The sequence below is a fragment of the Pseudoblastomonas aquimaris genome, from assembly GCF_035481675.1.
Lineage (GTDB): Bacteria > Pseudomonadota > Alphaproteobacteria > Sphingomonadales > Sphingomonadaceae > Alteriqipengyuania_B.
This window is the reverse complement of sequence record NZ_JAYJJW010000002.1, coordinates 331,699-387,380: the sequence shown is the minus strand read 5'-3', so window position 1 is coordinate 387,380 and position 55,682 is coordinate 331,699. Positions and strand designations below refer to the sequence as shown.

The 55,682-nt window shown below is 67.1% G+C and carries 53 protein-coding genes and 2 tRNA genes (2 of these 55 only partly in view); 27 read left to right on the top strand and 28 right to left on the bottom strand.

All coding sequences use genetic code 11. From position 1 onward, the window contains the following. Positions 1 to 242, top strand: the 3' end of a protein-coding gene (locus tag VCJ71_RS11990; protein ID WP_324641359.1) for an endonuclease/exonuclease/phosphatase family protein. The gene continues 805 nt to the left of window position 1, outside the view; only the last 242 of its 1,047 coding nucleotides appear in the window; its start codon lies off the left edge, out of view; it ends in the stop codon at positions 240 to 242. Between the two features lie 39 nt (positions 243 to 281). Here the strand turns inward: VCJ71_RS11990 and VCJ71_RS11985 are convergent, their stop codons facing one another. The 5 genes from VCJ71_RS11985 to VCJ71_RS11965 all read right to left on the bottom strand — a co-directional run bounded on the left by VCJ71_RS11985 (position 282) and on the right by VCJ71_RS11965 (position 3,862). Continuing rightward, on the bottom strand, positions 282 to 995 hold the full coding sequence (locus VCJ71_RS11985) for a hypothetical protein (protein WP_324641358.1): 714 nt from the start codon (positions 993 to 995) through the stop codon (positions 282 to 284). 65 nt (positions 996 to 1,060) lie between these two features. After that, complete coding sequence (locus VCJ71_RS11980) at positions 1,061 to 1,423, bottom strand: hypothetical protein (protein WP_324641357.1); 363 nt, start codon at positions 1,421 to 1,423, stop codon at positions 1,061 to 1,063. A gap of 17 nt (positions 1,424 to 1,440) precedes the next feature. Continuing rightward, the gene (gene hslU, locus VCJ71_RS11975; RefSeq protein ID WP_324641356.1) at positions 1,441 to 2,742 is read right to left on the bottom strand and encodes an ATP-dependent protease ATPase subunit HslU; all 1,302 of its coding nucleotides are present in this window, start codon (positions 2,740 to 2,742) and stop codon (positions 1,441 to 1,443) included. 27 nt (positions 2,743 to 2,769) lie between these two features. Then, positions 2,770 to 3,330 (bottom strand): ATP-dependent protease subunit HslV, encoded by a 561-nt coding sequence (hslV, locus tag VCJ71_RS11970; protein ID WP_290134479.1) that lies wholly within the window; start codon positions 3,328 to 3,330, stop codon positions 2,770 to 2,772. A gap of 64 nt (positions 3,331 to 3,394) precedes the next feature. Next, positions 3,395 to 3,862, bottom strand: coding sequence for an outer membrane protein assembly factor BamE (locus VCJ71_RS11965; protein ID WP_290134478.1), 468 nt, complete (start codon positions 3,860 to 3,862; stop codon positions 3,395 to 3,397). Between the two features lie 205 nt (positions 3,863 to 4,067). On the opposite strand from VCJ71_RS11965, the gene VCJ71_RS11960 reads away from it, so the two are divergent. Next, on the top strand, positions 4,068 to 4,589 hold the full coding sequence (locus VCJ71_RS11960) for a ubiquinol-cytochrome C chaperone family protein (protein ID WP_324641355.1): 522 nt from the start codon (positions 4,068 to 4,070) through the stop codon (positions 4,587 to 4,589). Next, on the top strand, positions 4,586 to 5,107 hold the full coding sequence (locus VCJ71_RS11955; RefSeq protein ID WP_324641354.1) for a YceD family protein: 522 nt from the start codon (positions 4,586 to 4,588) through the stop codon (positions 5,105 to 5,107). The genes VCJ71_RS11960 and VCJ71_RS11955 overlap by 4 nt, the downstream gene beginning before the upstream one ends. Positions 5,108 to 5,113: 6 nt before the next feature. Here the strand turns inward: VCJ71_RS11955 and VCJ71_RS11950 are convergent, their stop codons facing one another. From VCJ71_RS11950 to VCJ71_RS11915, 8 genes are all read right to left on the bottom strand, one after another. Next, positions 5,114 to 5,566, bottom strand: coding sequence for a hypothetical protein (locus VCJ71_RS11950; RefSeq protein WP_324641353.1), 453 nt, complete (start codon positions 5,564 to 5,566; stop codon positions 5,114 to 5,116). A 48-nt stretch (positions 5,567 to 5,614) separates the two neighbouring features. Further along, positions 5,615 to 6,151, bottom strand: coding sequence for a single-stranded DNA-binding protein (gene ssb, locus VCJ71_RS11945; protein ID WP_324641352.1), 537 nt, complete (start codon positions 6,149 to 6,151; stop codon positions 5,615 to 5,617). Between the two features lie 101 nt (positions 6,152 to 6,252). Further along, positions 6,253 to 8,091, bottom strand: coding sequence for a ferrous iron transporter B (gene feoB, locus VCJ71_RS11940; RefSeq protein ID WP_324641351.1), 1,839 nt, complete (start codon positions 8,089 to 8,091; stop codon positions 6,253 to 6,255). Next, positions 8,088 to 8,330 carry a FeoA family protein gene (locus VCJ71_RS11935; RefSeq protein WP_290134473.1) on the bottom strand — a complete coding sequence of 81 codons (243 nt, stop codon included), beginning with the start codon at positions 8,328 to 8,330 and terminating at the stop codon, positions 8,088 to 8,090. Before VCJ71_RS11935 ends, feoB begins: the two co-directional genes overlap by 4 nt. Positions 8,331 to 8,383: 53 nt before the next feature. Further along, positions 8,384 to 9,025, bottom strand: a complete 642-nt coding sequence (locus VCJ71_RS11930; RefSeq protein ID WP_324641540.1) for a COQ9 family protein — start codon at positions 9,023 to 9,025, stop codon at positions 8,384 to 8,386. Positions 9,026 to 9,060: 35 nt separating this feature from the next. Further along, positions 9,061 to 9,678, bottom strand: a complete 618-nt coding sequence (locus VCJ71_RS11925) for an ankyrin repeat domain-containing protein (protein WP_324641350.1) — start codon at positions 9,676 to 9,678, stop codon at positions 9,061 to 9,063. A gap of 26 nt (positions 9,679 to 9,704) precedes the next feature. Further along, positions 9,705 to 10,961 carry an ATP-dependent Clp protease ATP-binding subunit ClpX gene (gene clpX, locus VCJ71_RS11920; protein WP_324641349.1) on the bottom strand — a complete coding sequence of 419 codons (1,257 nt, stop codon included), beginning with the start codon at positions 10,959 to 10,961 and terminating at the stop codon, positions 9,705 to 9,707. Positions 10,962 to 11,153: 192 nt separating this feature from the next. After that, positions 11,154 to 11,852 (bottom strand): ATP-dependent Clp protease proteolytic subunit, encoded by a 699-nt coding sequence (locus tag VCJ71_RS11915; protein ID WP_324641348.1) that lies wholly within the window; start codon positions 11,850 to 11,852, stop codon positions 11,154 to 11,156. A 166-nt stretch (positions 11,853 to 12,018) separates the two neighbouring features. Between VCJ71_RS11915 and VCJ71_RS11910 the strand changes: the two genes are divergently transcribed. From VCJ71_RS11910 to VCJ71_RS11900, 3 genes are all read left to right on the top strand, one after another. Next, complete coding sequence (locus tag VCJ71_RS11910; RefSeq protein ID WP_324641347.1) at positions 12,019 to 13,563, top strand: amidase; 1,545 nt, start codon at positions 12,019 to 12,021, stop codon at positions 13,561 to 13,563. Positions 13,564 to 13,713: 150 nt separating this feature from the next. Beyond that, the gene (locus tag VCJ71_RS11905) at positions 13,714 to 15,792 is read left to right on the top strand and encodes a TonB-dependent receptor plug domain-containing protein (RefSeq protein WP_324641346.1); all 2,079 of its coding nucleotides are present in this window, start codon (positions 13,714 to 13,716) and stop codon (positions 15,790 to 15,792) included. Positions 15,793 to 15,847: 55 nt separating this feature from the next. Beyond that, positions 15,848 to 17,215, top strand: coding sequence for a cation:proton antiporter (locus VCJ71_RS11900; protein ID WP_324641345.1), 1,368 nt, complete (start codon positions 15,848 to 15,850; stop codon positions 17,213 to 17,215). 87 nt (positions 17,216 to 17,302) lie between these two features. Here VCJ71_RS11900 and tig read toward each other — a convergent pair whose 3' ends face one another. Both tig and VCJ71_RS11890 read right to left on the bottom strand, forming a co-directional pair. Further along, positions 17,303 to 18,859, bottom strand: coding sequence for a trigger factor (gene tig, locus VCJ71_RS11895; RefSeq protein ID WP_324641344.1), 1,557 nt, complete (start codon positions 18,857 to 18,859; stop codon positions 17,303 to 17,305). A gap of 75 nt (positions 18,860 to 18,934) precedes the next feature. Beyond that, positions 18,935 to 19,019 (bottom strand) — tRNA-Leu (locus tag VCJ71_RS11890). A gap of 143 nt (positions 19,020 to 19,162) precedes the next feature. Here VCJ71_RS11890 and VCJ71_RS11885 point away from each other — a divergent pair. Beyond that, complete coding sequence (locus VCJ71_RS11885) at positions 19,163 to 19,513, top strand: hypothetical protein (protein WP_324641343.1); 351 nt, start codon at positions 19,163 to 19,165, stop codon at positions 19,511 to 19,513. Between the two features lie 56 nt (positions 19,514 to 19,569). Further along, positions 19,570 to 19,890 (top strand): DUF3297 family protein, encoded by a 321-nt coding sequence (locus tag VCJ71_RS11880; protein WP_324641342.1) that lies wholly within the window; start codon positions 19,570 to 19,572, stop codon positions 19,888 to 19,890. Between the two features lie 3 nt (positions 19,891 to 19,893). On the opposite strand, the gene VCJ71_RS11875 is transcribed toward VCJ71_RS11880, so the two are convergent. Further along, positions 19,894 to 20,664, bottom strand: a complete 771-nt coding sequence (locus VCJ71_RS11875) for a CHAP domain-containing protein (RefSeq protein ID WP_324641341.1) — start codon at positions 20,662 to 20,664, stop codon at positions 19,894 to 19,896. A 146-nt stretch (positions 20,665 to 20,810) separates the two neighbouring features. On the opposite strand from VCJ71_RS11875, the gene der reads away from it, so the two are divergent. Further along, entirely contained in the window at positions 20,811 to 22,199 is a 1,389-nt protein-coding gene (gene der / locus VCJ71_RS11870; RefSeq protein WP_324641539.1) for a ribosome biogenesis GTPase Der, read from the top strand. A gap of 25 nt (positions 22,200 to 22,224) precedes the next feature. On the opposite strand, the gene VCJ71_RS11865 is transcribed toward der, so the two are convergent. The 4 genes from VCJ71_RS11865 to VCJ71_RS11850 form a co-directional block, all read right to left on the bottom strand. Further along, on the bottom strand, positions 22,225 to 22,989 hold the full coding sequence (locus tag VCJ71_RS11865; RefSeq protein ID WP_324641340.1) for a hypothetical protein: 765 nt from the start codon (positions 22,987 to 22,989) through the stop codon (positions 22,225 to 22,227). Between the two features lie 68 nt (positions 22,990 to 23,057). Then, positions 23,058 to 23,915: a hypothetical protein gene (locus tag VCJ71_RS11860; RefSeq protein WP_324641339.1), complete on the bottom strand. Its 858-nt coding sequence runs from the start codon at positions 23,913 to 23,915 to the stop codon at positions 23,058 to 23,060. A 31-nt stretch (positions 23,916 to 23,946) separates the two neighbouring features. Continuing rightward, positions 23,947 to 25,218, bottom strand: a complete 1,272-nt coding sequence (locus tag VCJ71_RS11855; protein WP_324641338.1) for a DUF418 domain-containing protein — start codon at positions 25,216 to 25,218, stop codon at positions 23,947 to 23,949. Between the two features lie 115 nt (positions 25,219 to 25,333). Next, positions 25,334 to 26,518: an SPOR domain-containing protein gene (locus VCJ71_RS11850; protein WP_324641337.1), complete on the bottom strand. Its 1,185-nt coding sequence runs from the start codon at positions 26,516 to 26,518 to the stop codon at positions 25,334 to 25,336. 204 nt (positions 26,519 to 26,722) lie between these two features. On the opposite strand from VCJ71_RS11850, the gene VCJ71_RS11845 reads away from it, so the two are divergent. The 3 genes from VCJ71_RS11845 to VCJ71_RS11835 are packed head-to-tail and all read left to right on the top strand — an operon-like array spanning position 26,723 to position 29,487. After that, positions 26,723 to 27,436, top strand: coding sequence for a ParA family protein (locus tag VCJ71_RS11845; RefSeq protein ID WP_324641336.1), 714 nt, complete (start codon positions 26,723 to 26,725; stop codon positions 27,434 to 27,436). A 17-nt stretch (positions 27,437 to 27,453) separates the two neighbouring features. Further along, complete coding sequence (locus tag VCJ71_RS11840) at positions 27,454 to 28,017, top strand: hypothetical protein (RefSeq protein WP_324641335.1); 564 nt, start codon at positions 27,454 to 27,456, stop codon at positions 28,015 to 28,017. A gap of 21 nt (positions 28,018 to 28,038) precedes the next feature. After that, complete coding sequence (locus VCJ71_RS11835; protein WP_324641334.1) at positions 28,039 to 29,487, top strand: SPOR domain-containing protein; 1,449 nt, start codon at positions 28,039 to 28,041, stop codon at positions 29,485 to 29,487. A 70-nt stretch (positions 29,488 to 29,557) separates the two neighbouring features. Here the strand turns inward: VCJ71_RS11835 and VCJ71_RS11830 are convergent, their stop codons facing one another. Both VCJ71_RS11830 and VCJ71_RS11825 read right to left on the bottom strand, forming a co-directional pair. Then, positions 29,558 to 30,790, bottom strand: coding sequence for a dihydroorotase (locus VCJ71_RS11830; RefSeq protein ID WP_324641333.1), 1,233 nt, complete (start codon positions 30,788 to 30,790; stop codon positions 29,558 to 29,560). A 10-nt stretch (positions 30,791 to 30,800) separates the two neighbouring features. After that, positions 30,801 to 31,829, bottom strand: coding sequence for an aspartate carbamoyltransferase catalytic subunit (locus VCJ71_RS11825; protein WP_290134454.1), 1,029 nt, complete (start codon positions 31,827 to 31,829; stop codon positions 30,801 to 30,803). A 119-nt stretch (positions 31,830 to 31,948) separates the two neighbouring features. On the opposite strand from VCJ71_RS11825, the gene sppA reads away from it, so the two are divergent. Both sppA and VCJ71_RS11815 read left to right on the top strand, forming a co-directional pair. After that, positions 31,949 to 33,838, top strand: a complete 1,890-nt coding sequence (gene sppA, locus VCJ71_RS11820) for a signal peptide peptidase SppA (RefSeq protein WP_324641332.1) — start codon at positions 31,949 to 31,951, stop codon at positions 33,836 to 33,838. A gap of 75 nt (positions 33,839 to 33,913) precedes the next feature. Further along, positions 33,914 to 33,988, top strand: a tRNA-Val gene (locus VCJ71_RS11815). Between the two features lie 75 nt (positions 33,989 to 34,063). Here VCJ71_RS11815 and VCJ71_RS11810 read toward each other — a convergent pair. Then, entirely contained in the window at positions 34,064 to 34,324 is a 261-nt protein-coding gene (locus VCJ71_RS11810; RefSeq protein WP_324641331.1) for a hypothetical protein, read from the bottom strand. Between the two features lie 118 nt (positions 34,325 to 34,442). Here VCJ71_RS11810 and serS point away from each other — a divergent pair, with 118 nt between their 5' ends. From serS to VCJ71_RS11790, 4 genes are read left to right on the top strand one after another with little or no spacing between them, the layout of a single operon-like run. Beyond that, the gene (gene serS / locus VCJ71_RS11805; protein WP_324641330.1) at positions 34,443 to 35,720 is read left to right on the top strand and encodes a serine--tRNA ligase; all 1,278 of its coding nucleotides are present in this window, start codon (positions 34,443 to 34,445) and stop codon (positions 35,718 to 35,720) included. Then, on the top strand, positions 35,717 to 36,475 hold the full coding sequence (gene surE / locus VCJ71_RS11800; RefSeq protein ID WP_324641329.1) for a 5'/3'-nucleotidase SurE: 759 nt from the start codon (positions 35,717 to 35,719) through the stop codon (positions 36,473 to 36,475). Before serS ends, surE begins: the two co-directional genes overlap by 4 nt. Further along, positions 36,475 to 37,257: a M23 family metallopeptidase gene (locus tag VCJ71_RS11795; RefSeq protein WP_324641538.1), complete on the top strand. Its 783-nt coding sequence runs from the start codon at positions 36,475 to 36,477 to the stop codon at positions 37,255 to 37,257. The genes surE and VCJ71_RS11795 overlap by 1 nt, the downstream gene beginning before the upstream one ends. Next, a complete protein-coding gene (locus tag VCJ71_RS11790) occupies positions 37,257 to 38,330 on the top strand; it encodes a potassium channel family protein (protein WP_324641328.1) in 1,074 nt (357 codons plus the stop codon). The genes VCJ71_RS11795 and VCJ71_RS11790 overlap by 1 nt, the downstream gene beginning before the upstream one ends. A gap of 7 nt (positions 38,331 to 38,337) precedes the next feature. Here VCJ71_RS11790 and VCJ71_RS11785 read toward each other — a convergent pair whose 3' ends face one another. Next, a complete protein-coding gene (locus VCJ71_RS11785) occupies positions 38,338 to 38,736 on the bottom strand; it encodes a DUF1761 domain-containing protein (RefSeq protein ID WP_324641327.1) in 399 nt (132 codons plus the stop codon). 74 nt (positions 38,737 to 38,810) lie between these two features. Here VCJ71_RS11785 and rimO point away from each other — a divergent pair, with 74 nt between their 5' ends. The 9 genes from rimO (at position 38,811) to VCJ71_RS11740 (ending at position 50,928) form a co-directional block, all read left to right on the top strand. Next, complete coding sequence (gene rimO / locus VCJ71_RS11780) at positions 38,811 to 40,193, top strand: 30S ribosomal protein S12 methylthiotransferase RimO (protein WP_324641326.1); 1,383 nt, start codon at positions 38,811 to 38,813, stop codon at positions 40,191 to 40,193. A gap of 486 nt (positions 40,194 to 40,679) precedes the next feature. After that, positions 40,680 to 41,483 carry a transglutaminase-like domain-containing protein gene (locus tag VCJ71_RS11775; RefSeq protein WP_324641325.1) on the top strand — a complete coding sequence of 268 codons (804 nt, stop codon included), beginning with the start codon at positions 40,680 to 40,682 and terminating at the stop codon, positions 41,481 to 41,483. 120 nt (positions 41,484 to 41,603) lie between these two features. Beyond that, the gene (gene zwf, locus VCJ71_RS11770; protein ID WP_324641536.1) at positions 41,604 to 43,061 is read left to right on the top strand and encodes a glucose-6-phosphate dehydrogenase; all 1,458 of its coding nucleotides are present in this window, start codon (positions 41,604 to 41,606) and stop codon (positions 43,059 to 43,061) included. Further along, entirely contained in the window at positions 43,054 to 44,865 is a 1,812-nt protein-coding gene (gene edd / locus VCJ71_RS11765) for a phosphogluconate dehydratase (protein WP_324641324.1), read from the top strand. The genes zwf and edd overlap by 8 nt, the downstream gene beginning before the upstream one ends. Further along, entirely contained in the window at positions 44,862 to 45,839 is a 978-nt protein-coding gene (glk, locus tag VCJ71_RS11760) for a glucokinase (protein WP_324641323.1), read from the top strand. The genes edd and glk overlap by 4 nt, the downstream gene beginning before the upstream one ends. Continuing rightward, a complete protein-coding gene (eda, locus tag VCJ71_RS11755) occupies positions 45,836 to 46,462 on the top strand; it encodes a bifunctional 4-hydroxy-2-oxoglutarate aldolase/2-dehydro-3-deoxy-phosphogluconate aldolase (RefSeq protein WP_324641322.1) in 627 nt (208 codons plus the stop codon). Before glk ends, eda begins: the two co-directional genes overlap by 4 nt. Next, a complete protein-coding gene (locus VCJ71_RS11750; protein WP_324641321.1) occupies positions 46,459 to 49,218 on the top strand; it encodes a phosphoenolpyruvate carboxylase in 2,760 nt (919 codons plus the stop codon). The genes eda and VCJ71_RS11750 overlap by 4 nt, the downstream gene beginning before the upstream one ends. Before the next feature lie 68 nt (positions 49,219 to 49,286). After that, the gene (locus VCJ71_RS11745; RefSeq protein WP_324641320.1) at positions 49,287 to 50,162 is read left to right on the top strand and encodes an FkbM family methyltransferase; all 876 of its coding nucleotides are present in this window, start codon (positions 49,287 to 49,289) and stop codon (positions 50,160 to 50,162) included. Between the two features lie 109 nt (positions 50,163 to 50,271). After that, a complete protein-coding gene (locus VCJ71_RS11740) occupies positions 50,272 to 50,928 on the top strand; it encodes a L,D-transpeptidase family protein (RefSeq protein ID WP_324641319.1) in 657 nt (218 codons plus the stop codon). On the opposite strand, the gene tilS is transcribed toward VCJ71_RS11740, so the two are convergent. The 4 genes from tilS to ptsP all read right to left on the bottom strand — a co-directional run. Next, positions 50,929 to 51,891, bottom strand: a complete 963-nt coding sequence (tilS, locus tag VCJ71_RS11735; RefSeq protein WP_324641318.1) for a tRNA lysidine(34) synthetase TilS — start codon at positions 51,889 to 51,891, stop codon at positions 50,929 to 50,931. A gap of 4 nt (positions 51,892 to 51,895) precedes the next feature. Then, positions 51,896 to 52,855, bottom strand: a complete 960-nt coding sequence (locus tag VCJ71_RS11730; protein ID WP_324641317.1) for a tetratricopeptide repeat protein — start codon at positions 52,853 to 52,855, stop codon at positions 51,896 to 51,898. Between the two features lie 64 nt (positions 52,856 to 52,919). Then, positions 52,920 to 53,765: a helix-turn-helix domain-containing protein gene (locus VCJ71_RS11725; RefSeq protein WP_324641316.1), complete on the bottom strand. Its 846-nt coding sequence runs from the start codon at positions 53,763 to 53,765 to the stop codon at positions 52,920 to 52,922. 117 nt (positions 53,766 to 53,882) lie between these two features. Beyond that, positions 53,883 to 55,682: the 3' portion of a phosphoenolpyruvate--protein phosphotransferase gene (gene ptsP, locus VCJ71_RS11720; RefSeq protein WP_324641315.1), read on the bottom strand. The gene runs 471 nt beyond the window's last position; the window shows 1,800 of its 2,271 coding nt (coding positions 472-2,271); its start codon lies off the right edge, out of view; it ends in the stop codon at positions 53,883 to 53,885.

The following is a 55,682-nucleotide window of genomic DNA, read 5'->3' as shown; positions in this document are numbered from 1 at the left end:
TCGGCCGCGGGACATTCGCCACCTTTCCAGCCAGTCTTGCCTTTGCCGGCTGGCCGCTCGACCAGATCATGATCAAGGACGGGGTGAAGGTCGCGGAAATGAATATCGGGCGCAACGTGGGGTCCGACCATCTGCCGATGATCGCCAAGGTCTGTGTGGACCCCGCTTCGCCCGACGCGGATATCGAAAACCCCGCTACGGCGGAAAGCGGCTCCGGCGGGCGCGCTAAACCTTCGCGTTAAACGAGCTTGCCAGCGCAGGCAGACGGCGCAGCCCGCAGCCTATTCGGGAATGCTCGAGAGGCCGAGGCCGAACTGTTCGTCGTGCTTCGCGATCACCGCCGGGCCGAAAGTGATTTCGGCGAGGTAGCGGGCGAGCGCGAACAGGCGCTGGAAGCGTTCGTTGCGGTTGGATTCGTACTCGTCGAGAAAGGCGAAATCGCCGCGCGCGATGCGGGCGATCCCGGCGTCGAGATAGTCGGCGGTTTCCTCGCGCAATTCCGTCACCATCGCGGCGACCTGCTCGGTCAGGCCGGGGGCGACGGCGCGCGGATGTTCCGGCAGGCCGAGGAATTCGGCGGAGCGCGCGTCGGTCGGCAGGATGAAATTGTTCCACGGCGAGCTCGGCAGGAAGTCGAGCTTCATCAGGAAGGCCGCGTTGGCGTCTTCCCATACAGCCCACGGGATCAGCGCGAACGGCCTGACGGCGATGCCCTGCACATGGGCCTCGATCCGGGCGATCATGCGGTTCATCCGCGCGGTTGCGGCGTCTTCCATGGCGCGCATGCGATCATGGGTGAGGACGAGGTTGTGCGGGCTATCCGGGGTCATCCTCGCTTCGCGCAGCTTCGCACCCAGCGGGCCGTCCCACATTGCGGCGGCAATGATCCGCCCCTCGTCGGCCGGATCGCGCTGCGGCTGCGGGGCGCTCGCTGCCGCCGTCGCTGCGCCGAATTGCGGCGCGGCGCGCCTGCCGAAAGTCTTTTGTCCGAACATCCTATGCTCCCCTGTGCACGCGGAGCTTGTCGCAGCAATCAGTGAAAATCGGGTGAAGCGGTTAATCAGGAGGTTTTGTCCGGACGCTCTTTGCGTTCCAGCCGGCGCGTTTTCGAGGCGAAGACGGTCTCGTGGTATTCACGTGACAGGAGGTACCGGCCTTTCCGCTCATATTGCTTGGACGCCTTCCAATCCGCGACCTTCAGGACATGTACTGCGCGCGATACGCCCCAGATCAGCCAGGTGAGGCACAGGGCACCCACAACAACTGCAATCCAAGGCCAAAACGTCACGTCGGACACGCGGAAGGGCACGGTCAAGAGCGCGAAGACCATGAAGGGAAGCATGAGAGATATCGGGCGAGTCGAACTCGCGATGTCCCGATCCGTCCACCGTTTGAGACCGCGATAGAACTTGCCCATCGCCATGTCGTAGCGGATCTTCGTCAGAGAATATACTTCGACAGATCCGCGTCTTCCGCGAGGCCGGTCAGGCGCTCGCGCACGTAGTCGGCGTCGATCGTCACGGTCTCGCCCTTCTTTGCTTCGGCCTCGAAGCTCAGTTCCTCGAACAGGCGCTCCATCACGGTCTGCAGGCGGCGGGCGCCGATGTTCTCGACCGTCTCGTTCACCTGCGCGGCGATGCGCGCGACCTCGGCGATCGCTTCGTCGGTCATCTCAACCGTCACGTCTTCCGTGCCGAGCAGCGCCTTGTACTGGCTGACGAGGTTGGCCTTGGTTTCGGACAGGATGCGGACGAAATCCTCCTGCGTCAGGCTGCGCAGCTCGACACGGATCGGCAGCCGGCCCTGCAATTCGGGCAGCATGTCGGAAGGTTTGGCGACATGGAACGCGCCGCTGGCGATGAAGAGCACGTGATCGGTCTTCATCGGGCCGTATTTCGTGGCCACCGTCGTGCCTTCGATCAGTGGCAGCAGGTCGCGCTGAACGCCTTCGCGCGACACGCTGCCGCCGCGCACGTCGCTGACCGCGATCTTGTCCACCTCGTCAAGGAAGACGATGCCGTTGGTTTCCGCATTCTGCAGCGCGACCCGGTTCACGTCGTCCTGGTCCATGCGCTTCTCGGCCTCTTCGTCGACCAGCTTGTCCCACGCATCGGGGACTTTCAGCTTGCGCCGCTTGGTCGGCTTCTTGCCGAGCGCCTTGCCCATCATGTCGGAAAGGTCGATCATGCCCATGCCGCCGCCAAGGCCGGGGATTTCCATCGGCGCATTGGGGCTGTCGGCGACCTCGATTTCCACCTCGGTTTCGTTCATCGAGTTGTCGACTATGCGCTGGCGGAAGCTTTCGCGGGTCGCCTCGCTCGCATTCTCTCCGACCAGCGCGTTGAGCAGCCGCTGCATCGCGGCCTCGCTCGCCGCTTCGCGCACCGCATCGCGGCGGCGGTCCTTTTCCAAGCGGATCGCATCTTCGGCCAGGTCGCGGGCAATCTGTTCCACGTCGCGGCCGACATAGCCGACTTCGGTGAACTTGGTCGCTTCCACTTTCACGAAGGGCGCGTCGACCAGCTTGGCGAGCCGGCGGCTGATCTCGGTCTTGCCGCAACCGGTCGGGCCGATCATCAGGATGTTCTTCGGCGTCACTTCGTCGCGCAATTCGCGCGGCAGGCGTTGGCGGCGCCAGCGGTTGCGCAGCGCCACGGACACCGCGCGCTTGGCATCCTTCTGGCCGATGATGTGCTCGTCGAGCGCGGCGACGATCGCCTTGGGGGTGAGGTTGTCGGTCATGTCAGCTTTCGGAAAATTGGCGAGAGGTCAGACGGTTTCGAGCGTGACCTGGTCGTTGGTGAAGACGCAGACGTCGGCGGCAACGGCCATGGCCTTGCGCGCGATCTTTTCCGCATCGTCCTCGTAATCGGCGAGCGCGCGGGCGGCGGACAGGGCGTAATTGCCGCCGCTGCCGATGGCCGCAATGCCGCCTTCGGGTTCCAGCACGTCGCCGTTGCCGGTCAGAACCAGCAGCGTGTCCGCATCGGCCACGATCATCAGCGCTTCGAGATTGCGGAGATACTTGTCGGTCCGCCAGTCCTTGGCGAGCTCCACCGCGGCGCGCATCAGCTGGCCGCTGTACTGCTCCAGCTTCTTTTCCAGCCGCTCGAACAGAGTGAAGGCGTCGGCGGTCGCTCCGGCGAAACCGCCCACGACCTTGCCGTCCTTGCCGATGCGGCGAACCTTGCGGGCATTCGGCTTCATCACCGTATTGCCCATGGAGACCTGCCCGTCACCGGCGACGACGGTCTTGCCGCCGCGCTTCACGCCGATGATGGTGGTGCCGTGCCACGTCGTCAGGCCGTGGCTGTCCTTCGATCCAGTCATGCGGCGGATATGGGGGCGTTTGCGCGGGCTTCAACTCGCCCGCGACAAAGGCATTGGGCGAAAATTACTGCCCGCCCGGCCCGCCGGCCCCGCCCGCACCCGGCGCGCCGACGCGGCCGATATTGCCGAACAGGTCTTCGAAGAAGCCACGGTCGCGGCCCAGCGTGGGCGTTTCGTCGCCATCGGGGTCGATCCTTGCGACCTGCTCCATCCCCGCCTGCGTCACCTGCGTCACGCGCCCGGCCTCGTCGAAATGCACGGCGAAGGTCAGGTGCTTGTCGATCTGCGGCGTGCCGAAGGGCGCGCGTTCCGTGGTGGAGGACACGTAATACCACACCGGATCGCCGAACTGGCTTTCGAAGCTCGGCCGGCCAAGCGTCTGTTCCACGCTGCGGCGGTTATCGATCCCCGGCTGGACCGATTCCAGCAGGAAGCGGTCGATAATGTAGCCGCGCTGCTCGGTAATCGAGGCGCATCCGCCAAGCGTGGCGGCCACCAGTGCCAGGGAAGCGAGAGGCGCAAGGCGTGCCATGGATTGTCCGTTCCGTCCTGTCGGGCCTGCGATCTGCGCCGATTGCGCCGCGCGCCGCCCGTCCTATATCGTTTACTGTCACCCGGGGCCTTAAGGGCAAGCGCCATGCGCTGCAATGGCCCGCTGGGGCCCGCTGGTGACAAGACTGCGCCTGCGGGTTGCCGCCCGCGCATTTAATCGCCGCTGAACGGATGAAGGTGACGCCATGGGACTGCTCAACGGATTGCTCAAACGCCGTAAGGTCGACAAGCGCGAGGAACTGCGCCCGCTGTGGCACCGCGTGGTCGAGATAAGCCGCGAGGCGCAGTGGTACCGCGACCTGGGGGTCGAGGATTCGACCGCCGGGCGCTTCGACATGATCACGATGGTGCTGATCTGCGTGCTGTTGCGGATGGAGGCCGAGGCGGGCCTGGAAAGCGAGACCACGCTGCTGACCGAACTGTTCGTGGCCGACATGGACGGCCAGCTGCGCGAGGCGGGGATCGGCGACATGGTCGTCGGCAAGCATGTCGGCCGGCTCATGAGCACGCTCGGCGGCCGGTGGGGCGCGCTGCGCGATGCCTTCGCTGCCGACGACGACGACGAACTGGTCGAGGCGATACGCCGCAACGTCACCCTGGCGGACGATGGCCTGGCCGAAGGGCTGGCCGGCGAACTGCGCCATCTGCGCAGCCAGCTGATGAGCCTGAAGCGCGAGAACGTGCTGGCCGGGTCGATCCCGCGATGAGCGACGCGGCCGCCCCCGAATTTTCCCGCATGGTCGATCCGCGCAAGCTGACCGAAGGGGCGATCGTGCTCGAACCCGGCGAGGGGGAGCGCAGCGCGCTGGCGCGGCGATTCGACCTCGTTTCCGTCGACAGCATGCGGGCCGAAGTCGTGCTCGATCCCGATGGCAACGCGGTGGCCGCGCGCGGCACACTGGAGGCGCAAATCGTGCAGAGCTGCGCGGTTTCGGGCGAAGACCTGCCGGTGCGCATTGCCGAGGATATCTCGCTGCGCTTCGTGCCGGAGAACAGCCTGCCGACGCCGGACGAGGAAATCGAACTCACCGCCGACCAGCTCGACGAGATCGAGTACAGGGGCGACCGGTTCGACCTGGGCGAAGCGGTCGCGCAGACGCTCGGGCTCGCGATCGATCCCTTCGCGGAAGGACCGGGCGCGGAAGAGGCGCGCAAGGCGGGGCTGGTGTCGAGCGCCGAGGCCAGCGGGCCTTTTGCCGCGCTGGCCGCGCTGAAGAAGGAATAGCCCGGCTTAGAAGGGTGGCGGCGGCCCGAGGAACATCGTGACGCTGTCGACCCGGCCGGCTGCGTCCGCCCAACCCATCGTCACCGTCAGCTTCCAGTTCATGTCCTCCGAACCGTGAGCGACGATGATCTCGTATTTGGGAAACGTCTCACCTTGCGGCGAAAGGCGCCGCACGCGCCAGATATTGCCCAGATCGAGCGCGAGGAACGCTTCGCGCGGGCCCACGGCGTTCTGCTCGTAGGATGCGGGCGCGCCGCTATAGAGATGGAAATACGTGCCCTCTTCCGTGCGCAGCTTTTTCTGCTCGCGCACGAGCGCGGCGAGCACGAGGCGCGCCTCGCTTTCCTCGATATTCTGCAGGTGCTCGACTGCGAACGAAGGATCGGTCGCCGTTGCTGCGCTAAGCGGAGCCGCAAGCAGCACGGGCAAGGCGAGAATATGCGCTAATTTGCACCTCATGATATATTGTTACCACGAGAATCCTGCCCGGGCAAATCGGGCCGAGGATCAGAACGGAATGTCGTCGTCCAGATCGTCGTAATTGGAGCTGCCGCCGGAGGACGATCCGCCGCCGCCATTGCCGCCGCCGCCCTGGTTCCAGCCACCGTCGTTGCCGCCCGACCGCTGGCCGCCGCCACCGCCACCGCCACCGCCGGAGTAGCCGCCGCCGCCACCCCCGCCGCCGCCGCCCTGGGCGCCGTCGAGCATGGTGAGCGAGCCGTTGAGGCCGCGGATCACCACCTCGGTGGAATAGCGGTCGTTACCCGACTGGTCTTGCCACTTGCGGGTCTGCAGCTGCCCTTCGACATAGACCTTGCTACCCTTGCGCAGGTAACGTTCGACCACGCCGACGAGGCCTTCGGAAAAGATCGCGACGGTATGCCACTCGGTCCGCTCCTGCCGTTCGCCGGTGTTGCGGTCCTTCCACGTCTCGCTGGTGGCGATGCGCAGGTTGGCGACCTTGCCGCCGTTCTGGAAGCTGCGGATTTCCGGGTCTGCGCCCAGGTTTCCGATCAGCATGACTTTGTTGAGGCTACCGGCCATCGAATCGTCCCTTCGTGATTACGGGGATGGCCTAACCGACAGGGTGGGCGGGTGCTAGGCCGCCTTGGCGCTATTCCACCGGACGTCGACCGATCCCGCGCCTAAAGACCCAGCGCGGTGGCGGTCCAGAAGGTGAGGCCGGCGAAAACGTATGCCAGCGCAAACAGGTACGCCAGCATGAAGACCGGCCACTTCCACCCGTTCGTCTCGCGCCGGGCGACGGCGATGGTGGACAGGCACTGCGGTGCGAAGACGAACCACGCCAGAAACGCGAGCGCGGTCGGCAGGCTCCACCGGCTGGCGAGCTGGGTGGTCAGGCGGTCGGCGGTTTCGTCCTCGTCGTCGGAGGAGACGGCATAGGTGGTCGCAAGGCTCGCCACGGCGACCTCGCGGGCCGCCATCGCGGGGATCAGCGCCAGCGAGATGTCGCGGTTGAAGCCGATCGGCTCCAGCACCACGGCAAGCCCGTTGGCAAGGTGGCCCGCGGCGCTGGCATCGACCTGGTCTTCGCCCGGCGCGGCTTGTGGGAAGCTGAGCAGCAGCCACAGCGCGACGGTGGCGGTGAAGATGATCGTGCCCGCGCGGCGCAGGAACACCCACGCGCGCTGCCACAGGCCGATGGCGAGATCCTTCAGCCGCGGAAGCTGGTAACGCGGCAGTTCCATGATGAACCCGCTCGCCGCGCCCTTCGTGGCGGTGCGCCGCAGCACCAGCGCCACGATCATCGCGCCGACGATGCCCGCGACGTAAAGGCCGAACAATACCAAGCCCTGCAGCCCGATGCCCCACCCCACGGTGGTCGCGGGGATGAATGCCGCGATGATCACCGCATAGACCGGCAGGCGCGCGCTGCAGGTCATCAGCGGGGCGATCAGGATCGTGGTCAGGCGGTCCTTGGGATCGGCGATGCTGCGGGTCGCCATGATGCCTGGGATCGCGCAGGCGAAGCTGGACAACAGCGGGATGAAGCTGCGCCCGGACAGGCCGACATGGGCCATCAACCGGTCCATGATGAACGCTGCGCGGGCCATGTAGCCGGACTGCTCCATTACCAGGATAAAGGCGAACAGGATCACGATCTGCGGCAGGAACACCACCACCGACCCGACGCCTGCGATCGCCCCTTCGGTCACGAGATCGCGTAGGAACCCTTCGGCGAAATTCGCGGTCACCCACTCGATCGCCGCCCCGCCCGCCGCATCGATCGCGTCGGCGAACGGGTTTGCCCAGGCGAACACGGCCTGGAAGATCACGAACAGCAGAGCAAACAGGAAGACCGGGCCGATCCACGGATTGAGCAATAGCTTGTCGACCGAACTGTGCAGCTTGTGCGCGGCCGAGCGCGACAGGATCGCGCCCTTGGCCATGTTGCGCGCGGACAGCCGACGTTCGGGCAAGGTCAGGTGCGGGCGCGGTTCGACATGCGTGTGCGATGCCGTGCCGACCCTTTCGAGCAGGGCTTCGAGACCCCGCTTGCGCACGGCGACGGTGGGGACCACGGGCACGCCGAGCGCTTCTTCCAGCGCCTGCGGATCGAGCACCAGCCCGTCCCGCTCGGCAAGGTCGAGCATGTTGAGCGCCACCACGACCGGGCGGCCGAGTTCGATGATTTCCTGCGCGAAGACGAGGTGCTGCGACAGGTTCGTGGCGTCCAGCACGATCACGATTACGTCGGGCCGCGCCTCGCCCTCGAATTCGCCGAGCACGACCCTGGCGGTCACTTCCTCATCCGGGCTGGCGGGGTCGAGGCTGTAGCTGCCGGGAAGGTCGATCAGTTCGACCGGTTCGCCGGAGGGGAGGACCATGCGCCCCGCGCGTCGTTCCACGGTGACGCCGGGATAGTTGGCTATCTTCTGCCGCGCGCCGGTGAGCGCGTTGAAGAGCGCGCTCTTGCCGGCGTTGGGATTGCCGACCAGCGCGACGGTGCGCGGCGCGCTCATGCCGCGGGCTCCACCTGCATGGCGGCAGCGTGGACGCGGCGGATCGCCACGGTCATTTCGCCGAGCGACACGGCCAGCGGGTCGCGCCCGCCGAAGACACCGCGATAATCGACCTCGACATCAGCGCCCTCATCGAAACCGAGCGCGCGCAGGCGCTTCGCCTCTTCGGGAGCGAGCACGGCCCAGTCGATGGCAGTGATTCGGCCCTTCACGCGGGCGGGCAACAGGTCGAGCGTCATGGCAGGCGCGCTGCCAGATCGCCTGCGTAATTGCAACTAATTCGCAATATGGATTAGCTGGAGGGGTAGCGGAGCCGGCCGAGGAAGCGCGAGACGCTGAACTGCTCGCGATCGGGCCGCAGGAACTGCGCCTTCACCTTTTCGAACTTCATCACGCCGTCGATGCGGCGGTCGAGGAAGGCGGCGGTTTCCGCCTTGTCGTCGGTCTGATCGTTCACGAACGCGAGCAGCGTCGCCGAATAGATCGAAGCGAGGATCGTGCGCTTGGTGTAGTGGTTGTAATCTGTCGCCGTATCGCCGGCCAGGCGCCACATCGTGTCCGCGCTGTTCCAGCCCAGCCGCAGCGCCAAAGGCGCGTTCTGCGGCATGGCCATGATGGCGAGCGCCCGGCGCAGCGCCTCTTCCTGCCCGCGCACCGCATCGAGCCGGTATTGCACCAGGGCGCGGATGCGCTCGCGGATTTTCATCGTGGCAAGCGTTTCGGGCGGCAGTTCGCGCGCCATGTCGCGGTCGATCCGCGCGATCCAGGCGGCGATCATCGCCATGGCCCCGCCCTTGTAGGCGAGCCGGGCGGTGGCGGGATCCACGCCTTCCATGTCGGCGGCCATGGCCAGCGCCTCGTCGGTCCAACCGTCGAATGTCGCGCTGTCGGCGACGGCGGGAGCGAGCGCGAGCGCCAGCTCGTCCAGCGTCATCTCGTCGAAAGGACGCGCGGCCGCCGTATCATCCACTAGAAGCTGGGCCCGTAGGTTTCCGCGCCGGCCGAACCCTTGTCGTGCTCGGCATCCTCGATCACCGCCAGCGTTCCGCCGGTCGAGCCCTGCAGTGCCGCATAATCGCGCGCGGAGCGGCCCGAGTTGTCGGTGCGATCGGGATCGGCGCCGCCGGTCAGCAGGGTGCGCATCATGTCGTGGTCGCGGCGGTGGACCGCGAAGATCAGGGGCGTTTCCCCGGCATCGTTGGAGACGTCGACGCGGGCCTGTGCGGCCATGAGCGCCTCGACGCCTTCCTTGAAGCCGAGCTGCGCGGCGAGCTGGAGAGGATAGACCCCGCCCTTGTCCGCCACATTGGGATTTGCGCCCTTGCCCACGAGGAAGCTGATCCACTGCGCATCGCGGCGCTTTACCACGATGTGAAGCGCGGTTTCGCCCGTGCTGACGTCGCGCGAATTGATGATCGTGCTGCCGGGCGTGTTGAGCGCGGCCATCACGGTTTCGCCGTCCTTCTCGCGGACCGCCTTCAGGAACAGGTAGCCGTCCGAAAACATCTGCTGCGCGGCAACCGGCAGCGATGTCGCGGCGGCGATGCCTGAAGTGGCAAGGGCGATGCTGCGAAAGAAGGTTTTCATAAAGGTCAGTTCCGCCGGCCGGTGGCTCAGGCGGCCTCCTCCTTTTCGCCCAGCACGCGGACCGGGTCCTTGCGGCCTTCGACCACATCCTTGTCGATCACGATTTCGGTCACGCCTTCCATGTCGGGCAGGTCGAACATCGTGTCGAGCAGGATCGCTTCCACGATCGAGCGCAGGCCGCGCGCGCCGGTCTTCCGGGCGATCGCCTTCTCCGCGATCGTTTCGAGCGCGTCGTCGGTGAAGGTGAGGTCCACGTTCTCCAGCTCGAACAGCTTGGCATACTGCTTGACCAGCGCGTTCTTCGGTTCGCTCAGGATCTGGACCAGCGCCGACACGTCGAGGTCGCGCAGGGTCGCGATCACCGGCAGGCGGCCGACGAATTCGGGGATCAGGCCGAACTTGAGGAGATCTTCCGGCTCGCACTTTTCGAGCAGCTCGCCCACGCGGCGCTTGTCCGGGTCGGCGACATGCGCGCCGAAGCCGATGCTGCGCTTCTGCAGGCGGTCGGCGATGACCTTTTCAAGGCCAGCGAACGCACCGCCGCAGATGAACAGGATGTTGGTGGTATCGACCTGCAGGAATTCCTGCTGCGGATGCTTGCGGCCGCCCTGCGGCGGGACGCTGGCGGTGGTGCCTTCCATCAGCTTGAGCAGCGCCTGCTGCACGCCTTCGCCCGACACGTCGCGGGTGATGGAGGGGTTTTCCGCCTTGCGCGTGATCTTGTCGATCTCGTCGATGTAGACGATGCCGTGCTGCGCCTTGTCGACGTTGTAGTCGCTCGATTGCAGCAGCTTGAGGATGATGTTCTCCACGTCCTCGCCCACGTAACCGGCTTCGGTCAGCGTGGTGGCGTCGGCCATGGTGAAGGGCACGTCGAAAGTGCGCGCCAGCGTCTGCGCCAGCAGCGTCTTGCCGCAGCCGGTCGGGCCGACGAGCAGGATGTTCGACTTGGCAAGCTCGACATCGCCGGCCTTGCCGCCGTGCTTCAGCCGCTTGTAGTGGTTGTGCACCGCGACCGAGAGCACGCGCTTGGCGCGATCCTGGCCGATCACGTAGTCGTTCAGCGTCTCGAAGATGTCGAGCGGGGTCGGCACGCCGCCGTCGCTCTTGCCGGCGAGACCGGCCTTCGTTTCTTCGCGGATGATGTCGTTGCACAGTTCCACGCACTCGTCGCAGATGAACACGGTCGGTCCTGCGATCAGCTTGCGAACCTCGTGCTGCGACTTGCCGCAGAAGCTGCAGTAAAGAGTGCTCTTGGAATCGGTGCCGCTCAATTTCGTCATAATCTCGTCCTGCCCCGCCCAATCAGGCCCCGGCGGGCATGCTTACGGGGATTCGCCCGACTCTAAGGCCGGGACGGTGATAATCAACCTGTTAGCCATAGCCCGGCGCGCCTTGCGCGCGGCTGAAGCAGCAGGGTTGCGAAAATACTACTGCCCGGCTCCCGCCGAGGCGGGTGTGCCGGACGGACGGCCTCACTCCGGAGCGCCGCCCGAGCCTTCGTCATTGGTTTCGTTCTCCGTTTCCGGACGGGTTTCGAAAACCTTGTCGACAAGGCCGAACTTCATCGCTTCCTCGGCTTCGAGGAAGGTGTCGCGGTCCATCGCCTTTTCGATGTCGGACAGGCTCTGGCCGGTGTACTTCACATAGAGGTCGTTCATCCGCTGGCGGATGCGCAGGATCTCGCGCGCCTGAATTTCGATGTCGGACGCCATGCCGCGCGCGCCGCCCGAAGGCTGATGGACCATGATCCGCGCATTCGGCAGCGCCACGCGCATGCCGGGTTCGCCGGCGGCGAGCAGGAAGCTGCCCATGCTGGCGGCCTGCCCGACGCACACGGTCGACACGCGCGGCTTGATGTACTGCATCGTGTCGTGGATCGCCATGCCGGCCGTCACCACCCCGCCGGGCGAGTTGATGTACATGCTGATCGGCTTGGACGGGTTCTCGCTCTCGAGGAAGAGCAGCTGCGCCACGATCAAGCTGGCCATGCCGTCTTCCACCTGACCGGTGACGAAGACGATGCGTTCACGCAGCAGGCGGCTGAAGATGTCGAAGCTGCGCTCGCCGCGGCTCGTCTGCTCTACTACCACGGGCACCAGCGCGCCGGTCAGCGGGTCGCGGGTGAACTGTCCCTGGGTTGCGTGAGCGTCGGTGCCGAACAGGTCGATCATGGATGTGTCCTCAAAGAAATCGCGTTGGCCGGCTATGTCGCCATGCCCTGCGCATTCTTCAAGGGCCTTAACCCTATCGCCGGGGAAATGTGCGCAGGCGTGCTTTGGGCGGGGTGACACGCGAAGGCACTTGCAGCGCGAAACGAATGCTGCGCAATGTCCCGCCATGATCAAGCACGCATCGGCGGCGCTCGCCGCTCTCGCCCTTTTTCCGCACGCTCCGGCACTGGCACAGGACGGCGAACAGGCGCCCCGTGCGCAGCAGATGATCGAGGTCGCCGAAGGTACCGGGTTGGCGGCGGCCGGATACCTGCAGGAGATCGACGCGAACGATGACACAGGCGCGCAAATCAACGCGGTCATCGTGCAGGCGGAACGCGATGTAGCGCAGGCAGAGGCGGAACGCGCCTATCGGGAGCGCGGATTGCTGCGAGGACGCACGATTTTGGTGAAAGACAATGTCGAAACGCGCGAATGGCCGACCACTGCCGGGAGCTTGGCCCTTGCCGGCAACGCCACAGGCCGCGATGCCCCGGTTGTCGCGCGCGTCCGTGCCAATGGCGGGGTGATCCTCGGCAAGACGAACCTCAGCGAATGGGCGAATATCCGCAGTACCGCATCGACCAGCGGGTGGAGCGCGGTGGGCGGGCAGACCCGCAACCCGCACGCCATCGATCGCAACCCCTGCGGCTCGTCCTCCGGCAGTGGCGCGGCCGTAGCAGCGCGTTTCGCGTGGGCCGCCATCGGGACGGAGACCGACGGTTCCGTCACCTGCCCCGCCAGCGTCAACGGCATCGTCGGCTTCAAGCCCACCGTGGGCCTTGTCAGCCGCACGCATATCGTGCCTATTTCCTCCAGCCAGGACACGGCGGGGCCGATGAGCCGCGACGTGCACAGCGCCGCCCTGCTGCTGAGCGCCATGGCCGGCAGCGATCCGGCGGACAGCGCCACGGCAGGGGCGGATGCCTATGCCATCGACTTTACCCGCGACCTCGACAGCGCCTCGCTCTCCGGCGTGCGGATCGGCGTGCTGCGCAAGGCCGTCGGCGATTATGCGCCCGTTACCGCCCTATTCGAACAGGCGCTTGACGACATGCGCGCGGCGGGCGCCGTGATCGTGGACATAGATTACGAGCCGGACGGTGCGATGTACGAAGCGGAATACGCCGTGCTGTTGTACGAGCTGCGCGTCGGGCTGGCCGACTATCTCGGCAGCTCGCCGGCCGATATCCCGGTGCGCACGCTGGCCGACGTGATCGCCTTCAACGAGGCGAATGCCGACACCGAACTGCGCCATTTCGGGCAGGAAATCTTCCTGATGGCGAACGAGGCGACCGACGAGGCCGCCTATCGCGAGGCGCGGGCCCTGTCGCTCCGGCTCGCGGGTGCCGAGGGCATCGACCGCCTGCTGCGCGAGAACGACGTCGCCTTTCTGGTCGCGCCGACGACCGGCCCTGCATGGCCGATCGACCTCGTCTATGGCGACAATTACCCCGGAAGCATTGGCGCAGGCAGCCTTGCCGCTATCGCCGGCTATCCGCACCTCAGCGTGCCGATGGGCGCGACCGACGGGCTGCCGGTCGGCCTTTCCATCATGGGCGCCAAGTGGACCGACCACGAGGTCCTGAAGGCAGGCGCAGCCTACGAACGCGCACGCACCGCACCGCTCGCCAGCCCGTCGTTCGACCGCTGGAATCCCGACGCGGAATAATCTTCGTCGGCACTCACAGTCGTTTCGTCGAAGGCGCGTCGCACGGCGCGCCCTTCACTGCTTTAGCCGCGCCATACACCAAAGGGCGGGCGTTCATGCAGCGGGCGCGCCGCGGATAAAGAGAATGCGCTGCGCAGAGGGTTGCCCGTCTTGGCCGTCAAATTCCGCCTGATCCGCGCCGTTTCGCTGCTGGCGCTTGCCGCGCCCCTGCCCACCATGGCGCAGGACGCGGCGCCGGCAGAGGACGCTGCCGTGCCGCAGCGTACGGAACGCCGTGTCTTCACCCCCGCCGATTTCATCCAGTTCGCGCCCGGCAACGTGATCGACATGCTCCGCCGCATCCCCGGTTTCGACATCAGCGGGGGCGACGACGGCGAGCGCGGGCTCGGCCAGGCGGACTTCAACGTCCTCGTCAACGGCCAGCGCCTGACCGGCAAGAGCGATTCCCCACGCGACCAGCTTGGCCGCATCTCCGCCGACGACGTGGTCCGGATCGAAATCGTCGACGGCGCGACGCTCGACATCCCCGGCCTCTCCGGCCAGGTCGCCAATGTCACGGTCGAGGTGGGCGGCACCAGCGGGCAGTTCGAATGGAGCAGCGAATACCGCCCGCGCATCGACAGCCTGTATGCGCGGCGCTTCTCGGCATCCGTCAGCGGTACGTCGAAGGACTTCAGCTATTCCCTTTCCGCCCGCAACCGCGGCTATCGCGGCGGCGCGGACGGCTTTGTTATCGTCGCGGACGCCGCCGGTCGAACACTCGAAGACCAGCTCACGACCAACCGGTCCGACGGCGACTTTCCCAGCCTCGGTGCAACGCTCGGCTGGAAAGGCGCGGGCAACGTGGTTGCGAATATTAACGGCAGCTACGGCTGGGGCTTCAACCGCAACCGCGGGACGGAGGACGCCCTCGACCCGCTCGCAGTCAGGCGGTTCCAGGAAAGCCGCTTCGACAGCGACAGCTACAATTACGAGATCGGCGGCGACCTGGCCTTCGACCTCGTCGGCGGAAGGCTGAAGCTGATCGGGCTGGAACGCTATGCCAACAGCGACGGCGCCCAGACCGTGATCGACAGCACCTTCCTCGGCGCGCTGCCCACCGGGGGGCGCTTCGCCAGCGTCAACGGTTCGGGCGAACGGATCGGCCGGGCCGAATTTAGCTGGCGCGGCGGCGACGCAGACTGGCAATTGAGCGGGGAGGCCGCCTTCAACCGGCTCGACCGCCTGGCCGCCCTTTTCTCGCTGGAACCTGACGGCAGCTTTTCCGAGATCGAGTTTCCCGACAATGCGAGCGGCGTGTCGGAAGACCGTTACGAAGCCGCGCTCAGCTATGGCCGGCAGATTGGCAGCAACCTTTCCTTGCAGGCGATAGCCGGCGGCGAATTCTCCCGCCTCGAGTTGAGTGGCGACCGTGCGAATTCGCGCGAGTTCTGGCGGCCGAAGGGCTCGCTGGCATTCGGCTGGCAGCCGGGATCGGGCTTCGACGTATCGCTCAAATTCGCGCGGACCGTAGGGCAGCTGTCGTTCGGCGATTTCCTCGCCAATGTATTCCTCGCCTCGGACAACGAGAATGCCGGTAACGCAGAACTCGTGCCCCCTCAGGCGTGGGAAACCGATCTCGAAATCCAGAAGACGCTGGGTCCGTGGGGATCGATGTCGCTGAAACTCTTCGACCGCCAGATCGAGGACCTGGTCGAGATCGTTCCCGTGCCGGGCGGCCAGTCGCCGGGCAACATCGCGTCCGCCTGGCGCCGCGGGATCGATTTCGATGCCACGCTGGAACTGTCGCAGATCGGATGGAACGGCGCGCGGCTCGATGTTTCGGTCGAGCTTGAGAAGAGCTCCCTTGAAGACCCGTTGACGGGCGTGTCGCGGCCTTTCAGCCGCAGCCGCTTCCGCGAGCTGTACCTGAACCTGCGCCACGACATCCCCAAAACGGACTGGGCCTATGGCGTGGAGCTGTTCCACTTCGAAATCGGCCGCCAGTTCCGCCTGACGGAAATCTCGCAGGACAACGAAGGCCCGCTGTTCGGGGAGCTCTTCGTCGAGCACAAAGACGTGCTCGGAATGAAGGCGCGGCTGTCCGCATCGAACCTGCTCGGCGCGCGAGCCACGTCCAGCCGCATCGTCTACGACGGCTTCCGCAACAACGCGCCAATCCTTTTCACGGAAACCGGTGACGCCGAATTCGGCGAGATCATCCGCTTCTCGCTGCAGGGCAATTTCTGAACCCTGACGCATGGCGCGTTGACCCGGCCGCCGTTTTCGCCGCATGGTCGGCGTAATGGAACCGCGTATCCTGATGTTCGTCCTGTTCGGCCTCGCGCTGGTGTTGTCGGTCGGGCTCGAAAGGACGCTTGCGCGCCGGTATCTTTCCCTGCCCATCGTCTATGTCGCGCTCGGCTGGGCGCTGTTCTCGCTGCCGGTGGGCTTGCCGCATATCAACCCGGTGATGGACGGGTTCGACGCCGTGTCGCTGGAATACGTGACCGAATTCATCGTCATCGCTTCGCTGATGGGCGCGGGGATTGCCATTGACAGGCCGGTCAGCTGGACCAACTGGCGCCAGATCTGGCCGCTCCTGGTCATCGCCATGCCGCTGACCATCGCGGCGGTGGCACTGCTGGGCTGGTGGGCATTAGGCTTGGCGCCCGCCACGGCTATCCTGCTGGGCGCCTCGCTCGCTCCCACCGATCCCGTGCTGGCGCGAAGCGTGCAGGTGGGCCCGCCGGGCGAAAACCAGCGCCACGACGTGCGCTTCAGCCTGACGGTCGAGGCCGGGCTTAACGACGGGCTCGCCTTCCCCTTCACCTACCTTGCCATCGCCGCCGTCGGCATGACCGCGATCGGCGGCTGGACGCTGGAATGGTTCGCCATCGATTTCGTCTGGCGCATCCTTGCCGGCTGCGTGGTGGGCTGGCTCGTGGGCCGGGCGGGTGCATGGTACGTTTTCGAGCGGGAGGCCGACGCGCCGATCGAGGAGATCGACGAGGACAGCGAGCGCGCGGCCCCGAAATATTCGACTTCCGAGGGCCTGATCGTGCTCGGTACGCTGCTGACCGCTTACGGCCTCGCCGAACTGGCTGAGGGATACGGCTTCCTCGCGGTCTTCGTGGGCGCGGTGACCGCCCGCCAGCGCGAGAACAAGAGCCGCTATCACAAGATCAGCCACCATTTCATCGACCAGATCGAGAAGATTGTGCTGGTCGGCGTGCTGCTGGCCTTCGGGGCGATGCTCGCCGGCGGAGTGCTAGCCAACCTGACCTGGGCCGGTGCGGCAATCGGGCTGGCGCTGATCTTCGTGATCCGTCCGCTGGCGGGGCTGCTGTCGGAATCGCTATGCGACCTGCCCTTCCCCGGCCGCCTGGCCATCGCCTTCCTCGGCATCCGCGGGATGGGATCGATCTACTACCTCGCCTACGGCCAGAACCACGGCGACTTCGGCGATCTCGACCAGGCATGGGCGGTTGCCAGCTTCACGATCCTTGCCTCGATCGTGATCCACGGGATGACCGCGGCCCGGCTGATGAAATTCGTGGAAGACGGCAGCCATCACATCCACGTCGGCCAGCAGAGCCATGTGGACGACTGGTACGCCAAACCCTCCGACACCGTGGCGATCGAGGTCGAGGGAACGGGCGCGAAAAGCTGACCGCGCAAGAAAAAGCCCCGCCCCGGCAGGTCCGGGCGGGGCTTTCGATCTCAGCGCGCTAAACGCTTATTTCTTCTTGGCGGGAGCTTACTTGGCAGCCGGCTTCTTGGCGGGGGCCTTCTTGGCTGCGGGCTTCTTGTCGTCCGCCTTCTTGGCCGGGGCCTTCTTCGCTGCAGGCTTCTTGTCGTCCGCCTTCTTGGCCGGGGTCTTCTTTGCAGCAGCCTTGCCGTCATCCTTCTTGGCGTCGGACTTCTTGGCTGCGGCCTTCTTGGCGGGTGCCTTCTTCTTGGCGGCGGGCTTCTTGTCCGCCGGGGCTTCTTCGGCCTCGATCGCAGCTTCGAGTTCCTCGCGGGTCACTTCGCGTTCGGTGACTTCGGCCTTGTCGAACAGGAAATCGACGACCTTTTCCTCATAGAGCGGCGCGCGGAGCTGGGCCTGGGCCATCGGCTCGTTGCGCATGTAGTCGATGAACTGTTCGCGCTGGTCTTCCGGCACGCGCTGGATTTGCTGGCGCATCAGCATGTCCATTTCCTGTGCCGTGACCTCGATGCCGTTGGCCTGGCCGATTTCGGACAATAGCAGGCCCAGGCGCACGCGGCGTTCGGCGATCTTGCGATAGTCGTCCTTTTCCGCCTCGATTTCCTTCAGCGCCGCTGCCGGGTCTTCCTCGCGCGCAGCTTCCTGCTGGAGCTGGGCCCAGATCTGGTCGAATTCGGCGTCGACCATGCTCGGCGGCACGTCGAAATCGTGGTCGGCGGCCAGCGCATCGAGTAGCTGGCGCTTCATCTGCGTGCGGGTGAGGCCGGAAAGCTCCTGCTCCATCTGGCCGCGCATCAGTTCCTTCAGCTTGTCCAGCCCTTCCAGGCCGAACTGCTTGGCGAAATCGTCGTCGATCTTGGCTTCGCCTTCGACCTTCACCTGCTGCACGGTGACATCGAATTCGGCTTCCTTGCCGGCGAGGTGCTCGGCCGGGTAATCTTCGGGGAAGGTGACCGTGATGGTCTTCTCGTCACCGGTCTTGGCGCCCTTGAGCTGCTCTTCGAAGCCGGGGATGAACTGGCCCGAACCGATGACCAGCGGGCTGCCTTCGGCCTTGCCGCCTTCGAATTCCTCGCCGTCGACGCGGCCGACGAAGTCGATGGTCAGCTGGTCGCCGTCGGCGGCCTTCTTGCTCTTGGGCGCGTCCTTGTAGCTCTTCTGGTTCTCGGCGAGGCCCTTCAGCGCCTCGTCCAGCCGCTCGTCGTCCACCGGGACCACCAGCTTTTCGAGCTTGAGCCCGTCGATGCTCGGCGCTTCCACTTCCGGAAGCACTTCCAGCTCGACATCGACCTTGGCATCCTTGCCTTCGGCATAGTCGCTGCCCAGTTCGACCTTGGGCTGCAGCGCGGGGCGCAGTTTCTTTTCGCGCATCAGTTCGTCGACCGATTCGCGGACCGAGGCGTTCAGCGCATCGGCATGCAGCGCATCGCCGTGCATCTTCTTGACCAGGTTGGCCGGGACCTTGCCGGGGCGGAAGCCGGGCATCCGCACCTGCGGCGCGATCTTCTTGACCTCGGTCTCGATCCGCTCGGCAATTTCCTTGGCGGTGATGGTCAGCGTGTAAGCGCGTTTGAGGCCCTCGTTGGTGGTCTCGGCGATCTGCATGCTCTGTTACTTTCCGTCGTTCGAATTCATGTCGTCAGGCTTCGCCATATCCCGCGGGAATAGCGGCGGCGGACGTGGTGCGGGCGAAGGGACTCGAACCCCCACATCTTGCGATACTGGTACCTAAAACCAGCGCGTCTACCAATTCCGCCACGCCCGCATGACGAAGCCCGCGGCCGGATCCTGTTGGTGGGACGCCTGCCTGTCAGGGCGTGGCCCTTAGTCACATGGGGCGCAAAGGGCAAGCGAATGCCGGAACAAGGACGGCAGGCCATCGGTTTCATGGGGCGAAAGGATCGCACCATGACCGACCCCAAGCAAAACGAACGCTATTCCGAGCGCGATTACGACCAAGCGAATCTGCCGCCCGCCACACCGCCGGTGATCGATACGGAGGCGGATCCGGTATCCTCGCGCGAACTGGCCGAAGACGACGGCGACAGCGACAGCCCGGGCAATGTCCCGGCCGAAACGCCCGTGCCGGATCGCGGCGACGGCATTGCCTCCCCCACGCCCGACGAAATCTCGACCCCGGGCGACGATACGATCAAGCCCGGCCACGCCCCGGACGAAATCTCGCCCGACCGGCTGGACGGTGCGGGCGAGCAGACCCATGACGCTGCAGTCCCGCTCACCCAGCTGCCGCCGGACTGAATGCCGGTGCCCGGCGCGCTTGCGGGCGGGGCGACAGCGGCTTATGGGCGCATTGCATGAGCGAAGACACAGCCCCCGACAACGCGCCCGCACCCGAAAGAACAAGCGGCCCCGACGTTCCGCCCGATCGCCTGGCGATCAATCCGCGCAGCGAGTATTTCGATGCGGAAAAGCTGCAGCGCGGCGTCGGCATCCGTTTCAAGGGCACGATGCGCAACAATATCGAGGAATATTGCATTTCCGAAGGCTGGGTGCGCGTCCAGGCCGGCAAGACGATGGACCGCAAGGGCAACCCGCTGACCATCAAGCTCACCGGGCCGGTCGAAGCCTGGTACGAAGACCTGGGCGACGATGCGCCGGTCGCGAAGAAAGACTGAGCCTCAGTCCTCGTAGCGCGCGATCGCCGCGGCGATCGGATCGCTCACCTGCCGGCGGGCAGTCGCAGGGCGCGAATCTGCGCGCGGAGCCGGCCGGCTTTCCACTCGGCGCGGCGCCGGGCGCGCTGACGGACGGGCCTCAGGGCGTGGGGCAGCCCGGACCGGTGCGTCGAGATTGGCAAATGCGTTGGTGAACGCCGCCGACGATTGCGTGCGCTGCGGGGTCACGCGGCGCGGGGCCGGTGTCTCGGTGCGCGCGATCACGGTGCGCCGCTCGCTAACCGACGCGTCCGGATAGATGAAGCCGGATATCCGCCATTCGGTCGTGCCGAGGTCCCCCAGCGGCGCGTACCACACGCGCACTTCGCTCCAGTCGTTATTCGGCGATACGTCCATCGCCAGCACGTCGCGCTCGATCTGCCCGCGGCGGCCGTCGATGGGCGACCAGTTCGCATGGTCCAGCAGCACGCGGCGCGGGCCGAGTACCCTGCTGACGGCAGCGACATGGCCCAGCCGCATGCGGCTCGTCTGCGGGAAATGCATGACCGCCCCCACCCGCGGCGTGCGTCCGCGCTCGTAACGGCCCTCTGCTTGCCCCCACCACGTATATGCATCGCCGTAGATCGCGATGCCGGAGACTTCGCGCGCATAGGGAACGCATTGCAAGTAGGGCGCGAGTTCCTGCGCGGAAGCCTGGTTGGGTGCAGCCAGTGGGGCTGCGGCGGCGACAGTGGCGGCGAAAGCGGCCAGCGGCATGAACGAGCGGAAAATCATGGCCCGCCTGATGCCGCTTCACGGTTAGCACCGGCTTCCGCGTTAAGGTTAACGCGATTTCACCCTTTCCGGGACACCGGCCAATGGCATCCGAATTCCCTTGCGCGCTTGCGTTTGCGCAGCACCCGTCCCAAGTGGCGCGCATCATGTTGCCGCAGGTCATCATTATCGGACGCCCGAACGTGGGCAAGTCCACGCTGTTCAACCGCCTCGTCGGCAAGAAGCTGGCGTTGGTGGACGACCAGCCGGGCGTGACCCGCGACCGTCGTTTCGGCGATGCCACGCTGCTCGGCCTCGATTTCACGCTGGTGGACACCGCAGGCTGGGAAGACGAGGACCCGCACAGCCTGCCCGGCCGCATGCGCGCGCAGACCGAGGTTTCCACCAAGGGCGCGGATGTCGCCCTGTTCGTGATCGACGCGCGCGCCGGCCTGACCCCGCTCGACAAGGAAATCGCCGCCTGGCTGCGCACGCAGGAGGTCCCCGTAGTCCTCGTCGCCAACAAGGCCGAGGGCAAGGCGGGCGACGGCGGCATCTACGAAAGCTTCGAGCTGGGGCTGGGCGACCCGGTGCCCCTGTCGGCCGAGCATGGCGAAGGCGTGGCCGACCTGTTCGACGCACTGGAACCCCTGCTCCGCGACAAGCAGGCCAGGCGCGACGCAGAAATCGCCGAGGAGGAGGACGATCCCTTCGCAGTGCCCACCGGGCCGCTGAAGCTCGCGATCGTGGGTCGTCCGAATGCGGGCAAATCCACCCTCATCAACAAGATGCTCGACGACGACCGGCTGCTGACGGGGCCGGAAGCGGGCATCACCCGCGATTCGATCGCCATCGACACCGAATGGCGCGACCCGAAGTTGGGCGAAACGCGTGAAATCCGCCTGATCGACACAGCCGGCATGCGCAAGAAGGCCAAGGTGACCGACAAGCTGGAGAAGCTTTCCGTCGCCGATGCGCGCCGCGCGGTCGATTTCGCGGAAGTCGTCGTGCTTCTGCTGGATGCCACTCGCGGGCTGGAGCAGCAGGACCTGAAGATCGCCGACGCCGCGCTGGAAGAAGGCCGCGCCCTCATCATCGCGATCAACAAGTGGGACGTGGCTGAAGAACCGAGCGCCCTGTTCAACGGCGTGCGCGAGGCGCTGGACGACGGGCTGGCGCAGGTGCGCGGCGTGCCCCTGCTCGCCGTCAGCGCGATGACCGGCAAGGGCCTCGATGCGCTACTGGGCGCAGCTTTCGAACTGCGCGAGGCATGGAGCCGCCGCGTTTCGACGTCCGCGCTCAACCGCTGGTTCGACGATGCGCTGGAGGCCAATCCGCCGCCTGCGCCCAACGGCAAGCGGATCAAGCTGCGCTACATCACGCAGGTCGCCAGCCGCCCGCCGCGCTTCGTCATCTTCGGCAACAAGCTGGAAGACCTGCCGAAAAGCTACGAAAGATACCTGGTAAACGGGATCCGCAAGAAGCTGGGCTTCGGATCGGTGCCAGTTCGGCTAATGCTGCGCAGCCCCAAGAACCCGTTCCACGACAAGCAGTAGGCAGGCCCAAGGCGGGCAAAGCGGCCTAGCTGTCTTCGACCAGCGTCTGCTTACCGGCAATCGCCGCCATCCAGCCGTAAACGGCTTCTGCCGTGAAAACGCGGAACTGGTTGGAATCCACCTGCACGTCGGTAATCCCGCCGAGGCAGGCGGACCCGTTGCCGATTAGCCGCGCGCGCATTTCCGTTTCCGCGTCGGAATTCGGCTCCGATTCCAATAACAGGAGGGCGTATTCGGGATTGATCCGGATCATGCAGGACACTGCGAAGAAGAACGTCTTCTGGGGCTGTGCCCGCGTGGCATTGCGCTCGTCCTCGCGCGCAAGGAAGCGCTGCGTCACGCCCGGCGCCGCCATCGCTTCGTTGCTGAAGTCGATCGACCGGGCTTGCTTCATGACCGCCTGTTCGAAGAGCAAGCCGCGATCAAACAGCGTGCGGCACGCGAAAACCGGCGGAGCCTCGCTCACGATCTGGGGGTTGCACTGGCCGTAATAGGCGCGCGGTTGGTAGCTCATCGTGCCGTAGCAGCCGCGGTTGCGGACCACGTAATCGTGCAACGCCCCCTCTGAGACTGGGCCGTTCGGCCGTTCGTCCAGAATCGCGCGTAGGCGCTGCGGCGGCTGCTGCGGGACGCAGCGTGCGAAACGGCCGGCTTCGGAGCCGACCTGGCGCGTCCCGATGCTGACAGTCGCGCTTTCTTCGGTCTGGATGGGGAGCGCCTCGACCGGCTCCTCCTCCCCGGTGACGACGATGTCCGCCGTTTCGTCCGGTTCCTCGCTATCCTGTGCCATGGCAGGGGTGCAAACCATGGCCATGGCAGTAGCCAGCGACCAAAGCGGAATTTTTGCGACCTTCATCATCAACCCTCTATCAACGTTGCCTTTCCTGCGACGGCAGTCATCCAGCCATATACCGCTTCGGCGGCAAATGCACGGAACTGGTCGCTGTCGACCTGCACGTCTTCCACCCCGCCGACGCAGGCCTGCCCATTGCCGATCAGGCGCGCGCGCATCTCGTCCTCCAGCGCGGACCCTCGTTCCGATTCCAGCAGCCGCAGCGCATAATCAGGACGGACGCGGACCATGCAGGCGACGGCGAAGAAGAAGGTCGACTTCGGCCCGCCGCGCGTGGCGTTGCGGTAATCCTCGCGGGCGAGGAAGCGGTCGAGCACGCCCGGACCGGACAGGGCATTTTGCGTGAAGGGGATCGCGTCGGCATGTTGCAGCACGGCCTGCTGGTATAACAGCCCGCGCCGCAGGACCGAGCGGCACACGGTGATCGGCGCGCTGGTGATCTGCAGCGTGCCATCGTCGGTAGTGCGGGTATCCTGGTCGACGATCTGCGCTTCGCAAACCCCGAAGTAGGGCCTGGCGGGGAGCGGGCGCGGCACCTGGTCTAGGCACCCCTGGTTGCGGACCACGTAATCGTGCAGCGCGCCTTCCGAGCCCGGGCTATTGGGCCGCTCGTCGAGGATCTTGCGCAGGCGCTCGGCAGGCTGGGTACGGGCGCAGCGGGAGAAGCGCTCGACTTCCGACGCCGCCTGCTTGGTCCCGATGCTGACGATCGAGCCTTCGTCGATCTGGACCGGCAGGTCCTCGACCGGACGCTCGCCCGTGACGACGATATCCTCACCGTCCTGCTGGCCGCTCTCCTGTGCGGCTGCCGGCACCGCCGAGAGGGCCAGCGCCATTGCAAGTCGGGCCGCTATCGATCGCATTGTCATTCCTTTGAAGTCCTTGACCCGGCTGTCAGCGTTTCAGCGGGAACAGCCGCCAGTATGTCAGGCACCGCCACAGCCATTCGAGCGGACCGTAGCGATACCGTTCGAGCCATGGCTTCGACCACAGCAGCATCACTGCCCAGGCCGCAAACACCACAACCAGCATTTCTAGGCGGTGAAGCTTGCCGAACAGGCCCAGCGCCCAGCCGTGGAAGACGAACATCATCACGACCGATGTGCCGAGGTAATTGGTGAAGGCGGCGCGACCTGCCGCGACCAGTCGCTGCCCGATGCCGGTGGCGACGATGCCGGGCGCGTAGGCGGTCAGCAGGCCTGCAAAGCCCAATATCATCGGCAGGCGGATGAAATGCGAGGGGCCCGCGAAGGCGAATTGCGTCAGGATCTGCGGGAATCCTTGATCCATGACCCAGAGGCCGAGCGGCAGGGACAGGGCGGCGGAAACGGCAATCCCGATCCAGCTCCACCGTATCGTCTTCGCGCGGTCCAGCGCCCCTTCGAAGAAACCCCAGCGGAACAGCGCCATGCCGATCAGCATCAATGGCAGGGTTTCGGTGATGACAAGGAAAGGATGATTGAGCAGCAGCTTTGGATACTCGGCCAGCGCATAACCCCAGATGTCCGTCAGCGAGCCGGTGGAATACACGGCTACCTTCGCCGGCACGCCCGCCCGCATCTCTTCCCAGAACGCCATGACCCCTTCCGCGCCCTCGATCTGCGGATTGGCCTCCATCAAGGCCTGACCACCGAGCATGAGTGTGAACAAAGCGCCGCCAAGCAGGTAGAGCGAGATGCCGAGCCAGAACTGCGTCTTGATCGACCGCTTAAGAAACATCAGCGAAAGCAGGCCGGACATGGCGTACAGGAACAGGATGTCGCCGTACCAGATGAAGAAAAAATGGGTGAGGCCGATTGCCCCGAGCCATAACAGGCGCCGTGCCTGCAACCAGCGCGAGCTTCCCCGCGCCCAGGCTCGCTCCATGAAGAGGTAGACGCCTGCGCCGAAAAGGAGCGTGAATAGGCCGCGCAGCTTGCCGTCGATGAAGATGTACTGGAACAGCCACATCGCATCGTCGGCCGCATTGCCTCCGCCGGGCAGCATTTCCGGCCACGCATAGGCCGCCTGCGGATGGCCGAAGGCAGTGATGTTGGCCCACAAAATGCCGAGCACGGCGACCCCGCGGATGAGGTCGAGCGACACGATCCGGTCTTCCCGCCGAACGGGCTGGTCCGGCGTTGCTTCCGCCATCGCCATGTCTGCAGTCGACGCTTCGCTCGCCATCGGATACCCCCTCTATCGATCCGGCGGGGACGGTGGCGCAGTGGCAAGGCAGTGGCAAGCAGGCGTTCGACCAACGGCCGAATGCGGCTGACGATTGGCTCTGGCGAGACCTGTTTTAACGGGTGACGAGGCAGTCCTGCCCGCCACGCTTGAGCGCGTCGCAGGCACTCTGCGCAGCCGAACGGGAGGCGAACCCGCCGGCCTGCAGCTTCACCACCCTGCCGGCAGGTATGACCAGCTTCTCGGCCCCGGAAAGTGCGGGGTTGCCGGCCACGCGCGACCACAGGCGGTCGGCATTCGCGGGTACGGAAAATGCGCCCAGCTGGACGCGCCAGGGGCCGCCGGTGGCGGCATTGGACGCGGTGCGCGCAGGCGGCGCCTGCGTAGGCGCAGCCCTGGGCGGCGCCTCGACCGTGCGCGCCGGCGCGACTTGCGGCGGCCTTTGCGTGGTTTGCGGGCGCGCGAAATCGGCACCGGCCGTCGCCGGGCTTTCGGTGCCCGTCACGCGCGAGGCTTCGGCAACAGCTTGGCGAGCGGCAACAACCGACGGCGGCGTCTCGACCGTCGCGATGGTGCGCGGGATCGCAGGCGAGCTGCTGGCTCCGGCCGGCGGCGCGGCGACGGCAGGCGAATTGGCCGAAGCGACCACGCCGGCATCGCGCGCCAGTTCCGCAGCGGCGAGTTCGCGGTTGCGCGTCGCCTCCGCGCTGCGCCGCATCTGCGCCGCCAGCGTCGCGGCCTGCTGCCGTTGTTCGAGCGGTACGTGGCCGTCCATCTGGGCAATGGCGCTGGCTGCCTGCGGCAGTCCGTCCGAATTGGCGAGCGTCAGGAGCGCGTAGGCGCGCACCCAGTCCTTCTCCACCAGGTCGCCGTTGAAATGGGCGATGCCGAGCAAGTACTGCGCGCGCGGGTCGCCTCGGCGCGATGCCGCCTGCACGTAAGGGAGCGCAGCTTCGCGCCGCCCGCTCTGGAACAGCATCAGGCCGTATGTATCGGCCGCGCGCATGTGCCCCTGCGAAGCGGCGGCGAGGTAGAGTTCCTCGGCTTGGGTCAAGTCGGTAGGGACGCCTCGACCGAGGCGATAGGCCTGCGCGAGATTGAACTGGGCATCGGGATCGCCCGCTTCCGCCGGGGCGCGCCATTCCGCCACCGCACGGTCGAAATCGCCGCGCGACCAGGCTTCCACCCCGTCCTTTACGTCGGCCATTGCGGGATGCGCAGCGCCGATCGCCGCGAGCGCCGCCGCGGCTGCCGAGGTTACCAGCGCCCCTGCCTTTCGCATGGATACGGTGCCCGTCATCGTCACAAACCCTCCAGCCCAATCGGAAACTGCCATAGTCAACGCGGTGTTAGCAAAGGATTTATGGTTTCCCGCCAAACCGCATCCCCAGCCCGGCCGCCTGCGGCCTCCGCCCGCGTTAACCCAAAATTAGGGGTGATCTGCGATTCCGGAGGCCGAAGACCGGCTTACGGGGCCCGGAAACAGTTATCAGGGGGAATTCCTTTGCGCGTATTGGCTTTGGCATCGCAGAAGGGTGGTTCGGGCAAGACCACGCTTTCAGGCCACCTTGCAGTCCAGGCGCAGCGCGCCGGGGCCGGCCCGGTCGTCCTTATCGACATCGACCCGCAAGGCTCGCTCGCCGATTGGTGGAACGAGCGTGAGGCGGAACTGCCCGCCTTCGCGCAGACCACCGTCTCGCGCCTCGCCAACGACCTTGCAGCCCTGCGCCAGCAGGGCTTCAAACTGGCCGTCATCGACACGCCGCCGGCCATCACCATGGCCATCCAGTCGGTGATCTCTGTCGCCGAACTGATCGTCGTGCCGACCCGCCCCAGCCCGCACGACCTGCGCGCCGTGGGTGCGACCGTCGACCTGTGCGAGCGCGCCGGCAAGCCGCTGATCTTCTGCGTCAACGCTGCCACGCCCAAGGCCAAGATCACCAGCGAGGCGGCCGTCGCCCTCTCGCAGCACGGCACGGTTGCCCCCGTGACCCTGCACCACCGCACCGATTTCGCCGCGTCGATGATCGACGGGCGCACGGTGATGGAAGTAGAACCGGAAGGCCGTTCCGCGCGCGAAGTCACCGCGCTGTGGGGCTATATCGCCGACCGTCTCGAAAAGAATTTCCGCCGTACGGTCTTCGCCGCGCCGGGCAGCACCGCCCAGCACGTGCAGCACCGCCCGGCAGCCGGCTTCGGCCGCCGCGTCGCACAATGATCGCGGGGAGCAGCGCCATGACAGAGCCTTCTCCCTTCGCGTCGCTGGGACCGTCCCTGCTTGCCCGCAAGGGCGGGGCCCGCCCGGCCATGCGCCCGCAGCTGCAGCCGCAGCACCATTTCGAAAGCAGCGTGTCAGCCGATCTCGAAGATCTCGGCTGGAACGACATGGGCGACGATGCGCCCAGCCCGATTGCCGGCCTCACCCCCTCGCCACAGTTGCACGTCGCAGCCGAGCCGGTGGAAGAGCCGGAGGTCCGCAAGCAGCAGGAAGCGCTGGCCGAACGCCTGGTCGCAAAGGACAGGGCGCCTGCCATCGACGTCCAGGACGACGAGGTCGCGGCCAAGCCTGCCAAACCGAAAACCAAGAAAAAGAAGGCTGTAGCGCCGAAGAGCAACACCGATGCCGCTCGCCGCGCCGCCTTCACCCTGCGTCTCGATAGCGATCGCCACCTGAAACTGCGCCTGGCTTCGACCATGCGCGGTCGCAGCGCACAGCAGATCGTCACCGAGGCGCTCGACAAGTTGCTCGCCGAAATGCCCGAACTCAATTCGCTGGCACGGCAAGTGAAGAACAGCTGATCCGAGAGGGAGGAACCAGCCATGCAGACCGCCGATTTCCGAGCCGATTACCGCAAGCGCCTGATCATCCTGGCCGCCAGCTCCGCGCTGTCGGCCACGCTGCTGGGCGCGTGCACCACCAATCCCGCGCCGCGGGCCGAAGTTTCGGCCGGAGAGGCGCAGGTTGCGCTGGAACGGGGCCGGACGACCGATGCGGTCAAGCACGCAGAGGCTGCCGTCCTCGCCGAACCGCGCAGCGCGCATTACCGCGCGATGCTGGGCGCCGCCTATCTCGATGCGGGCCGGTTCGCTTCGGCAGCGACCTCTTTCGATGATGCCATGCGGCTGGGCGATGACAGCGCCCGCACCGCGCTCAGCCTGTCGCTCGCCCTTTCGGGTGCCGGCAAGCAGCCCGAAGCGCTCGGCCTGCTGCGCGCCCGCGCCGACGATATACCCGCCGCCGACCTCGGCCTCGCCTATGCCCTCGCCGGCGAGCCGCGCCGCGGCGTCCACGTGCTGACCACCGCGATCCGCGGCGGAGACACCAGCGTCAAGGCACGCCAGAACCTCGCTTATGCCTATGCTCTGGCCGGCCAGTGGCGCGAAGCGCGCATCATGGCCGCGCAGGACATTCCGCAGGACCAGGTCGGCAAGCGCATGGCCGAATGGGCTGCAACCATCCATCCCGAAGCCGCGACCGCACGGATCGCCGGGCTGCTCGGCGTGCCTGCAAACGCCGCCGACGGCGGTCAGCCGGTGTCGCTGGCACTTTCCAACGCGCCCGATGCCGTCGGCCTCGCCAGCGGCGCCGCAGCCTATGCAACGCCGGTCGCCGCAGCGGACTATCCGCAAGCGACCGACCTCAACGGCGAACTGATGCCGGTGGGTGCCGGCAACGGCTACGCGCCCGCCCCAGTTGCAGCGGCCAGTCCGGCTGCATTCAATTCGGGCGTGGCTCTTGCACCGCTCTCCGTGCCCGCAGCCAACGCGCCCAACGCCCCGGCCCCCGTCGCAAGCCCGGTTCCCGCCATAACGGCAGAGGTTGCCGAGAGCCTGGGCGTGAAAATGCCTGCTCCGGTCGTCACCGACAGCGCGCGCTTCACCGGCAATCCGGTGGTCCAGCCGAGCTCGCGCGCAGCGGCCCCTGCATCGCGCAGCGCCGATCCCGCACCGGCGGTCGCCAGCGCCCCGGTCACCGGCGGCAGCCACCTCGTCCAGCTCGGCTCGTTCAGCTCCGAAGCCGGTGCGAAGCGCGCCTGGGGCATTTACCAGAGCCGCTATCCCGAACTCGCGGATCGCGAAATGGTCATCACGGAAGCCGTCGTGCGTGGCAAGCGCTACTGGCGCGTATCCGCCGGCGGTTACGCCCGCAGCGAAGCGGCCTCCATGTGCGGCCGCGTGAAATCCGAAGGCCGTGGCTGCTATGCATGGTCCGAAGGTCGCCCGATGCCGGGCGCGGTCGATACCGGCGTCCGCATGGCGCGCCGCTAGGTCTCCCAACCCTCTCCAGACAGGGAAACTTCCAGCCCCTCCCCCTCACCGGGGAGGGGTTTTTCTTTGCCTAGTCGCCCACCGGCACGCCGGCTTTCCACAAAGCTGTGGCGCGGCCCTGCACCGGCTGGCGGTCGAACGGCGTGTTGCCCGCGCTGGCGGCCATTTCGCGGCTGTCGACGATCCACGGCTTGTCCGGCTCCACCAGGGCGATGTCGGCCTCCATCCCTTCGGCCAGCACGCCGGAGGGCAGGCCGAGGATGCGGGCGGGATTGGTCGCCAGCATGGCGAAGGCGCGTTCGAGCGGGATCACGCCGTCGCGCACCAGCGACAGCGCCATCGGCAGCAGCGTTTCGGCCCCCGCCATGCCATCCGCAGCATCGGCGAAAGGGAGGCGCTTGTCTTCCGCCCCGCGCGGATCGTGGCCGCTCGCGATCACGTCGATCGTGCCGTCCCCGATGGCTTCGATCACCGCCAACCGGTCCTCCTCGCCCCGCAGCGGGGGCGAGAGGCGGGCAAAGGTGCGGAATTCGCCGAGGGCGAGGTCGGACAGCATGAAATGGGCCGGCGTCACGCCGCAGGTGACCGCGACACCGCGCGATTTTGCCGCGCGCACGAGGTCGAGCGCCGCCCGGGTCGTGACCTGCCTGATGTGCAGCCGGGCGCCGCTCATCTCGGCCAGCGCAAGATCGCGGGCAACCGCCAGCGCTTCCGCCCCGGAAGGCGCGCTGCGCAGGCCGAGCCGTGTCGCCATCTCGCCCGCCGTCGCAACCGCGTCCCCGGTCAGCCCGCCGTCTTCGGCGTGCGTGACCACGACCATGTCGAGCATCGCTGCATATTGCAGCAGGCGCAGCATGATGCCGCTATCCGCGATCCAGCGGCGGCCCGTGGCGATGCCGCGCGCGCCGGCCTCGCGCATCAGGGCCACTTCGGCGAGCTGCGCGCCTTCCAGCCCGACCGTCGCTGCCGCCAGCGGATGGACCCACAGGTCGGGTTTGCCGCTCGCCGCGACGAAGCGGACCCGGGCGGGGTAATCGAGCGGCGGATCGCCATCGGGCATCAGCACCGCGCGAACGATCCCGCCGAAATGGCAGGCGGGCTTGTCGATTTCGAAAACGCCGAAATCGACGAGCGCGGGTGCGACCAGCGCGCCGCCCGCGTCGATGACCTCGTCGCCGTCCTGCGGTGCGACATCGCCGAGGCCGGCGACCAGTCCATCCGCCACCCTCAGCGCGCCGCCGGTGGCACCATCCGGTCCGACCAGCCGGCCGCCCGTGATCGTGAAGGGCCTGTCCTGCCTCACCGCGAGCGCCTCATGTCCATTGGCCGTCCCAGCCGGGCAGGCCGCGGCGGCGGCGCGTGAGCACGTCGAGGCAGGCCATGCGGATGGCGACGCCCATTTCCACCTGGTCGGTGATGATCGAAATGTCGGGATCGTCGGCCACGTCGCTGTCGATCTCCACCCCGCGATTCATCGGGCCGGGGTGCATGATGATCGCTTCCGGGACCAGCCGCTCCACCCGCTCCCGCGTCAGGCCGTAAAGGTGGCGGTATTCCTTGGGCGAAGGGATGAATTGCCCGCTCATCCGCTCGGTCTGCAGGCGCAGCATCATCACCGCGTCCGATCCCTTAAGCGCGGTCTCGAAGTCGTGATGCACCTCGGCCCCCATCGCCTCCACCGCAGCGGGCATCAGCGCCGGCGGCGCGCACACCCGCACGGTGGCGCCCATCGCGGTGAGGCAAAGGATGTTCGACCGCGCTACGCGGCTGTGAAGCACGTCGCCGCAGATCGTCACGACGAGGCCGGTGAAATCCTCCGCTCCCTCGCCCCGCTCTTCCAGCGCTTGGCGCAGCGCCAGCGCATCGAGCAGGGCCTGGGTCGGATGTTCGTGGCTGCCATCGCCGGCGTTCAGCACGGGACAGTCGACCTTGTCCGCGATCAGCGCCACCGCGCCGCTGCTGCCGTGGCGGATCACGATGGCATCGGCGCGCATGGCGTTGAGCGTGATCGCGGTGTCGATCAGCGTCTCGCCCTTCTTCACGCTCGACTGCGCCGCATGCATGTTGACCACGTCCGCGCCCAGCCGCTTGCCCGCGATCTCGAAGCTCAGCAGGGTGCGGGTGGAATTTTCGAAGAAGGCATTGATGATCGTCAGCCCGGACAATTCATCGGTGTGCTTGTGCGTCTGGCGGCCAAGTTCGACATACTGGTCGGCCTCGGCCAGCAGGTAGAGGATCTGGTGCCGTTCCAGCCGGCCGATGCCGAGAAGGTCGCGATGCGGGAACGCCTGCCCGCCCGCCGGAAAGCGGTTCGATCGGGGTGCGGGGGCGCCATCGGTCATCGAAGACAGGCCCTTAGGGCCGCCTGCCTGCCACCTCAAGCTGAATCGCTGGCATCCGCCTGCCGGAACCCCTAAAGCCCCCGCAACACAGGCGCAGAGCCGGAAAAACGGGACGCACGATGGATTTCGCACGCAAGGTCTGGAAGCTGATAGTCGCGGTGAAGGACGGGCTGGTGCTCGTCTTCATGCTGATCTTCTTCTTCACTCTGTTCGCCATCCTGACCGCGCGGCCGGACGAAGGCGGCGTGCGCGACGGGGCGCTGGTGCTGGCGCTCGACGGGGTGGTGGTGGAAGAACGCTCCGTCGTCGACCCGTTCGATGCCCTGCTGTCCGGCGCTGCGCCGACCGGCGAATACCCGGTGCGCGATATCGTCCACGCGCTCGACACGGCGGCCAAGGACGAACGGATCGAGGCCGTGGTGCTCGACCTTTCAACGTTCCTCGGCGGGGGCCAGGTGCACCTGTCGGAAATCGGTGCCGCGCTGGAGCGTGTGAAGGGCGCGGGCAAGCCGGTCCTGTCCTACGCGATGGCCTATGGCGACGACGGCATGCTGCTGGCCGCCCATGCGACCGAAGCTTGGGTCGACCCGCTGGGCGGCGCGCTTGTCGCCGGGCCTGGCGGGGAGCGCCTGTACTACGCCGGGCTGATCGATCGCCTCAATATCAACGCCAAGGTCTACCGCGTCGGCACCTACAAGTCGGCGGTGGAGCCCTACCTCCTGTCCGAAATGTCGCCCGAAGCGCGCGAGAACGCGAACGCGCTTTACGGCGCGCTGTGGGAAGAATGGCAGGCTAACGTCAAGAAGGCGCGGCCCGATGCCGATCTGGACCGGATCACGAGCGACCCTGCCGCATGGGTCGAAAGCGCCCGCGGCGACCTGTCGCGTGCCGCAGTGGACGCCGGACTGATCGATGCGATCGGTTCGAAGACCAAATTCGGCGAGCGGGTGGCGGAGCTGGTCGGCGAAGACCTGTGGAGCGATGCGCCGGGTGCTTACCCGTCCACCGATCTCGACATCTGGCTCGATGCCAACCCGGTCGAGGAAGCGGGCAATGCGGTGGGCGTCATCACCATCGCGGGCGAGATCGTGGACGGCGAAGCGGGGCCCGGCACGGCAGGCGGCACGCGGATTGCCGACCTTCTCGACGAGGCGCTGGCTTCAGGCGACCTGAAGGCGCTCGTCGTGCGCGTGGACAGCCCCGGCGGATCGGTCACGGCCTCGGAAGAAATCCGACAGGCCATCGTCCGCTATCGCGCCGCTGGCATCCCGGTTGCCGTATCGATGGCCAATGTCGCGGCGAGCGGCGGCTATTGGGTCTCAACCCCGGCCGAGCGTATTTTTGCCGAGCCGGAGACAATCACGGGCTCCATCGGCATCTTCGGTGTGATCCCCACTTTCGAAGATACGCTGGCGGACATCGGGGTGACGACCGACGGGGTGAAGACCACTCCCCTGTCCGGCCAGCCCGATCCGCTGTCCGGCTTCACGCCAGAGGTCGACACGATCCTGCAGGCGGTGATCGAGAACAACTACGCCCGCTTCCTGACCATCGTCGCGCGCTCGCGCAGCATGGATGCCGCCCGCGTCGACAGCATCGCGCAAGGTCGGGTCTGGGACGGCGGCAGCGCGCGGCAGCTCGGCCTGGTCGACCAGTTCGGCGGGCTCGACGCGGCACTGCAATGGGCGGCGAGCGAAGCGGGCCTCGAAGACGGTGACTGGCATGCCCGCTACCTCGCCAGCGAGCCGGACGGGTTCGACGCCTTCCTGGCCGGCATGTTCGGCGGCGATGCGAAGGCATCTCATCCTCCGCGCGATGTCTTCGCAATGATCGCCGCAAGGCACCACGCCCGGCTTGGGCAGGTGGAAAGCGATGTCGAGCGGCTGGTTTCGGTGCGCGGCGCGCAGGCCATGTGCCTCGAATGCCCGGTCACGCCGACTGCCCGCTCGACTAAAGGGCCCTCCGCCGGCTGGCTCGCCCGGATCGCCGCCGGCGTGCTGGGGAGCTAGCGCGCAAAAGCTTGCATGGCGCGCCGAATCACCCTATCGGCGCGCCCCTGCCTTGGCGGGATCCCCCGCACCGGCGGGCGCGTAGCTCAGTGGTAGAGCACACCCTTCACACGGGTGGGGTCGCAAGTTCAATCCTTGCCGCGCCCACCATTCCCCTCACATGCCGCCCACATACGAAAACGCCCCGGCGCTGGCCGAGGCGTTCCCTGTTCGATTTTCGCTGGATCAGGCGACGGCCTTGAACTCCGTGCCGGCCCGGCCGGTGGTACCGGCTGCCGGTGCGCGAGCGGGCGTTTGCTTGCCCTTCGCCGCCAGCTTTTTCGCGAGGTAACCGCCGGCGGTGACGGCGGCGAGCGCGGGCAGGCTCATCCGGCTGATGAGCGCGGTGGCGGCCACGCCCAGTGCTGCGCCCGTGGAGCCACCCAGAGCGCTGGTTTCCTTTGCTGCTTTCGAGCCGAGATATGCGGCGACGATCTTGCCAATCATTGTGAATTCTCCTTTGCCCGAACAACGGCTTGCGGCCCTTTCGGTTCCGTTTTGCATCGCTCCCGCACCGCCTGCTCGCTTGAGCGCCGCCCCGTTTCGCGCCATAGGCCGCGGCGACATGCACGACATTGCTCAGATCCGCTCCGACCCCGCCGCTTTCGATGCCGGCCTCGCCCGACGCGGGGTCGATCCCGTCGCCGAGGAAATTCTGGCGCTGGATGCGCGGCGCCGCTCGATCCTGACCGAGCAGCAGGAAGCGCAGAGCCGCCGCAACGAAGCATCGAAAGCGATCGGCCAGGCGATGGGCCAGGGCGATAGCGCCAAGGCCGAGGCGCTAAAGGCCGAAGTGGGCACCCTCAAGGCGAAGATGCCGCAGCTAGACGAAGCCGCGCGCACCGCCGGGGAAGAGCTCGACCAGGCGCTCGCCGGCCTGCCCAACATCCCGGCAAGCGACGTGCCCGATGGCGCGGACGAGGACGACAATGTCGAAGTGGCCTGCTGGGGCGAGCCGCGCGCGTTCGACTTCGAGGCGAAGGAACACGCCGACATCGGCCCCGCCCTCGGCATGGATTTCGAGACCGGCGCAGCGATTTCCGGTGCGCGCTTCACTTTCCTGCGCGGCGGCATGGCCCGGCTTCACCGCGCGTTGGCGCAATTCATGCTGGACCACCAGACCGGGGAGCGCGGCTACACCGAATGCGCACCGCCGCTGCTGGTCCGCGACGAGGCCGTGTTCGGCACCGGCCAGCTGCCCAAGTTCTCAGACGACCTGTTCCGCACCACCGACGACCGCTGGCTCATCCCCACGGCAGAAGTCAGCCTGACCAATGCCGTGCGCGAACAGATCGTCGGCGACCTTGCCGAGCCGATCCGCATGACCGCGCTGACCCCCTGTTTCCGCAGCGAAGCGGGCGCGGCCGGGCGCGACACGCGCGGCTTCATCCGCCAGCACCAGTTCGAAAAGGTCGAGCTGGTCAGCGTCTGCCGCCCCGACCAGTGGGAAGGCGAGCATGCGCACATGGTCGAAAGCGCCCAGGCAATCCTGCAAGCGCTCGGCCTGCCCTATCGCACGATGCTGCTGTGCACCGGGGACATGGGCGCGACGGCGAAGAAGACCTTCGACCTCGAGGTGTGGCTGCCCGGGCAGCAGGCCTACCGCGAAATCAGCTCGATCAGCTGGTGCGGCGATTACCAAGCGCGCCGCATGAATGCGCGCTTCCGCCCCGAAGGCGAGAAGAAGACCGAATTCGTCCACACGCTCAACGGTTCCGGCCTCGCCGTCGGGCGGACGCTGGTGGCGGTGCTGGAGAATTACCAGCAAGCGGACGGCAGCGTGACCGTGCCCGAGGCGCTGGCGCCCTACATGGGCGGCCCCCAGCGGCTCGACCCGGCATGAGGATCCTCCTCACCAACGACGACGGGATCAACGCGCCGGGCTTCGCGGTGCTGGAGAAGATCGCCGCGCAATTGTCCGATGATGTGTGGGTGTGCGCTCCGGCAGAGGAAAAGTCGGGCGCGGGCCACTCGCTCACGCTCAACGAGCCGGTGCGGCTGCGCCAGCATGGCGAGCGGCGCTATTCCGTTACCGGCACGCCCACCGACAGCGTCATGCTGGCGCTGCGCGCCATCCTGGAAGACAAAAAGCCCGACCTGATCCTGTCGGGCGTCAATCGCGGCGCGAACCTGGGCGACGACATTACCTATTCGGGCACGGTGTCGGCCGCCATGGAAGGCGCGCTGGCCGGCATCCGTTCCATCGCGCTCAGCCAGGTGCTCGACCGCGACAGCGACCATGCGGCCTTCGATGGAGCGGAGCAATGGGGCGAAAAGGTCCTTCGCCCGCTGCTCGGCACGCCCTTCCCCGACCGCACGCTGGTCAACGTGAATTTCCCGCCGCTCGCCGCCGACCGGATCAACGGCATCCGCATCGTGCGGCAGGGATTCCATGATTATTCACGCGGTTCCGTGGTCGAAGGACGTGACCCGCGCGGATTAAAGTATTACTGGTTCGGCCTGCACGCGATCGAACACACGCTCGATCACGGCACCGACCTGGAGGCGATGGCCGATGGATATGTCGCGGTGACCCCGCTGCAACTCGACCTGACGCACGAGGCGTCGCTCGCCGCCCTGGCGGAGCGTTACGAGTGATGCGCCGCGCCCTTGCCATGCTGTTTGCAGCGCCGCTGCTGCTGGCGATGGGCGACCCTGCGACCGAGACCGAACACGTCGTGAAGCCCGGCGAAACGCTCAGCCAGATTGCCGAGAACGCGGGCGTTTCTATGAGCGTGATCGCTGCCGCCAATGGCATCGCCGAACCCTATGGCGTGCGCGTCGGCCAGACGCTGGTGATCCCGCGCCAGCGCATCCACCGCGTAGGGTCAGGCGAAACCGGGCTAGGCATTGCCAACCGCTACGGCGTGTCATGGAGCGCGATCCGCACCGCCAACGGTATTGGCGCCGACGGCACCATAAGGGTCGGCCAGCGGCTGATCATTCCCGCCGTCATCCCGCGCGCGCAGGCCCAGCGCGCCGCCGCGCCCTCACGCCCGCATTTCCGCCGACCGCACGATGGAACCGTCCTCCTCGATTGGCGCCGGCGGCCCGATGGCGGCGGCCACGAAGGCTGGGACTTCGCAGTCAGGGAAGGCGACATGATCCGCGCGGCGGCCAGCGGCACGGTGATCTTCGCCGGGGAAGAACCGCGCCGGTTCGGCAATCTCGTGGTCATCGAACATCCCGGGGGCTTCCACACAGTCTACGGCCATCTCGGCTCGATCACCGTCAAGAAGGGTGAGCCTATCCGCGCGGGCGAGCGGCTCGGCCTCGGCGGGCAGAGCGGCACGGCCGAGCGTCCCGAACTCCATTTCGAAATCCGCAAGGATCGCCGGCCGGTCGATCCCGCAACCTTCCTCGGCGACAGCGACGACTGATGCGCCTGTCCCAGTCCAATGCCCAGTTGCAGCGCGAACCGCTGCGCCGCGCGGTCAAGCTGCCGGTTTGGGCCGATGTCGGCATCCGGCTGGGCATCGCGGCGACGCTGATCTTTCTCGTCATCATGATTCACTGGTGGGATCGCGAGGGGCTAGTCGACAATCTCGACGGCGAAGTCAGCTTCCTCGACGTGATCTATTTCACGATGATATCGATCACGACCACCGGTTTCGGCGATATCGCCCCGGTCAGCGACCGCGCGCGGCTGGTCGAGGGGCTGATCGTGACGCCGGTGCGCGTGCTGGTGCTGTTCATCTTCGTGGGCACCGCCTATAATTTCGTCATCAAGCGCACATGGGAGAAATGGCGCATGAACCGTATCCAGGAAAGCTTGGAGAACCACGTGGTCGTCCTCGGCTTCGGCGTCAGCGGTTCGGAAGCCGTGGCCGAACTGATCGAGCGCGGCACCGATCCCAGCTCGATCGTCGTGCTCGACGGCAGTTCCGAACGTCTCGCCTTGGCCGAGGCGATGGGCTGCAACGTCATGACCGCCGATGCCAGCCGCGACGAGAACCTGATCGCGGTCAAGATCGACAAGGCGCGCACCGTGCTGGTGTCCGCCGGGCGCGACGATGCCAGCATCCTGATCGTGCTGACCGTTCGCCACCTCGCCCCGAATACGCCGATCAGTGTGGTCGTGCGTGCCGCGGACAACGAGTTGCTGGCGCGGCAGGCGGGGGCGGACAATGTCATCAACCCGGTGCGCTTCACCGGCTTGCTCCTCGCCGGCAGCGCGCAGGGCGCGCATATTGCCGAATACCTTGCCGACCTCGCCAGCGTCACGGGCCGCGTCCAGCTGATCGAGCGAGCTGTACGCGAAACCGAAGTCGGCCGCCCGTTGTCCGAACTGGAAACCGGCGGCCGGGGCCTGCGCATCTATCGCGACGGGATCGCCTTCGGATACTGGGAGCCCGAGGCCGAGGCACTGGTGGCGGACGACATCATCGTGGAGATCGCGCCGTGTTCGAGCGGGGAGGATCTCGCCGAAATCCTCGAAGGCGAAAGCGCCTGAACGCCCGCTACCGCCAGGCGATCAGCACCGCGCCGACGATTGCCATACCGATGACGAAGTGCCCGGCATCGATCGCGAACAGCTTGGCGGAGCGGCGCTGGAACAGGTAGTTGATGCCGATCGCCGGCACCATGATCGTGGCGCCGAAGCCCACCGCCATCATCATCGTCGCCCGGTCCGAGGCGCCCGTGCGCGCCACCGTGTGGGCCAAGGTGGTCACCACCAGCATCTCGAACAGGAAGGCGAGGCCGAAGATGACCGCCATGTTGCCGCCGCGGATCGCATCTTCGCTCAAACCCGCCTCGCGCTGCCACGCCTTGCTGAACAGCGGGCCGTACCACAGCGCCCCGAAGATGAAGAACGCCAGCGTCGCCAGCACGATCGGCAGCAAGCCCATTTCACCCATCACCCAATCTCCTTGCCCCAGCGCCCCACACTCCCGCTAGCGCATTCGGCCACTTGGGTGTAGGGGCGCGCGCCATGGCCACCACACCCACTTCCATCAGGCAAGCCCCCCGCGTCGGCATGGTCAGCCTCGGCTGCCCCAAGGCGTTGGTCGATTCCGAGCGCATCCTCACCCGCCTGCGTGCCGACGGCTATGCCATGAGCGCCGACTATGCCGGGGCCGACGTGGTGCTCGTCAACACCTGCGGCTTCCTCGATTCCGCCAAGGAGGAAAGCCTTGCCGCCATCGGCGAGGCGATCGCGGAGAACGGCCGCGTCATCGTGACCGGCTGCATGGGCGAGGAGGCCGACGCCATCCGCGCCGCCCACCCGCAGGTCCTCGCCGTGACGGGCGCCCACCAGTACGAGGCTGTGGTGGAGGCGGTCCACACCCACGCGCCGCCATCGCAGGGCCCCTTCGTCGACCTGATCCCGCAGCCTGACATCAAGCTCACCCCGCGCCACTACTCCTACCTCAAGATCAGCGAGGGGTGTAACCACTCCTGCGCCTTCTGCATCATCCCCGACCTGCGCGGGAAGCTGGCCAGCCGCCGCATCGACGCGGTCCTGCGCGAGGCGGAGAAGCTGGTCGCCGCCGGCACGCGCGAGCTCCTCGTCATCAGCCAGGACACCTCCGCCTACGGTGTCGATACGCGGCACGACCCCCGGACCTGGAAGGGCCGCGAGGTCCGCGCCCACATGACCGACCTCGCCCGCGAGCTGGGCCGGCTCGACACCGGAGACGGCACCCCGCCGTGGGTGCGCCTCCACTACGTCTACCCCTACCCGCACGTCGACCAGGTCATCCCGCTGATGGCCGAGGGGCTGCTGACGCCCTATCTCGACATCCCGTTCCAGCACGCGGCGCCCTCCGTCCTGAAACGCATGAAGCGCCCCGCGAACGAGGCGAAGGTGCTGGCGCGGCTGGCCGACTGGCGCGCGATCTGCCCCGACATCGCCGTGCGGTCCAGCTTCGTGGTCGGCTTCCCGGGCGAAACGGAGGACGACTTCGCCTACCTGCTCGACTGGCTGGAGGAAGCGCAGCTCGACCGCGTCGGCGCCTTCCGCTTCGAACCGGTCGAAGGCGCACAGGCCAACGCCCTGCCCGACCAGGTGCCCGAGGCGGTGAAGGAGGAACGCTATGCCCGGCTGATGGCGGTGACGGAGCGGATCAGCGCCGCCAAGCTCGCCGCCAAGGTGGGCCGCACGCTGCCCGTCATCATCGACGAGGTGGGCGAGGCGGACGAGGATGTCGACATCGGCGCCACCGGCCGCAGCCAGGCCGACGCTCCCGAGATCGACGGCGCCGTCTACCTGCGCAGCGTGCCCGCCAGCCTGGCACCGGGCGACATCGTGCAAGTGGAGGTCGAAGACGCCGACGCGCACGACCTCTACGGGGCGATCGTGCATCCCGTTTGATGGCCCCGCCCTCAAGTAGCGAAGCGGTAGGTCCACAGGAAGGCACACATGGAACTCGGTCCAGGGGCAAATCGCCCGAAAGCGTGAACCTGCCCCGCAAATGCGTAACCTTGCGCGCACCACTGTCACCGAGTGCGCGCAAGGCGTGACCCTGCGCCGCAAGACCGTGACCCTGCCGCCGCGAAACCGTCACCTTGCGAAAGGCGAACCGTCACCCGCAGTTGCGCCGAAACGTCACGCTGCGTGCAAGGCCGGGTTGCCCGCAAGGAGGGCAAGGGGTGGACGAGGAAAAGAGCGGGCCTTGGACGATAACGAGCGGGCGGCATGTAGGAAAATGCCTAAGCATCCTTCGGCTTGGGAAGATGTCGCGCAAAGTGTGCGAGGCACGCGATTACGAAATCTAGAAACACGCTTCCTCTTTGGGGATCACCAAGGCCCCCCAACATTCCTTCGAAACCATAGCGGGGCCCGCCGCGTTCACTCTTCATGCCCGTGAACATCGACGTGTCCTTCGCTTTCGAACTGGACCAGCCCACCGACGTACTCCTGCAGTTCGAGGCGGCGCTGTTGCCGGAGCAGCGGCTGGTCGAGACCGACACCTGGATCACCAGGACCGAGCATTTCGCGCGGGTTTCCGCCGAGGACGATATCGGCGAGCGGATCTGGCTGCGGGCCGAGGGGCTGGTGGAGGTCGATTACAGGGTCTCCGTCGAGGTGGAGCGGCACCTGCCCGACCTCGCCACGCTGGGCCGGCTGGAGCCGCACGACCTGCCGGGCGAGGCGGTGCAGTACCTGATGGATTCGCGCTATTGCCCGGCGGACAAATTCCAGAACTTCGTCACCGAACGCTTCGGCGAGCATGAGGGGGGGGCCAAGATCATCGCCATGCGCGATTGGGTGGAGGCGGAGTTCTCCTATGTCCCCGGCTCCAGCAATGCCGATACCGGCGCGCTCGACACGTTCGTTTCGCGCCAGGGCGTGTGCCGCGATTACAGCCACGTGATCGTCTCGCTGGCCCGCGCGGCGGGCATCCCGGCACGCTATGTCAGCTGCTTCGCTCCCGGGGTGGAGCCGCCCGATTTCCACGCCGTGGCCGAGGTCTTCCTGGCCGATGGCGACGGCACCGGCGGTTCGCCTTCCGGCACATGGCAGATCGTCGATGCGACCGGCATGGCGACACCGTCGGACACGGTGAAGATCGGCGTCGGCCGCGATGCGGCGGACGTCAGCTTCCTCACCAGCTTCGGCGCATCGCGGATGGTGCGCCAGAGCGTGAAATGCTCTGCCTGAGGGATACGCAGCGGGGCTGAATACGTATCCGTTTCGGGCGGGCGTGCTTGCGTGTGCGCCGCCGCTCGGCTTGGATGAACGGGCCCGGAGGGTAAACGGGCAAACAAGGGAGACACCGCGATCGTTACCAACGAGACCGAGCCTTTTGCCGCCGACCGCCTGCTGCTGTTCGGCGCCACGGGCGACCTGTCGCAGCGCATGTTGCTGCCCTCGCTCTGCGCGCTCGACGCCGACGGATTGCTGGCCGACGACCTCAGGATCGTCTGCACCGCGCGCAGCGAGCACGACACGCAGGGCTTCCGCCATTTCGCGCGCGAGGCGATCGAGAAGTTCCTGCCCGCCGGGCGCCGCGGCAGCCTGGCGACCTTCCTCAACCGGATCGAATACGTCCCCGTCGATGCGCTGACGCCCGAGGGATACGACGAGCTGGCGAAGGTTGTGGGAGAGCCCGCGCGCGGCCTCGCCATCTTCCTCTCCACCGCGCCGAGCCTGTTCGAACCGACGATCGCCGGTCTCGAACGCGTGGGGCTGACGGGCGGCAACAGCCGCATCGCGCTGGAAAAGCCGCTCGGCACCGACCTCGCCTCTAGCTGCGAAATCAACGACGCGGTCGCCGCGGCCTTCCCCGAACGCCGCATTTTCCGGATCGACCATTACCTGGGCAAGGAGACGGTGCAGAACCTGCTCGCACTGCGCTTTGCCAACATCATGTTCGAACCGCTGTGGAACGCCGAACATATCGACCACGTGCAGATCACCGTGGCGGAGACGGTCGGGCTGGAAGGCCGCGTCGCCTTTTATGACGATGCCGGCGCGCTGCGCGACATGGTGCAGAACCACATGCTGCAGCTGCTGGCGCTGGTGGCGATGGAGCCGCCCAGCAGCTTCGATTCCACCGCCGTGCGCGACGAGAAGGTCAAGGTCCTGCGCGCGCTGCGCCGCGTGGAGGAAAGCGAGACCGTGCGCGGCCAGTACCGCGCCGGCGCCGTGGGCGGCGAGGCCGTGCCGGGTTACGACGAGGAGCTGGGCAAGGACAGCGACACCGAAACCTTCGTCGCGATCAAGGCCCATGTCGACAACTGGCGCTGGAAGGGCGTGCCCTTCTACCTGCGCCACGGCAAGCGCCTGCCCAAGCGGCGCACGGAAATCCTCGTCCAGTTCCGCTGTATCCCGCATTCGATCTTCGAAGGCCGCGGCGCGCGCACCGAGCCCAACCGCCTGCTGATCGGTATCCAGCCGGAAGAGAACATCAGCCTGCAGGTGATGGCCAAGGTGCCCGGCCTTGCCAGCGAAGGCGTGCGGCTGCGGCCCGTCCCGCTCGACATCGCCATGCCCGATGCCTTCAGCGAAAAGACCCGCCGGATCGCTTACGAGCGCCTGCTGCTCGACCTGATCCACGGCGACCAGACGCTGTTCGTCCGGCGCGACGAGGTGGAAGCCCAGTGGGAATGGATCGACGCGATCCGCGCCCTGTGGGCCGACAGCGGCGAGAGCCCCAAGACCTACACCGCCGGATCGTGGGGGCCGAGCGCGGCGGTCGCCCTGGCCGAACGCGGAGGAGTAAGCTGGAATGAGTAATCTCGATCCCCGCATCGCGCGTATAACCGACCGGATCATCGAGCGTTCGAAACCCGGCCGCACCGCCTATCTCGAACTGATGGAGCGGGAGCGGGAGCGTGCGCCGGAGAAATCCTCCGTCAGCTGCTCCAACCTCGCCCATGCCTTTGCCGGCGCGCTGGAGGACCAGGAGGCGCTGAAGCAGGGGCGCGGGCCGAACCTCGCGATCGTCACCAGCTACAACGACATGCTTTCCGCCCACCAGCCCTATGGCCGGTATCCGGAGCGGATGAAGATCTACGCCCGCGAAGTCGGCGCCACCACGCAGGTCGCGGGCGGGACGCCGGCGATGTGCGACGGGGTGACGCAGGGGCAGGACGGCATGGAACTGTCGCTGTTCAGCCGCGATGCCATCGCGCTCGCCACCGGTATCGCGATGAGCCACGCGGTCTATGACGGCATGGCCATGCTGGGCATCTGCGACAAGATCGTGCCCGGCTTGTTGATCGGCGCGCTGCGCTTCGGCCACCTTCCCGGCCTGTTCGTGCCGAGCGGGCCGATGCCGACCGGCATTTCCAACAAGGAAAAGCAGCGCGTCCGCCAGCTTTACGCGGAAGGGAAGGTGGGCCGCGACGAATTGCTGGAAAGCGAAAGCGCGAGCTACCACTCGCCCGGCACCTGCACGTTCTTCGGCACGGCCAATTCTAACCAGATGATGATGGAGATGATGGGCCTGCACATCCCGGGCAGCGCCTTCGTCCAGCCCGGCACGAAGCTGCGTCAGGCGCTCGACCGCAAGGCCGTCCACCGGCTCGTCGAAATCGGCGAGGACGGGGGCGACTATCGCCCGCTGGCGCAATGCGTGGACGAAAAGGCCATCGTCAACGCCGCGGTCGGCCTGCTCGCCACGGGTGGGTCGACCAACCACGCGATCCACATCCCTGCCATGGCGCGCGCCGCCGGCATCGTCTTCGACTGGGACGATCTTGCCGAACTGAGCCACGCCGTGCCGCTGATCGCGCGCGTCTATCCCAACGGGTCGGGCGACGTGAACCATTTCCACGACGCCGGCGGCATGGGCTACGTGATCGGGCAGTTGCTCGAAGCCGGCCTCGCCCACCGCGACGTGTTGACCGTGTGGGACGGCGACCTGTCCGCCTATGCGATGGAGCCGGGGCTGGACGGCGACGACCTCGCCTATCGCGAAACCGGCCCCAGCGGCGACGACACGATGCTGAAGCCCGCCAGCGATCCCTTCCAGCCAGACGGCGGCATGCGCCTCGTCACCGGGAACCTTGGCCGGGCGTGTTTCAAGACCAGCGCCGTGGACAGGGAACGCTGGACAATCGAGGCGCCGTGCCGCGTGTTCCAGACCCAGCATGACGTCGCTGAAGCGTTCAAGGCGGGCGAGCTCGACCGCGACGTGGTGGTGGTGGTCCGGTTCCAGGGGCCGCGCGCCAACGGCATGCCCGAACTCCACAAGCTGACCCCGGCACTGGGCGTGCTGCAGGACCGCGGATATCGCGTCGCGCTCGTCACCGACGGGCGGATGAGCGGCGCGAGCGGCAAGGTCCCGGCGGCCATACACTGTTCACCCGAAGCGCTGGGCGGCGGGCCGCTGAGCAGGGTGCGCGATGGGGACGTGGTGAAACTGTGCGCCGAAACCGGCTCGCTTTCCACCGATGCGGACCTCAATGCGCGCGAACCCGCGCCGGAGCCCGCGCCCGACATCGGCGTGGGCCGCGAGCTTTTCGCCATGTTCCGCCTCCATGCCGACGAGGCCGAAAAGGGAGGCAGCGCCATGCTCGCTGCGGCAGGATTATGAGACAGCTCGTTTCCGTCGATATCGGCGGCACCCACGCCCGCTTTGCCATCGCCACGCTGGCGGACGACGGCAGCATCGAATTGGGCGAGCCGGAAACGCTTCACACGGTCGATCACGCCAGCTTCCAGACTGCGTGGGAGGATTTCCGCGAACGCAAGGGCGGCACCCTGCCGCGCAATGTTTCCATCGCCATCGCCGGGCCGGTGGGCGGGGACGTGATCAAGTTCACCAACAACCCGTGGATCATCCGCCCGGCGCTGGTGAAGGAGAAGCTGGACGTAGACGCCTATACCATCGTCAACGATTTCGGCGCAGTCGGCCATGCGGTCGCGCGGGCGGGGGACGAACATTTCATCCACCTGACCGGGCCGGAGCAGCCGCTGGCCGAAGAGGGTACGATCAGCGTGCTCGGCCCCGGCACCGGCCTCGGCGTGGCGCATCTCTACCGCGACGGTGAAGGCGGCTACCGCGTGCAGGCGACCGAGGGCGGCCATATTGATTTCGCCCCGCTCGACCTGATCGAGGACGCGATCCTCGCCCGGCTGCGCAAGCGCCACAACCGCGTGTCGGTGGAACGCGTGGTGGCAGGCCCCGCTATCGTCGACATCTACCAGACGCTTGCCGAAATGGAGGGCAAACCGACCCGCCAGGAAGACGATGTGGCGATCTGGACGCGCGGCATGGAAGTGGGCGACAGCGTTGCGGCCGCCGCAGTCGACCGCTTCTGCCTCTCGCTCGGCAGCGTCGCAGGCGACATCGCGCTGGCGCAGGGCGGCTTCGGCGGCGTCGTGATTGCCGGCGGCCTCGGCTTCCGCATCCGCGACACGCTGCTGAAATCGGGCTTTGCCGAACGGTTCCGCGCCAAGGGACGCTTCGAAAGCCTGATGGGCACTATCCCCGTAAAACTCATTACCCACCCGCAGCCCGGCCTGTTCGGCGCTGCCGCAGCCTTTGCCACGGAGCATCCCGAATGAGCGATATCGCCGCCATCATGCAGACCGCGCCGGTCATCCCGGTTATCGTGATCGACGACGTCGGCCAGGCACGCCCTCTTGCCGAAGCGCTGGTCGCCGGCGGGCTCAAGGTCCTGGAAGTGACCCTGCGCACCCCCGCCGCGCTCGATGCGATCCGCGCGATGAAGGATGTGGACGGCGCGATCGTGGGCGCGGGCACGGTGACCGGGCCGGAAACCTACCACGCCGCGCGCGAGGCAGGCTCCGAATTTATCGTCAGCCCGGGTCTTACCGAAAGCCTCGCCAAGACCATCGCCCGCGACGGCATCCCCTTCCTGCCCGGCATCGCGACGGCCGGCGACATCATGCGCGGGATGGACATGGGCCTGTCGCACTTCAAGTTCTTCCCCGCCGAAGCCGCCGGCGGCCGCCCGGCCCTGAAGGCGCTGGCCGCCCCGTTCCACGAAGCGAAATTCTGCCCCACCGGCGGCATTTCGGAAGAGACCGCGGCCGACTGGCTCGCCATCGATCCGGTGCTGTGCGTGGGCGGCAGCTGGGTCGCCCCGCGTGGCGGCACCGATTACGCCGCCATCGAGGACGCCGCGCGAAAGGCCAGCTTGCTGGGGAGCGGAGGCGCCGCATGAGGACGCTCGACACGCTGACCACCCACCTCGCCAATCTCCACGGACGGACGTCGGAAACCCCGCTTTTCAACCCGGTGTTCCAGACCGGACTCGACCTGTCCCGCATGCTCGAAGGGGGGGACATCGACCTCGACGGATTCGAGGCTATCGTCGAGGAACTGGAAGCCGAAGCCATGGGCAGCCGCGCGCGGCGCCTGCAACGCGTCATCGCGCCCGCGCGCAACGACGCGCGGCTGGGCGAGCTGGTGGAGGCATCGGGCGATTTCGAGGATTTCGCCGCTCGCTGGCAGCGCCCTGCCCTTCACGCCGTCTTCACCGCCCACCCCACGTTCCTGCTCACCGCCGACCAGACCGATGCCATCGCCGCTGCCGCAACGGGTGACGGTACGGCGGATGCGCAGATCGACGCCGATCCGGAGCGCCGCCCCGTCACGCTGGTGTACGAGCACGAGCGGGCCATGCGCGCCATCGCCAACGGGGCGCAGGCGCGCGACCGCATCGTCGCCGCGGCGCTCGAAAGCGCGAAGGCCGCATGGCCGGACCGCTGGCACGATCTTGCCCTCATGCCGTTCCGCTTCGCCAGCTGGGTCGGTTACGACATGGACGGGCGGACCGACATCGGCTGGAACACCTCCATCGGTTTCCGCCTGACGGAAAAGGCCGCACGGCTCGGCGCATATGCCGATCGGCTGGCGGAGATCGACGCGGGCCACGAGCTGGTGGACACGCTGCGCCGTGCAGCCACGGCAGCGCAGGGCCACGCCGACACGTTCCGCGGCGAATTCTCCGACCCCGAAACGCTGAGCGCCGCGGCCAACGCGCTGAGCGCGGACGATCCCGACAAGCTGGTCTCGCTGGCCCCCCTCATCGAGCGGCTCGAAAGCGACGCGCGCGCCGATGGCGCCGATGCGGTCGCGCTGAAGACACTCGCCGCCGCGATGCGCGCCGACGGCCTCGGCTGTGGCTGGGTGCATTTCCGCGTCAACGCCAGCCAGCTTGGGAATGCGATCCGCCGCCGGATCGACCCCGACGGCATGCTCGATCTGTCGAGCCGCCTCGCCCTCGTCCGCCTGCGCGAAAAGCTTGACGCGGTCCGTCCGCTAGACAGCAATTTCGCCGCCGTCGCCATCGAGAGCAGCACCGCCATCCGCCAGTTCCTGGTGATGGCGCAGATCCTCAAGCACATCGACGCCGACGCGCCGATCCGCATGTTGATCGCCGAATGCGAACAGCCCGCCACGGTGCTCGCCGCGCTCTACTTCGCGAAGCTGTTCGGCATCGCGGACAAGGTCGACGTGTCACCCCTGTTCGAGACCGAGAGCGCGCTGGAACACGGCGGCCGCTTCCTCGACGCGCTGCTGGCGGAGCCGGCCTTCCAGTCCTATGCCAAGGAGCGCGGCCGGGTCTGCATCCAGACCGGCTTTTCCGACGCCGGCCGCTTCGTCGGACAGATTCCCGCCAGCCTCGCCATCGAGCGGCTGCAGGGGCGCATGGCTTCCGCCATGGCCGACAATGGCCTGACGGACTGCGCAGCGCTGATCTTCAACACCCACGGCGAAAGCATGGGTCGCGGCGCGCATCCCGACGGGTTCGCCGACCGGCTGACATGGCCGCTCAGCACCTGGGCGCGCAGCCGTTTCGCCCGGCGCGGCATCGCGGTGGAAGCCGAAGCCAGCTTCCAGGGCGGCGACGGCTATCTCTACTTCGCGACGCCGGAGCTGGCGCTTGCCACGCTCGGCACCATCCTCGCCGAAACGCCGGAGGTTAGGGCTGAGAACGACGATCCGTTCTACACCCGCACCGACCTCAGCCTCGATTTCTACCGCGCCATCCGCGACGCGCAGCACGACTATCTCGAAAGCCGGGCCTATTCGCGCAGCATCACCGCCTTCGGCCTCGGCCTGCTCAATTCCACCGGCAGTCGGGTGAGCCGCCGCCAGTCCGACCTCGCGGCAGAGCGCGACATGAGCCTGCGCCAGATCCGCGCCATCCCGCACAACGCGATCCTCCAGCAGCTCGGCTACCCGGTCAACGTGGTGGCCGGCATCGGCACCGCGGCAGACGGGGTGGAGGAAGACATCGCGCAGCTGATCGCGTACAGCGAGCGCGGGCGGCAGGCCATCGCGCTTGCCCGCGCGTCCAACGCGCTTGCCAGCATCAAGACGGTGGCCGCCCACGGCGAGCTGTTCAACGCCGCATACTGGGCCAGCCGGCCCTATCGCGGTACCGAAACCCACTTGTCGCAGGCGTGCGAGGGCCTGGCCGAATACCTCGCCGGGGACGAGCGGTCCTCGCTCTTCCGCCAGCTAGCCTCGCGCCTGCGCGTCGATGCGCTGAAATTCCACCGCCTGCTCGACCTGCTGCCCGAAGCGGAGCCCGCGCCCAATCGCGAATACAAGCGCCGCGTGATCGGCGCCGCGCAGGCCCTGCGCCTGGCGCTGATCCAGCACATGTTCCTGAAAGCCATTTCCGTGCCCGCCTTCAGTCGCGCCAACGATGTGGCGCGCGACGACGTGCTGGAAATGGTTTTCTCGCTCAGGATCGACGACGCGCTGGCGCAGCTCAACCGCGCATTCCCGACCAGCTTCCCGCAACTGGACGATTTCAGCGTCGACGCGCCGACCGGCTATCCCGATGGCGACGGCGAAGGCTACAGCGCGATCCGCCAGCAGTATATCGACCCGCTGGAGCGTGCCTATGCGCTGGTCCTGCGCCTCGGTGCGACCATCGCCCACCAGTTCGGCGCGCACGGTTGATGGACTTCAAACCCGCAATTCTGTAGGTCCGCAGCGGTCGCGCAACCCTGCGAGTTTCCTTCCAGTCCATGCCCAACAGTCCCGCCCTCGCGCGCGCATCCGACATCGCGCCCGTCGACCCGCCGGTTATTACCCCGCCGGTCGATCCCGGGCGCGCGGCGATGCTGGTGGAATTCGGCGTGAAGCGGCATGCGCGGGTCGTTCTGGCTCGCCTGCGAGCCACGGCACGAAAAACCGCACGCGCGGGGCTACGAAGGCGCGGTAACGGCGCGCCGCTGCGCTCCGTCTACGGCGTCGACCTCGTCGCCAATTTTCGTGACAAGACGTTCCGCTATTGCCTTTATGGGACCTACGGCACCTATTTCTCGGACTTCCTGAAGCGCCAGCGCCAGCCCTTCGCCTTCCTCGATATCGGGGCGAACCAGGGGCTCTATTCGCTGATCGCCGGGACCAATCCGGCCTGCACGCAGGTCCTCTCCTTCGAACCCGTGGGCCGGACGCACGCCCTGCTCGGCGCGAACCTTGCCGTGAACGGCCTGTCGGGCAAGGCGCGGGCGATCAATGCGGGCGTATCCGACCGGGGGGGCACGGCCGCAATCTGCGTCAAGCCCGGCCACAGCGGCGTTGCCTCGCTCGACCGGCCGGGATCGGACGGTTTCGGCGGGACGGAGACGATCACCCTCGTCTCCGGCACCGACGTGGCCGGACTGGTCGGGGGCACCGAGCCGGTGATCGTCAAGATCGACGTCGAGGGGCACGAGGCGACGGTGGTGAGAGCACTGGCGGCAAGCCCGCTGATCGACCGGGTGGCCGCCGTGTTCTACGAAATGGACGAGCGCTGGGCCGATGCCGCCGCAGTGGAAGCGACGCTGCGAGCTGCGGGCTTCACCCGCTTCCGCAAGCACGGTCTCGGCCGTCATTACGACGTGATGGCCCTGCGCTGATCGGCCGCTGGCGGCCCGCGCGTTAACCTCTTGCCCTGCCGCGTCTCGCATAGGGACGCCGGCCCGCATCGGCTGGATTTTCGGCGGAATTGCGCGCATACAGGCCGCCATGAACCCTATCGTGAAATGGATTGGCGGTGCGACGCTGCTGGTGCTGGCCCTGCTGGTAACGGCCGGCGTGTCCTCGCGCCTGTTCATGGGCAGCGCAGCCGAAGCATCGACGCAGGACGCTACGATCGAGGCCGAAGCGGTTCTGGAGCAGGGTGAGGAAACAAAGCCGCAGGCGAAGGAAGAGAAACTCGATTCCCCCTTCGTCATCAAGCGCATCCTGCCCATAGACGGGCCTATCAAGTACGGCGAATGGCACTGGGACGATGAAGGCGTGCCCGATGGCCCGCTGGTCATCACCGTCGACCTCGAAGCCCGCGTTATCTCCGTCTTCCGCGACGGTTACGAAATCGGCGCGGCGGCCGTGCTGCTGGGGACGGATAACCACCCCACCCCGCTCGGCGTCTTCCCGATCCTTGAGAAAAACAAGGACAATATCTCCAGCATCTACAACGTGCCGATGCCCTATACGCTGCGGCTGACATGGGACGGTATCTCGATCCATTCGAGCGAGGTGGAGAACGGCTTTGCCAGCCATGGCTGCATCGGCACGCCCGATGCATTCGCCGCCAAGCTGTTCGCCATCGCCAAGCTGGGCGACCGCGTGATCATCACCCGCGGCGAAAAGGCCGGGATCGGCACCAGCCTCGCCAGCTGATCAGGCGCGGCCCTGAGATTGGCCCGACGATCGGCGTGCCGGTTCTGGGCGGCATGTCGCCCGGTCGCCTTTCACCTCCACGAGCACACCGGCCACGTTGCCCTTCCCCCCGTCGGCGAGGCGCACGGCAATCCGGCGCGTATCTCCGAAGGCGGGAGCGCCGCCGAGCTTCGCGATAGCGCGGTCGAGCGCGCGCGCGTTGAGTTCGGCGTGTGCGGTCCACGCGAAGCCGATCTTGCCGTCGGCCTCGGTCAGTTCCACCTCCGCGATGGCCTGCAAGGTCGCCTCCGCCTCTGCGAGGTAAGCAGCGGAGCGGGCCATGGCGACGGGGTCCAGCCAATCGGCATGGCCCAGCACTTGCCGCATCCGTACGCGTTCGAAGGCGGTGTCGGTGTTGCTGGGATCCTCGACATGGTCCTGATCCGCCTGGCGCAGGATGTCGCGCAGCTCCGCGCGGCGGAAGGCGAGCAGCGGGCGGACCACGGGAACACTCAGCCCCTCCATCACCGTGCGGGGACGGATCCCGGCGAGCCCTGCCAGCCCGCTGCCGCGATTGAGCCGCATCAGCAGGGTCTCGGCCTGGTCGTCGGCGTGGTGGGCGGTGGCGATGGCGGAGACTCGGGCTTCTCGCGCCCAGTCGCCCAGCGCGCGGTAACGGGCGATGCGCGCCTGTTCCTGCCGGTTGCCCGCTGCCACTTCGACTTCCAGCACCGTGCACGCGATGCCGAGCGCCTCGCAGGCGGCCGCGACGAAGCGGCATTCCCCGGCCGCTTCCGGGCGCAATCCGTGATCGATGGTGGCGACGGCAATGTCGATGTCGCTCGCGTGGGCGAGGCGCAGCATCGCCATGCTGTCGGCCCCGCCCGACACGGCGAGACCCAGCCGGCCTCCTTCGTCCCAGACGCCGCGCAAGCCGTCGGCGAAGCGCCCGAGCAGCGCCCCGTCGATCGCGCCGCCGGTCATCGCATCAGCTGCAGGTAACCTTGCCGCGATTGGCATCGTATTGCGCCTGCAACCGCCCAGCGGCGAGCGCAGGGTAAGTCTCGCCGAACTCGGCCAGCGCGATGCAGGCGCGGCGATCGTCGTCCAGCGCGATCATCGCTTCGGCAAGGTAGAGCAGGCTGTCGGGCGCGCGGTCGGCCGTCTTGTCGGAATTGTAGTTCTGCAGGAACCACGTCGCCGCCTCGCGCGGCTGCCCGTTGTCGAGATAGGCGCGGCCGAGCAGGTTGCGGCCATAGGTCGCGCGCCAGTGGCTGGGGTAGCGGTCAACGAACATGCGCAGCTGCTGCTGGGCTTCGGGATAGAAGCCCGCGTCCCACAGGCGGAAGCCATAGCTGTATTCGTCGTCCGCCGCATCGTCCGTCTGCGGCTTGGCGATGGCCTGCACCGCGGCAACCCGTTCCGGCGTGGGATCGGCTGCGGGCGGCGGGGTGGCAGTCGTCGCCGCGACGGTGCTGGCAGGCACGACGGCGGTGGGCGTCGGGGTCGCAACCACCGGCGCGGCACCCGCGGCCTCCAGCGCGTCGAGCCGCGTGCCCATCTGGCGCAGCATGTTGTCGTTTTCTTCCGTACGCGCGGTCAGGCGGGCGAGCTGGCCTTCCAGCGCATCGAGCCGCGCGAGGATGTCCGTCACCGCCGTGGTCGATGCCGGGCCCTGCTGCGGGTAAGTGATGGTCGCCTGCCCGCCCTGCTGGCCGCGCTGGGTTTCGGACGTGACTTCGGGCGTGAAATAGCGGTTGTCGCCGCCGGGGAAGACCACCCGCTGCAGCGCGCGGACTTCCGCCTCCAGCTTGCGGACGCGGGCATCCTCGTCCTGTGCGAAAGCGGGGGCGGGGACCATGCCGAGCCCCGTCACCAGCACCGCGCCGCCGATCGCCGCCTGGATCGTCGGGCGCAAGTTCGAACCGGTCAGTTTCGCGAAAACCATCGTCAATTCTCTCCCGTCAAGGTCCGCATCGCCTAGGCCGGCGCGGCGAAACCTGCGATGAATGTCACTCGTTCGCCGTGGCGGCAGCGGCAGGCGCAGCGGGGCTTTCCCCCCGCGCCAGCAGCGCCTCTGCGGTCACGGGGATATCCTTCATGACCTGGTCGTCTTCGGCAAGCTTCGGCACGCTCTGTCCACCGATGGTTATCGCCAGAGCGTCGGGCCGGCCGGTCCACACCTGCGGGCCGTTGGCGTCGGCAGGCACGGAGTAGGTTTCACCTTCCGCCATCTGCTTCTGCATCAGCTGCGCACCGCTGGCATCGTAGAACTTGACCCAGATGCCTTCTTCAAGCGCGGTGAAGACCACTTCGCCGGACGGTGCGGGGGCGCTTGCCGTGGCGGCCGCGCCCTCGTCTTCTTCCGCCGCGGCTTCCGCCGCCGCGCGCCGTTCCGCCGCAGTCAGCGATTCCAGTTCCGCGCCTGGATTGAAGTAAGTCGCGTAAAAGGCATAGGCGCCGCCCAGCAGCAGGATCAGGGCGATGAAGGAAACGAGCCCCACCTTCGAGGACGGCACCCGGTCGGGGTCGATCGGATCGTATTCGCCGATGACGCGCGACGGGCGCGGGTCTTCCATCGCCAGCTCGTTCTTCACCGCCTGCGCCGTATCGGCCTGCGACATGCCGACCACGCGGGCGTAGTTCTTGGCGAAACCGATGGCATAGGTGCGGCCGGGCAGCGCATCGAAATCGCCCGCTTCGATCAGCTCCAGATGGCGTTCGGTGATGCGGGTTTCGGCCGATACCTGCGCCAGGCTCAGCCCGCGCGCTTCCCGCGATGCGCGCAGCTGCGCGCCGATGCGCGGCGGACCGCCGGCGTCATTTCCATGCCCGTGTTCGAATTCTTCGTCGCTCATTCCCGTATCCCGACCCGATACCCCGTCCAGAGCCCCCGTTTCCGTCCCCTGCCCGCACCAATCCGATTGCGGAAGGGGCAAGTCAAGCGCAGCGTCGGAAAATTACAACCGCCCGCCTCAATCGTGCGCGATGCCGCGTTCGTCCGCCCACGCCGACAGGGCGGCGCGCATGTCCAGCGGCGGATTGAGCAGCCAGCCGTTCATCGCCGCGCCGATTTCCGCAAGGTCCACCTTGCGCACCAGTTCCTTGATGGGGCCGACGCCGGCGGGGGTAATCGACAGGCGGCGGATGCCGAGGCCGAGCAGCGCGAGCGCTTCCAGCGGGCGCCCCCCCATCTCCCCGCATACGGCAAGGTCGACCGGCGTCGGCGCTGCCTGCGTCGTCTGCACCACGCGGGCGAGGAAGCGCAGGATCGCCGGGCTGAGCCAGTCGTAGCGCTGCGCCAGTTTCGGGTTGGCGCGGTCGGCAGCGAAGAGGAACTGGGTGAGGTCGTTGGTGCCGATCGACAGGAACGACAGCTTGGGCAGCAGCAGGTCGAGCACTTCGGCCAGTGCCGGCACTTCCAGCATCGCACCGAAGCGGATCGCCTCGGGCAATTTCGCCTTGCGGCTGCGCAGGAAAGCGAGCTGGTCGTCGAAGATCGCCTTGGCCGCGTCGAATTCCCACGGTTCGGACACCAGCGGGAACATCACGTTAAGCTCCCGCCCGGCTGCCGCTTCCAGCAGGGCACGCGCCTGCAGTTTCAGCAGGCCTTCTCGCTCCAGCGCGAGGCGCAGCGCACGCCAGCCCATCGCGGGGTTCTCGTCCGCCGAGGCGCCTTCGTTGCGCAGGTAGGGAAGCGACTTGTCGCCGCCGATATCGACCGTGCGGAAGATCACCGGCTTGCCGTCCGCCGCGTCGAGTACATCGCGGTAGAGCCGCAATTGCCGCTCCCGCGCCGGCAGGGCGGCGGACACGAGGAACTGGAATTCGGTGCGGAACAGCCCGATCCCGTCCGCACCGACCAGCTTCAGCGATGTCAGGTCGTCGCGCAGCCCGCCGTTCATCATCACCGTGATCCGCGTGCCGTCGCGGGTGAAGGGCTCCACGTCGCGCAGCTGGGCAAGCTCGGCCTGCCGTTTCTTCGATTGCGCGAAGCGCGCCTCGAACGCGTCGACCAGCGCGGCCTGCGGGCGGATGGTCACCTGCCCCTTGTCCGCGTCGAGCAGCAGCGTGTCGCCTTCCGCCACCAGCGCGCGCAGGTTGGCGACGCGGCCCAGCACCGGCACGCCCATCGCGCGCGCCACGATGACCACGTGCGCGGTCAGCGAGCCTTCTTCCAGCACCACGCCTTTCAGCCGACGGCGGTCGTATTCGAGCAATTCCGCCGGGCCGAGGTTGCGGGCGATCAGGATCGCATCTTCGCGCAGGCCCTTGGTCGCCGCCGTGCCGAGCTGGCCGGACACGATGCGGAGCAGGCGGTTGGCCAGGTCCTCCAGGTCGTGCATCCGGTCCGCCAGCAGCGGATCGTCGATCTCGCGCATGCGCATGCGGGTGCGCTGCTGCACGCGCTCGATTGCGGCCTCCGCGGTCAGGCCGCTGTCGATCGCCTCGTTGATGCGGCGGCCCCAGCCTTCGTCGTAGGCGAACATCCTGTAGGTCGCGAGGACCTCCTCATGCTCGCCGCCGGTGCCGAATTCGGCCTGGCTGGTCATGTTGTCGATCTGCTCGCGCATCGTGTCGAAGGCGCGGTAGACCCGCTGACGCTCCGCCTCGATATCCTCCGCCATCGTGTGTTCGATGGTGACGCGCGGCTGGTGGAAGACGGCCCGCCCGCTGCCCAGCCCCTTGGCCAGCACCAGCCCTTCGGCCTGCACCTGCCCATCGTGCTGCAGGGATTTGGCCTGCTCGGTATCGACCAGCCCGGCGTTGTCGAT

Bases quoted from the DNA above. Each gene is read 5' to 3' on its own strand.
- eda (WP_324641322.1), top strand. From the start codon at position 45,836: ATGAGCGATATCGCCGCCATCATGCAGACCGCGCCGGTCATCCCGGTT.
- VCJ71_RS11880 (WP_324641342.1), top strand. From the start codon at position 19,570: ATGAGCGAAGACACAGCCCCCGACAACGCGCCCGCACCCGAAAGAACA.
- feoB (WP_324641351.1), bottom strand. From the start codon at position 8,091: ATGAGCGCGCCGCGCACCGTCGCGCTGGTCGGCAATCCCAACGCCGGC.
- VCJ71_RS11785 (WP_324641327.1), bottom strand. From the start codon at position 38,736: ATGGGTGAAATGGGCTTGCTGCCGATCGTGCTGGCGACGCTGGCGTTC.
- hslV (WP_290134479.1), bottom strand. From the start codon at position 3,330: ATGACTGGATCGAAGGACAGCCACGGCCTGACGACGTGGCACGGCACC.
- VCJ71_RS11980 (WP_324641357.1), bottom strand. From the start codon at position 1,423: ATGGCGATGGGCAAGTTCTATCGCGGTCTCAAACGGTGGACGGATCGG.
- VCJ71_RS11935 (WP_290134473.1), bottom strand. From the start codon at position 8,330: ATGACGCTCGACCTGTTGCCCGCCCGCGTGAAGGGCCGAATCACTGCC.
- tig (WP_324641344.1), bottom strand. From the start codon at position 18,859: ATGCAGATCGCCGAGACCACCAACGAGGGCCTCAAACGCGCTTACACG.
- der (WP_324641539.1), top strand. From the start codon at position 20,811: ATGTTGCCGCAGGTCATCATTATCGGACGCCCGAACGTGGGCAAGTCC.
- VCJ71_RS11835 (WP_324641334.1), top strand. From the start codon at position 28,039: ATGCAGACCGCCGATTTCCGAGCCGATTACCGCAAGCGCCTGATCATC.
- VCJ71_RS11930 (WP_324641540.1), bottom strand. From the start codon at position 9,025: ATGACGCTGGACGAGCTGGCGCTCGCGCTCGCTCCCGCCGTCGCCGAC.
- rimO (WP_324641326.1), top strand. From the start codon at position 38,811: ATGGCCACCACACCCACTTCCATCAGGCAAGCCCCCCGCGTCGGCATG.
- sppA (WP_324641332.1), top strand. From the start codon at position 31,949: ATGGATTTCGCACGCAAGGTCTGGAAGCTGATAGTCGCGGTGAAGGAC.
- VCJ71_RS11960 (WP_324641355.1), top strand. From the start codon at position 4,068: ATGGGACTGCTCAACGGATTGCTCAAACGCCGTAAGGTCGACAAGCGC.
- VCJ71_RS11745 (WP_324641320.1), top strand. From the start codon at position 49,287: ATGCCCAACAGTCCCGCCCTCGCGCGCGCATCCGACATCGCGCCCGTC.
- VCJ71_RS11910 (WP_324641347.1), top strand. From the start codon at position 12,019: ATGATCAAGCACGCATCGGCGGCGCTCGCCGCTCTCGCCCTTTTTCCG.
- VCJ71_RS11790 (WP_324641328.1), top strand. From the start codon at position 37,257: ATGCGCCTGTCCCAGTCCAATGCCCAGTTGCAGCGCGAACCGCTGCGC.
- VCJ71_RS11865 (WP_324641340.1), bottom strand. From the start codon at position 22,989: ATGGCACAGGATAGCGAGGAACCGGACGAAACGGCGGACATCGTCGTC.
- surE (WP_324641329.1), top strand. From the start codon at position 35,717: ATGAGGATCCTCCTCACCAACGACGACGGGATCAACGCGCCGGGCTTC.
- VCJ71_RS11825 (WP_290134454.1), bottom strand. From the start codon at position 31,829: ATGACCGATGGCGCCCCCGCACCCCGATCGAACCGCTTTCCGGCGGGC.
- VCJ71_RS11985 (WP_324641358.1), bottom strand. From the start codon at position 995: ATGTTCGGACAAAAGACTTTCGGCAGGCGCGCCGCGCCGCAATTCGGC.
- VCJ71_RS11915 (WP_324641348.1), bottom strand. From the start codon at position 11,852: ATGATCGACCTGTTCGGCACCGACGCTCACGCAACCCAGGGACAGTTC.
- serS (WP_324641330.1), top strand. From the start codon at position 34,443: ATGCACGACATTGCTCAGATCCGCTCCGACCCCGCCGCTTTCGATGCC.
- VCJ71_RS11730 (WP_324641317.1), bottom strand. From the start codon at position 52,855: ATGGTTTTCGCGAAACTGACCGGTTCGAACTTGCGCCCGACGATCCAG.
- edd (WP_324641324.1), top strand. From the start codon at position 43,054: ATGAGTAATCTCGATCCCCGCATCGCGCGTATAACCGACCGGATCATC.
- VCJ71_RS11955 (WP_324641354.1), top strand. From the start codon at position 4,586: ATGAGCGACGCGGCCGCCCCCGAATTTTCCCGCATGGTCGATCCGCGC.
- VCJ71_RS11795 (WP_324641538.1), top strand. From the start codon at position 36,475: ATGCGCCGCGCCCTTGCCATGCTGTTTGCAGCGCCGCTGCTGCTGGCG.
- VCJ71_RS11850 (WP_324641337.1), bottom strand. From the start codon at position 26,518: ATGACGGGCACCGTATCCATGCGAAAGGCAGGGGCGCTGGTAACCTCG.
- VCJ71_RS11885 (WP_324641343.1), top strand. From the start codon at position 19,163: ATGACCGACCCCAAGCAAAACGAACGCTATTCCGAGCGCGATTACGAC.
- glk (WP_324641323.1), top strand. From the start codon at position 44,862: ATGAGACAGCTCGTTTCCGTCGATATCGGCGGCACCCACGCCCGCTTT.
- VCJ71_RS11855 (WP_324641338.1), bottom strand. From the start codon at position 25,218: ATGGCGAGCGAAGCGTCGACTGCAGACATGGCGATGGCGGAAGCAACG.
- VCJ71_RS11900 (WP_324641345.1), top strand. From the start codon at position 15,848: ATGGAACCGCGTATCCTGATGTTCGTCCTGTTCGGCCTCGCGCTGGTG.
- VCJ71_RS11725 (WP_324641316.1), bottom strand. From the start codon at position 53,765: ATGAGCGACGAAGAATTCGAACACGGGCATGGAAATGACGCCGGCGGT.
- VCJ71_RS11965 (WP_290134478.1), bottom strand. From the start codon at position 3,862: ATGGCACGCCTTGCGCCTCTCGCTTCCCTGGCACTGGTGGCCGCCACG.
- tilS (WP_324641318.1), bottom strand. From the start codon at position 51,891: ATGACCGGCGGCGCGATCGACGGGGCGCTGCTCGGGCGCTTCGCCGAC.
- VCJ71_RS11925 (WP_324641350.1), bottom strand. From the start codon at position 9,678: ATGAAAACCTTCTTTCGCAGCATCGCCCTTGCCACTTCAGGCATCGCC.
- VCJ71_RS11860 (WP_324641339.1), bottom strand. From the start codon at position 23,915: ATGCGATCGATAGCGGCCCGACTTGCAATGGCGCTGGCCCTCTCGGCG.
- VCJ71_RS11740 (WP_324641319.1), top strand. From the start codon at position 50,272: ATGAACCCTATCGTGAAATGGATTGGCGGTGCGACGCTGCTGGTGCTG.
- VCJ71_RS11810 (WP_324641331.1), bottom strand. From the start codon at position 34,324: ATGATTGGCAAGATCGTCGCCGCATATCTCGGCTCGAAAGCAGCAAAG.
- ssb (WP_324641352.1), bottom strand. From the start codon at position 6,151: ATGGCCGGTAGCCTCAACAAAGTCATGCTGATCGGAAACCTGGGCGCA.
- VCJ71_RS11750 (WP_324641321.1), top strand. From the start codon at position 46,459: ATGAGGACGCTCGACACGCTGACCACCCACCTCGCCAATCTCCACGGA.
- VCJ71_RS11775 (WP_324641325.1), top strand. From the start codon at position 40,680: ATGCCCGTGAACATCGACGTGTCCTTCGCTTTCGAACTGGACCAGCCC.
- VCJ71_RS11840 (WP_324641335.1), top strand. From the start codon at position 27,454: ATGACAGAGCCTTCTCCCTTCGCGTCGCTGGGACCGTCCCTGCTTGCC.
- VCJ71_RS11950 (WP_324641353.1), bottom strand. From the start codon at position 5,566: ATGAGGTGCAAATTAGCGCATATTCTCGCCTTGCCCGTGCTGCTTGCG.
- clpX (WP_324641349.1), bottom strand. From the start codon at position 10,961: ATGACGAAATTGAGCGGCACCGATTCCAAGAGCACTCTTTACTGCAGC.
- VCJ71_RS11875 (WP_324641341.1), bottom strand. From the start codon at position 20,664: ATGATTTTCCGCTCGTTCATGCCGCTGGCCGCTTTCGCCGCCACTGTC.
- hslU (WP_324641356.1), bottom strand. From the start codon at position 2,742: ATGACCGACAACCTCACCCCCAAGGCGATCGTCGCCGCGCTCGACGAG.